This window comes from Acetobacter sp. UBA5411 (genome assembly GCF_002409645.1).
Classification (GTDB): Bacteria; Pseudomonadota; Alphaproteobacteria; order Acetobacterales; family Acetobacteraceae; genus Acetobacter.
On record NZ_DHNR01000039.1, the window covers coordinates 1 to 55,985 of the forward strand.

General features: G+C 60.2%; 58 protein-coding genes and 1 pseudogene (1 of these 59 running past the window's edge). 31 read left to right on the forward strand and 28 right to left on the reverse strand.

Annotated features, from left to right (window positions below; translation table 11 throughout):
- From B3759_RS13335 to B3759_RS13360, 6 genes and pseudogenes are all read left to right on the forward strand, one after another.
- The coding region (locus B3759_RS13335) for a hypothetical protein (RefSeq protein ID WP_291366520.1) at nucleotides 1-182 on the forward strand (182 nt) is incomplete at its 5' end.
- Between the two features lie 23 nt (nucleotides 183-205).
- Nucleotides 206-625, forward strand: a pseudogene (gene ssb, locus B3759_RS13340) (single-stranded DNA-binding protein); the annotation flags it as partial.
- A 141-nt stretch (nucleotides 626-766) separates the two neighbouring features.
- Entirely contained in the window at nucleotides 767-1,222 is a 456-nt protein-coding gene (locus B3759_RS13345; RefSeq protein ID WP_291366524.1) for a hypothetical protein, read from the forward strand.
- A gap of 119 nt (nucleotides 1,223-1,341) precedes the next feature.
- On the forward strand, nucleotides 1,342-1,695 hold the full coding sequence (locus B3759_RS13350; protein ID WP_291366526.1) for a hypothetical protein: 354 nt from the start codon (nucleotides 1,342-1,344) through the stop codon (nucleotides 1,693-1,695).
- Between the two features lie 108 nt (nucleotides 1,696-1,803).
- The gene (locus tag B3759_RS13355; RefSeq protein ID WP_291366528.1) at nucleotides 1,804-2,109 is read left to right on the forward strand and encodes a hypothetical protein; all 306 of its coding nucleotides are present in this window, start codon (nucleotides 1,804-1,806) and stop codon (nucleotides 2,107-2,109) included.
- Nucleotides 2,106-2,420, forward strand: coding sequence for a hypothetical protein (locus B3759_RS13360; protein ID WP_291366530.1), 315 nt, complete (start codon nucleotides 2,106-2,108; stop codon nucleotides 2,418-2,420). The genes B3759_RS13355 and B3759_RS13360 overlap by 4 nt, the downstream gene beginning before the upstream one ends.
- 99 nt (nucleotides 2,421-2,519) lie before the next feature.
- Here the strand turns inward: B3759_RS13360 and B3759_RS13365 are convergent, their stop codons facing one another.
- The 5 genes from B3759_RS13365 to B3759_RS13385 all read right to left on the reverse strand — a co-directional run bounded on the left by B3759_RS13365 (nucleotide 2,520) and on the right by B3759_RS13385 (nucleotide 5,840).
- Nucleotides 2,520-2,927, reverse strand: coding sequence for a hypothetical protein (locus B3759_RS13365; RefSeq protein WP_291366532.1), 408 nt, complete (start codon nucleotides 2,925-2,927; stop codon nucleotides 2,520-2,522).
- A gap of 24 nt (nucleotides 2,928-2,951) precedes the next feature.
- Entirely contained in the window at nucleotides 2,952-3,707 is a 756-nt protein-coding gene (locus B3759_RS13370) for a hypothetical protein (RefSeq protein ID WP_291366659.1), read from the reverse strand.
- Nucleotides 3,708-3,885: 178 nt separating this feature from the next.
- Complete coding sequence (locus tag B3759_RS13375; RefSeq protein WP_291366534.1) at nucleotides 3,886-4,404, reverse strand: hypothetical protein; 519 nt, start codon at nucleotides 4,402-4,404, stop codon at nucleotides 3,886-3,888.
- Nucleotides 4,397-5,254 carry an FAD-binding oxidoreductase gene (locus tag B3759_RS13380; RefSeq protein WP_291366536.1) on the reverse strand — a complete coding sequence of 286 codons (858 nt, stop codon included), beginning with the start codon at nucleotides 5,252-5,254 and terminating at the stop codon, nucleotides 4,397-4,399. Before B3759_RS13380 ends, B3759_RS13375 begins: the two co-directional genes overlap by 8 nt.
- A 7-nt stretch (nucleotides 5,255-5,261) precedes the next feature.
- Nucleotides 5,262-5,840 carry a hypothetical protein gene (locus tag B3759_RS13385; RefSeq protein WP_291366538.1) on the reverse strand — a complete coding sequence of 193 codons (579 nt, stop codon included), beginning with the start codon at nucleotides 5,838-5,840 and terminating at the stop codon, nucleotides 5,262-5,264.
- 386 nt (nucleotides 5,841-6,226) lie between these two features.
- Between B3759_RS13385 and B3759_RS13390 the strand changes: the two genes are divergently transcribed.
- From B3759_RS13390 to B3759_RS13445, 12 genes are all read left to right on the forward strand, one after another.
- Nucleotides 6,227-6,973 carry a BRO-N domain-containing protein gene (locus B3759_RS13390; RefSeq protein ID WP_291366540.1) on the forward strand — a complete coding sequence of 249 codons (747 nt, stop codon included), beginning with the start codon at nucleotides 6,227-6,229 and terminating at the stop codon, nucleotides 6,971-6,973.
- Nucleotides 6,970-7,281: a hypothetical protein gene (locus B3759_RS13395; RefSeq protein ID WP_291366542.1), complete on the forward strand. Its 312-nt coding sequence runs from the start codon at nucleotides 6,970-6,972 to the stop codon at nucleotides 7,279-7,281. Before B3759_RS13390 ends, B3759_RS13395 begins: the two co-directional genes overlap by 4 nt.
- Nucleotides 7,278-10,448: a MobF family relaxase gene (mobF, locus tag B3759_RS13400; RefSeq protein WP_291366544.1), complete on the forward strand. Its 3,171-nt coding sequence runs from the start codon at nucleotides 7,278-7,280 to the stop codon at nucleotides 10,446-10,448. Before B3759_RS13395 ends, mobF begins: the two co-directional genes overlap by 4 nt.
- Before the next feature lie 73 nt (nucleotides 10,449-10,521).
- A complete protein-coding gene (locus B3759_RS13405; protein WP_291366546.1) occupies nucleotides 10,522-11,148 on the forward strand; it encodes a hypothetical protein in 627 nt (208 codons plus the stop codon).
- Nucleotides 11,149-11,288: 140 nt separating this feature from the next.
- A complete protein-coding gene (locus tag B3759_RS13410) occupies nucleotides 11,289-11,951 on the forward strand; it encodes a hypothetical protein (protein ID WP_291366548.1) in 663 nt (220 codons plus the stop codon).
- Between the two features lie 215 nt (nucleotides 11,952-12,166).
- On the forward strand, nucleotides 12,167-13,765 hold the full coding sequence (locus B3759_RS13415; RefSeq protein WP_291366550.1) for a type I restriction-modification system subunit M: 1,599 nt from the start codon (nucleotides 12,167-12,169) through the stop codon (nucleotides 13,763-13,765).
- 71 nt (nucleotides 13,766-13,836) lie between these two features.
- Nucleotides 13,837-14,097 carry a type II toxin-antitoxin system prevent-host-death family antitoxin gene (locus B3759_RS13420; RefSeq protein WP_291366552.1) on the forward strand — a complete coding sequence of 87 codons (261 nt, stop codon included), beginning with the start codon at nucleotides 13,837-13,839 and terminating at the stop codon, nucleotides 14,095-14,097.
- A gap of 2 nt (nucleotides 14,098-14,099) precedes the next feature.
- A complete protein-coding gene (locus tag B3759_RS13425; RefSeq protein ID WP_291366554.1) occupies nucleotides 14,100-14,537 on the forward strand; it encodes a type II toxin-antitoxin system PemK/MazF family toxin in 438 nt (145 codons plus the stop codon).
- 4 nt (nucleotides 14,538-14,541) lie between these two features.
- Nucleotides 14,542-14,946 (forward strand): HI0074 family nucleotidyltransferase substrate-binding subunit, encoded by a 405-nt coding sequence (locus B3759_RS13430; RefSeq protein ID WP_291366556.1) that lies wholly within the window; start codon nucleotides 14,542-14,544, stop codon nucleotides 14,944-14,946.
- Between the two features lie 37 nt (nucleotides 14,947-14,983).
- Nucleotides 14,984-15,259, forward strand: a complete 276-nt coding sequence (locus B3759_RS13435; RefSeq protein WP_291366558.1) for a nucleotidyltransferase family protein — start codon at nucleotides 14,984-14,986, stop codon at nucleotides 15,257-15,259.
- Nucleotides 15,256-16,539 (forward strand): restriction endonuclease subunit S, encoded by a 1,284-nt coding sequence (locus tag B3759_RS13440; RefSeq protein WP_291366560.1) that lies wholly within the window; start codon nucleotides 15,256-15,258, stop codon nucleotides 16,537-16,539. The genes B3759_RS13435 and B3759_RS13440 overlap by 4 nt, the downstream gene beginning before the upstream one ends.
- Entirely contained in the window at nucleotides 16,536-19,718 is a 3,183-nt protein-coding gene (locus tag B3759_RS13445) for a type I restriction endonuclease subunit R (protein WP_291366562.1), read from the forward strand. The genes B3759_RS13440 and B3759_RS13445 overlap by 4 nt, the downstream gene beginning before the upstream one ends.
- 201 nt (nucleotides 19,719-19,919) lie before the next feature.
- On the opposite strand, the gene B3759_RS13450 is transcribed toward B3759_RS13445, so the two are convergent.
- The 21 genes from B3759_RS13450 to B3759_RS13550 form a co-directional block, all read right to left on the reverse strand.
- Nucleotides 19,920-22,241 carry a type IV secretory system conjugative DNA transfer family protein gene (locus tag B3759_RS13450; protein WP_291366564.1) on the reverse strand — a complete coding sequence of 774 codons (2,322 nt, stop codon included), beginning with the start codon at nucleotides 22,239-22,241 and terminating at the stop codon, nucleotides 19,920-19,922.
- A 1-nt stretch (nucleotide 22,242) separates the two neighbouring features.
- Nucleotides 22,243-22,707, reverse strand: a complete 465-nt coding sequence (locus B3759_RS13455) for a hypothetical protein (RefSeq protein WP_291366566.1) — start codon at nucleotides 22,705-22,707, stop codon at nucleotides 22,243-22,245.
- 11 nt (nucleotides 22,708-22,718) lie between these two features.
- On the reverse strand, nucleotides 22,719-23,870 hold the full coding sequence (locus B3759_RS13460; protein WP_291366568.1) for a hypothetical protein: 1,152 nt from the start codon (nucleotides 23,868-23,870) through the stop codon (nucleotides 22,719-22,721).
- The gene (locus B3759_RS13465; RefSeq protein WP_291366570.1) at nucleotides 23,867-24,367 is read right to left on the reverse strand and encodes a lytic transglycosylase domain-containing protein; all 501 of its coding nucleotides are present in this window, start codon (nucleotides 24,365-24,367) and stop codon (nucleotides 23,867-23,869) included. The genes B3759_RS13460 and B3759_RS13465 overlap by 4 nt, the downstream gene beginning before the upstream one ends.
- Nucleotides 24,364-24,795 carry a hypothetical protein gene (locus B3759_RS13470; RefSeq protein ID WP_291366572.1) on the reverse strand — a complete coding sequence of 144 codons (432 nt, stop codon included), beginning with the start codon at nucleotides 24,793-24,795 and terminating at the stop codon, nucleotides 24,364-24,366. The genes B3759_RS13465 and B3759_RS13470 overlap by 4 nt, the downstream gene beginning before the upstream one ends.
- Complete coding sequence (icmT, locus tag B3759_RS13475) at nucleotides 24,792-25,040, reverse strand: IcmT/TraK family protein (RefSeq protein WP_291366574.1); 249 nt, start codon at nucleotides 25,038-25,040, stop codon at nucleotides 24,792-24,794. The genes B3759_RS13470 and icmT overlap by 4 nt, the downstream gene beginning before the upstream one ends.
- The gene (locus tag B3759_RS13480) at nucleotides 25,040-26,212 is read right to left on the reverse strand and encodes a type IV pilus twitching motility protein PilT (protein WP_291366576.1); all 1,173 of its coding nucleotides are present in this window, start codon (nucleotides 26,210-26,212) and stop codon (nucleotides 25,040-25,042) included. Before B3759_RS13480 ends, icmT begins: the two co-directional genes overlap by 1 nt.
- A complete protein-coding gene (locus B3759_RS13485; protein WP_291366578.1) occupies nucleotides 26,209-27,213 on the reverse strand; it encodes a type IV secretory system conjugative DNA transfer family protein in 1,005 nt (334 codons plus the stop codon). The genes B3759_RS13480 and B3759_RS13485 overlap by 4 nt, the downstream gene beginning before the upstream one ends.
- Nucleotides 27,206-27,670 carry a DotD/TraH family lipoprotein gene (locus tag B3759_RS13490; protein WP_291366580.1) on the reverse strand — a complete coding sequence of 155 codons (465 nt, stop codon included), beginning with the start codon at nucleotides 27,668-27,670 and terminating at the stop codon, nucleotides 27,206-27,208. Before B3759_RS13490 ends, B3759_RS13485 begins: the two co-directional genes overlap by 8 nt.
- Before the next feature lie 83 nt (nucleotides 27,671-27,753).
- Entirely contained in the window at nucleotides 27,754-28,242 is a 489-nt protein-coding gene (locus B3759_RS13495) for a DUF2726 domain-containing protein (protein WP_291366582.1), read from the reverse strand.
- A 95-nt stretch (nucleotides 28,243-28,337) separates the two neighbouring features.
- A complete protein-coding gene (locus tag B3759_RS13500) occupies nucleotides 28,338-31,448 on the reverse strand; it encodes an ATP-binding protein (protein WP_291366584.1) in 3,111 nt (1,036 codons plus the stop codon).
- Nucleotides 31,449-31,458: 10 nt separating this feature from the next.
- A complete protein-coding gene (locus tag B3759_RS13505) occupies nucleotides 31,459-32,124 on the reverse strand; it encodes a hypothetical protein (protein WP_291366586.1) in 666 nt (221 codons plus the stop codon).
- 4 nt (nucleotides 32,125-32,128) lie between these two features.
- Nucleotides 32,129-32,599, reverse strand: a complete 471-nt coding sequence (locus tag B3759_RS13510) for a hypothetical protein (RefSeq protein WP_166317409.1) — start codon at nucleotides 32,597-32,599, stop codon at nucleotides 32,129-32,131.
- Between the two features lie 101 nt (nucleotides 32,600-32,700).
- Complete coding sequence (locus B3759_RS13515) at nucleotides 32,701-33,237, reverse strand: hypothetical protein (protein WP_291366590.1); 537 nt, start codon at nucleotides 33,235-33,237, stop codon at nucleotides 32,701-32,703.
- Nucleotides 33,238-33,244: 7 nt separating this feature from the next.
- On the reverse strand, nucleotides 33,245-34,567 hold the full coding sequence (locus B3759_RS13520; RefSeq protein WP_291366592.1) for a hypothetical protein: 1,323 nt from the start codon (nucleotides 34,565-34,567) through the stop codon (nucleotides 33,245-33,247).
- Between the two features lie 68 nt (nucleotides 34,568-34,635).
- A complete protein-coding gene (locus tag B3759_RS13525; RefSeq protein WP_291366594.1) occupies nucleotides 34,636-35,910 on the reverse strand; it encodes a DotG/IcmE/VirB10 family protein in 1,275 nt (424 codons plus the stop codon).
- Nucleotides 35,907-36,866: a DotH/IcmK family type IV secretion protein gene (locus B3759_RS13530; RefSeq protein ID WP_291366596.1), complete on the reverse strand. Its 960-nt coding sequence runs from the start codon at nucleotides 36,864-36,866 to the stop codon at nucleotides 35,907-35,909. Before B3759_RS13530 ends, B3759_RS13525 begins: the two co-directional genes overlap by 4 nt.
- Before the next feature lie 8 nt (nucleotides 36,867-36,874).
- On the reverse strand, nucleotides 36,875-37,504 hold the full coding sequence (locus tag B3759_RS13535; protein WP_291366598.1) for a DotI/IcmL/TraM family protein: 630 nt from the start codon (nucleotides 37,502-37,504) through the stop codon (nucleotides 36,875-36,877).
- Between the two features lie 119 nt (nucleotides 37,505-37,623).
- A complete protein-coding gene (locus B3759_RS13540; protein ID WP_291366600.1) occupies nucleotides 37,624-38,397 on the reverse strand; it encodes a hypothetical protein in 774 nt (257 codons plus the stop codon).
- 168 nt (nucleotides 38,398-38,565) lie between these two features.
- On the reverse strand, nucleotides 38,566-39,474 hold the full coding sequence (locus B3759_RS13545) for a hypothetical protein (RefSeq protein WP_291366602.1): 909 nt from the start codon (nucleotides 39,472-39,474) through the stop codon (nucleotides 38,566-38,568).
- A gap of 248 nt (nucleotides 39,475-39,722) precedes the next feature.
- Nucleotides 39,723-40,463 (reverse strand): helix-turn-helix domain-containing protein, encoded by a 741-nt coding sequence (locus B3759_RS13550; protein ID WP_291366604.1) that lies wholly within the window; start codon nucleotides 40,461-40,463, stop codon nucleotides 39,723-39,725.
- A 184-nt stretch (nucleotides 40,464-40,647) separates the two neighbouring features.
- On the opposite strand from B3759_RS13550, the gene B3759_RS13555 reads away from it, so the two are divergent.
- The 8 genes from B3759_RS13555 (at nucleotide 40,648) to B3759_RS13590 (ending at nucleotide 49,106) form a co-directional block, all read left to right on the forward strand.
- A complete protein-coding gene (locus B3759_RS13555; RefSeq protein WP_291366606.1) occupies nucleotides 40,648-41,031 on the forward strand; it encodes a hypothetical protein in 384 nt (127 codons plus the stop codon).
- A 48-nt stretch (nucleotides 41,032-41,079) separates the two neighbouring features.
- A complete protein-coding gene (locus B3759_RS13560; RefSeq protein WP_291366608.1) occupies nucleotides 41,080-41,448 on the forward strand; it encodes a hypothetical protein in 369 nt (122 codons plus the stop codon).
- A gap of 571 nt (nucleotides 41,449-42,019) precedes the next feature.
- Nucleotides 42,020-43,213, forward strand: a complete 1,194-nt coding sequence (locus B3759_RS13565; protein WP_291366610.1) for a hypothetical protein — start codon at nucleotides 42,020-42,022, stop codon at nucleotides 43,211-43,213.
- 1 nt (nucleotide 43,214) lies between these two features.
- Nucleotides 43,215-44,741 carry a hypothetical protein gene (locus tag B3759_RS13570; RefSeq protein WP_291366612.1) on the forward strand — a complete coding sequence of 509 codons (1,527 nt, stop codon included), beginning with the start codon at nucleotides 43,215-43,217 and terminating at the stop codon, nucleotides 44,739-44,741.
- Nucleotides 44,742-44,796: 55 nt separating this feature from the next.
- On the forward strand, nucleotides 44,797-47,094 hold the full coding sequence (locus B3759_RS13575; RefSeq protein WP_291366614.1) for a DotA/TraY family protein: 2,298 nt from the start codon (nucleotides 44,797-44,799) through the stop codon (nucleotides 47,092-47,094).
- A gap of 14 nt (nucleotides 47,095-47,108) precedes the next feature.
- On the forward strand, nucleotides 47,109-47,519 hold the full coding sequence (locus B3759_RS13580) for a hypothetical protein (RefSeq protein ID WP_291366616.1): 411 nt from the start codon (nucleotides 47,109-47,111) through the stop codon (nucleotides 47,517-47,519).
- Between the two features lie 58 nt (nucleotides 47,520-47,577).
- Entirely contained in the window at nucleotides 47,578-48,573 is a 996-nt protein-coding gene (locus B3759_RS13585; RefSeq protein ID WP_291366618.1) for a thiol:disulfide interchange protein, read from the forward strand.
- On the forward strand, nucleotides 48,570-49,106 hold the full coding sequence (locus tag B3759_RS13590) for a hypothetical protein (protein WP_291366620.1): 537 nt from the start codon (nucleotides 48,570-48,572) through the stop codon (nucleotides 49,104-49,106). Before B3759_RS13585 ends, B3759_RS13590 begins: the two co-directional genes overlap by 4 nt.
- 35 nt (nucleotides 49,107-49,141) lie before the next feature.
- On the opposite strand, the gene B3759_RS13595 is transcribed toward B3759_RS13590, so the two are convergent.
- Nucleotides 49,142-49,438, reverse strand: coding sequence for a hypothetical protein (locus B3759_RS13595; RefSeq protein ID WP_291366622.1), 297 nt, complete (start codon nucleotides 49,436-49,438; stop codon nucleotides 49,142-49,144).
- Nucleotides 49,439-50,535: 1,097 nt separating this feature from the next.
- On the opposite strand from B3759_RS13595, the gene repC reads away from it, so the two are divergent.
- From repC to mazF, 5 genes are all read left to right on the forward strand, one after another.
- Complete coding sequence (gene repC, locus B3759_RS13600; RefSeq protein WP_291366624.1) at nucleotides 50,536-51,774, forward strand: plasmid replication protein RepC; 1,239 nt, start codon at nucleotides 50,536-50,538, stop codon at nucleotides 51,772-51,774.
- A 55-nt stretch (nucleotides 51,775-51,829) separates the two neighbouring features.
- Nucleotides 51,830-52,120, forward strand: coding sequence for a DUF2312 domain-containing protein (locus tag B3759_RS13605; protein ID WP_291366626.1), 291 nt, complete (start codon nucleotides 51,830-51,832; stop codon nucleotides 52,118-52,120).
- A gap of 172 nt (nucleotides 52,121-52,292) precedes the next feature.
- Nucleotides 52,293-52,601, forward strand: a complete 309-nt coding sequence (locus B3759_RS13610) for a hypothetical protein (RefSeq protein WP_291366627.1) — start codon at nucleotides 52,293-52,295, stop codon at nucleotides 52,599-52,601.
- Between the two features lie 85 nt (nucleotides 52,602-52,686).
- The gene (locus B3759_RS13615) at nucleotides 52,687-52,929 is read left to right on the forward strand and encodes an AbrB/MazE/SpoVT family DNA-binding domain-containing protein (RefSeq protein WP_291366629.1); all 243 of its coding nucleotides are present in this window, start codon (nucleotides 52,687-52,689) and stop codon (nucleotides 52,927-52,929) included.
- Between the two features lies 1 nt (nucleotide 52,930).
- Nucleotides 52,931-53,260 carry an endoribonuclease MazF gene (gene mazF, locus B3759_RS13620; protein ID WP_291366631.1) on the forward strand — a complete coding sequence of 110 codons (330 nt, stop codon included), beginning with the start codon at nucleotides 52,931-52,933 and terminating at the stop codon, nucleotides 53,258-53,260.
- A 444-nt stretch (nucleotides 53,261-53,704) separates the two neighbouring features.
- Here mazF and B3759_RS13625 read toward each other — a convergent pair whose 3' ends face one another.
- On the reverse strand, nucleotides 53,705-55,985 hold the 3' portion of the coding sequence (locus tag B3759_RS13625) for an error-prone DNA polymerase (protein ID WP_291366633.1). Its footprint extends 875 nt past the window's final position; 2,281 of the gene's 3,156 nt are visible here — the last part of the coding sequence; its start codon lies off the right edge, out of view; it ends in the stop codon at nucleotides 53,705-53,707.

Below are 55,985 nucleotides of genomic sequence, written 5' to 3' on the forward strand. Positions count from 1 at the left end.
AAAACGCTGGTTTAGACCAAGTAATGCAAGCAATAAAAACGCTAATTCGGGCGATTTATTTTCGATTATTGGCGGTTTTCCGGGCTTTTTTTGCTTGTGGCAATCGGCGGTCTGTACTATTCTTTTCTTGTGGACAGGGAATGTTTCCCACCAAAAAACCAGTATTCGCTGTGTTCTCGTAAGTAATAGCTGTGTGGAGTGTGTTATGGCTGGTTCCGTCAATAAAGTTGTTCTCGTTGGTAATCTCGGACGTGATCCCGAGGTGCGGACGTCACAGGGTGGGCAGAAGGTTGTCTCGTTCAGTCTCGCGACAAGCGAAACGTGGAATGACCGGGCTTCCGGTGAACGCCGCGAGCGCACCGAATGGCACCGTATCGTCATCTTCAATGATCGCCTTGGGGACGTGGCCGAGCGTTTTCTTCGCAAGGGGCGCAAGGTTTACCTTGAGGGGAAATTGCAGACGCGGAAGTGGACGGATCAGTCTGGTCAGGAAAAATACACCACAGAGATCGTGCTCGACCGCTTTGGTGGTGATCTGGTGCTCCTCGACACCAACCACAACAACGAAGGCGGTCAGGGCCGTGAGCAGGGTGGCGGAGCGCCAGCCGGTTCTGGCTTCGGGGGCCTCGACGATGAGGTGCCCTTCGCGCCGTGCGTTGATTGACCGTCAGGGGGCCGGTCTCCGGCCCCTTTTTCTGAAGATCGTGGCGTTGGAACACCGTTTCAGCTAGGTGCGGGACGCGATTGAAATAAGGAACGGCGGGTTATGATGACAGCCGATGTCGTGCAGGTGGTAGGAATGACGGTTGGAAGCCTCGGCGCTATCCGGGGTGCCCGTCTGACTGTCTTCGGCAAGACGAAGCAGCGCAAGCGTCTGGGGATGCTGTTCCTGCTGGGCGGCGTAGGCTTCGGGGTTGTCGTCGCTGGCGTAGCGCAGGCCGTGCAGCAACCGGGCGAAAAGCCGCCCGAAGGACTGGCCACCGTCAGGGAGAAATATCTCTCGAAGCAGTGGTGGCCGCTGTATGGCTACATCGGAGAGGGCAGGCCCGAGATACGGATCAAATTGCCGACCGGGTTGACCTATGACGTTGGCGTGTCGAGGGACGCCTACAACGCTCTTTCCATCGGTCAGAGCGTGCGCCTTTCATGGTCGCTCGAGCCCTACTCCATAGCGTTCATGCAGGGTGGACGATGGGTCGGTCATCTCACCAGACCAGAGTAAGAGAGGCCAAATGACGGGCGGATGCCTCTTTCTTTTCCGGTCGCCTCTAAAGTCGCACGCTTGGCATGCTAATAACGACTCACATAACTTAATTTGCATGGCACGATGGACGAAAGAAAATGAGCACCAAGAGTTCTGCCAGACAGAGAGTGACCCTCACGACTATCGCTCGGAACGCTGTCCGCAATATCGTGGACGCCTACACAGGCCCGCAAAAATGGGAGAGCGTTTTTATGGGGCTGGCCTTTGCATGGTTCGGCATGAGCGTTCACTGGCGCAACCCGTCAACGACTGATTTCGCTGTCGTGGCGCTGTCCGGGATCTGGTGCATGGTGTCGGCTGCGTGCGCTCTGAAACGCTGTAGCGCAGAAGGAGAGACCGTCACAGGCCCCATAATTGTCCTCGGAGCAGGCCTGATGTTTTACGTTGCCGCGAGTAGCTACGGAATTGCAGGGACGTTCCTGTCTCTGTGACGTCAGCCCTTGGGGCGAGATATCGGGGTGAAAGAAAAGCGTCCTTCGGGACGCTTTTTTTTTTCGGCTGTCCCGTACAGTCGCAGGCGGGGTTTTTACGCTTGGGGCATGAGCAAAGACACGACATCCCCATCCGTCCGGCTCAAGGGAGCCGAATTGTCCATGGTCCTGTTCCACATCGGCTGGACCTCGGAGAACGCTGCCGCTGAAAAGTGCAGGATGCATCGCACGCAGCTGCGGCGATGTCTCGAAGGACGTTCCGCACTGGATGAAGCCCGCTCAGGCTGGCTTCTGCGGCTGCGTGATGCCCATCTCGCAAATCCTTGTCCCATCAGGCCCAGAAACGACGCCATTCTGCGGGAACTGGAGACAACACAAAGGGCGGACGAAGGAAAAAGGGAGGTAGCGGTATGAGCGATCCTGTGCCGGCATCTGTCTCCACCAGTCTGCAAAGCCTTACAACGGCGTGTCAGGCATGGCCCGCGAACACGGCCGCTACAAAAGCACTCGTGCCGGTGTCCGATGCACACGTGGCCACTGCACGCGAAATGTGTGGTCTATTGATTCATCCGGCTCAGAGTCACGCAGTCATGTTCGTGACAGCCTGTGTTTCCGTGATCGGCGTCGGAATGCTTTGTGGCATCATTTACGTGACGGGCCGCACTGTCTTCAGGATTGGGCGATGGAGTTTACAGCGTGTCCGTCACCAGACACCGACATCATGACCACCTGAAATCTTGAGACTGGTAAAGAAAAGGCCGCCCTTGAAGGACGGCCTTTTTCATCTCCGATGGTCCGTAGGCTTACGAACCCATTCAGAGCGTTTATTTTCGCGGAAAGTCAAAGCCAAGTTTACCGTCGCTCATCACGGACGGAACGCATTTCACACCTGGATGCACCGCCTCGTAAGGCTTCACCCATTTTGTCGAAACCCATCCCGGCTTAAATGCAAAGTTCATGGTCTTGATAAAACCGCCGCTGGTCTCGGGCGGTTCCGCTACCGCGAACACGGTCGAGATCCCCGATACCGTGGGAGACTGTTCGCCCGGCGCTTCATGCATTTCAATGGGATGCTGGAAATCCATCATCACTTCGTCCGGTGCGTCGATCACCATGCACCGGTAGCCATTCAGAGGTTTCACAGCTTTGAGGCCAGCCGCGTGCGAAGTCGTGCCAAGCGACAGGCCGGCGATGGCGAGTGCGGAGAATGTGCAAGCTTTAAGAAGATTCATGATCGTTTTGGTTCCTGCTTTGATTCAGTTTGCGAGGACAGGCTGATACGCTGCCGAGCCCATTTTAGCCGCGACGGCGGCTTTCCACTGCCCAACGGTTTCTCCTGACGTCACGCCGTTTCCGGACATGGTCTTCGCGGAGAGATATGTTGACATTAAGGTATCGTCTGACGCGCGAGCGATGTTCGCGCCGGTGCTGGGGCCGAAGTTGTAGTAAGCTCGCGTGTCCACCGATGTCGGTGACGAGATTCCCTGCTTTTCCAGATACGTGGCGCCATCCTTGAGGTACTGCGCCGCGGCAATCGCCTGCGTAGCCGGATCCTGCTGTCCAGCTGTTCCTGAGACGATTGTGCTGGCAAGCTCAGGGTGCGCGGCAAGAGCTTCGTTCAGGGCCGCTGTATACGTGCTGTTGCTCATTTGAAAAGCGCCGGTAATCGTGTTGGTTCCTTTCGCCGTATAGACGTTGGAGCAGCCAGATTCCACGATACAGGTGGCAGCCAGAGCACTGGGATTGACGCCCACGGCCTCGGCATTCTGACCCGCCTGATAGCCCCATGAGTTGCTATACATTTTCTCCAGAGCGTCAGAGTCCGTTCCCGAACTGGTGGTCGTGGTTGTGCTGACGGTAGAGCCATCGCCGCCGATTGTCCGCGTTCCCCCGGACGTCGGAAGGGTGTAGCCGCCCAGCCCCACCTCCTCATAGGTGGGGATCGGTCCCTGTGGGAGACCGTTCGGGACCGTGATTGTCTGTGCGTGCAGACAGGTTCCCGAGACGACCATCAGACCAAGGGCAAAAAGCCCGGCCGCTCGTCGTCGTGGGAACCTGGGAAAGGCGGGTCGCACTGGCATCTCCTCTCGTTATGTGGAGACGCCATGATGAGTGGACATCGTGCGACTTTGCGGGGTAGTTTCTTTTTATTCTTCGAGAGCCCGTGAGGCGTGTCAGTTTCTGTCACATCTACATCACATGACCGAAGACGAACCCCAGACAGAAGATGATCGACCCATAAAGCACAGTGCGGAAGTGTATCTCCAATGCCGCGCGCTTGTTGCCGAGTTCGACGCTTTTCTGCACTGAGTCCGAGATGTCCTTGCCGATCCGGATCAGGAGTTTGGCAAGATGAGCGTCCACGGTCTTTTCGTTGACCTGTTTGAGCGTCTCGACCGCCCTGACACCTTCACCGATCAGCTTGCGGCTTTCACGGATCTCGTCATTCGTGTCCTTGCGACACTGGGCGGCTGTTTCGCTGAGGGCGAGACGCGCTGAGTGACACTGGTCTCCCAGTGCCACGATGAGAGAGACCATAGACGACATCACCTGCGCTTCTGGTCTTTTGGGCCGAGCTATCCACTCTGCAGCAACTTCCCGCAGTGTTTTTAGCTGCTCCTCGAATTGCTTTGAGTAGACGTCATGCGGGAGGCCGTTTGAGCCGCGTCTTGGTGGCCCGGACGTTGGCGCCAGAGAGGAGTCAGACATCCTCCATCTCCTCGACCTCTTCCTGCGACCAGATTCGTGGGAGACCATTCGGCAGGCTGGGGAGAAACTCCGGCCCCAGGTCGTGCATGAACTCGGGAAGATCGTGGAGGAGCCAGAACTGGGCGCGCATCACATCGAAAATAGATGGTTCTGGAAGCCCTGGCACCGATTTGCCTGCCGCGTAATCGGTGAACGTCTGCTTGCGTTCCGTTATCTGTTTCAAGCCATTGATGGCAGGAAAGAACACACATCTCCCACCTTTCTTAAGCGTTCTCTGAACACCTGCATGCGCGATAACAGATTTCAGAACATCGTCTGAATCAGCGGACTGGGGCAGCAATCCTTCATTGATTACGACAGCTGAACGGGGCGCATTGAAACCTCGGTTGTAGAGGTCGTCGAGATAGTCAAGGTCAGCTTCTTCTGCGCCGATAACGAAGATCATCACAAGATCGACCTTCAATCGACGCAAGGTTCCAAGCAAAGGCGCGCTTTGGATCAGCTCGTGAACCGCAGTCCATCCTCCGCCAATATCGAGAACAGCGTCGCGACCACTTTTGGACAGGTCAAGGATGCGTTGTTCCAACCATTTAGCCTGGCCTGCGACAGAGGATTGCGTCGGCGAAAAAACGTCCCCGCCCAAAACGTCGATGGCGTGAGACTTGTTCATCATATCTGTGTTCCAGATTTCAGGGTTTGCTCCCTGTGATCTGCTGATTTCTGTCACTGCCTTGAGGAGCGTCGTCTTGCCTACTCGTTGACGACCTATCGCTACAATCAGTTTCGGGCGAGTGACGTCTGTTTCATGGGGGTCTTTCTTGGCTCCAGCTTTCGTGGCCGCGGTGGTCATGGTCAGGCTACTCCATCATGAAACCTTCCCCGCGCCTCTTACGGCGCCTGGCGAGGGTTTCTAATACGTCCATGCCAAGAAGCTCATCCGACGCGGCGTCCTTCTCAGTCGGCGTCAGAGGTTTCTCGACATTTGAAAGCGTGCCTGCTTTCCGTGCGACTGAACTGTCTTTTTCAATATCCGCTCCGGGGGCCGTTTGGACGGTTGGAGGGCTCCAGTCCGACGAGGCTCTGCTCGGAAGAGCCCCACGGTCCCTACGAGCGACGGGATGCTTTCCTTCTTCATGCGCGGCTTGTCGTTGCTTCGCCTGCCGCACGCGCCGCCAAGTCCGGGTGGCGACACCGGGGGAAAGCACTTCACCGAGCGCTGTCTTTGTAATGCCGTCCTGGGCTGCCAGATCGAGATACACGTCCCATTTTTTATAGAGAGCTTTAGCCTCGGCGATGGCCTCGAAGTTATCCCACATCCATCGGTAAAGCGGCGACGTGTCTCCTCGGCTCGCTCCACGTTCGGAAACGGCCTTTATGAAGCGATTGCTCTTTACGTCGCGGGGTTCATCCTCGCGGGCTGCATCAAAATCCGTCACGTATGCCGCTCTTTCGTTGGCTCAAGCACTCAGATCGCAAGAGACGTTGCTTCGACTGTTGCGATACGCACCTCAAGAGGTCGCCATCGGAGCCCCTAGCAGGTTGCCTAGCAGCTTCGTGCGCATCTGCATAGCACCTGACACCCTAGTCCTGCCCATGTGCCTACCAGTGGTATGACCACCGCACCTAGCATCGTGGCTAGTAGGTAAAACAGGGGTCTTCATAGACCATTGCACCGTTGGTGCGGGGGCTGCGCCGAGGGCTACCGAAAGGGTATCGGTAATACCGAGACCCTTCGTTGCTCACGGTGTCCGGACCTGGGGAAAAGTTTTCTCAGTCGCAGCGAGTGATGGGACCGTCCTCATATCTGACGAGGAGACGTTCCATGAGTGAGAAGACAACATCGCGAGGCGCAGGATCGAGCAGCTCGCCTGAGCCTCTTCCGCCGTCATCGTTCGAGCATTGGCCACTCCACTGGGAGACCTTTGCTGAACGGCTGTGGCTGAAGGCGAGCGAGGTATGCGGGATCCTGGGCATTCGGAATGTGAGCGATGCCTGCAGCCGGCTTGACGAGGATGAGGTGCGACTAGGGCTGAGCGAGACCAATGGAGGCGAGCAGCAGGTTCGGTTTGTGAGTGAAAGTGGAATGTATCAGCTCACTTTCGTCTCCCGTCGCCCCGAAGCGAAGAGGTTTCGTCGTTGGGTGACAGAGGAGGTCCTGCCCTCCATTCGTCGCACAGGTGGCTATCAAGCCTCACCTGACACATCTCAACTCAGTTCGGATGACTGTGCGCTTTTGACCTACTTGCGGCGCCCGGGGCGCTACCTCGTCGTACGCAGGGAAATCGGTGAGTTTCCACTGATTCAGGAGGAGCCGGATGAGGCATTTCTGGCTCGCGTCGCTCGGTGTGACGTGCAGGGGATGGTTCAGGCTATCGGTCTGGTGGACTCCCTGTGGCGGACCCACGTGGCCTATATGGAGGCCGGCACGATCTCAGGCGATCACGTTGTCGCCCTCAACCGGACCATAGGGATCGCGGCCGCTCTGGGCGCGGGTGCTTTGGCCCTCAGACCGGACAGTGAAGGACCGAAAGCGGCCATATCGGTGCCCGTCAGGGAGACGCGGCGATGAGCGAGACCCTTGAGCCGTCCGCTTCTTCGACCGTCCCGAAATGGGCTGCCGAGCTACAGGAGGGCATGGATGAGCAGCGGGAAGAACTGCGGAGCGTCAGCGAAAAGCTCTCCCTTCTGATCGAGATCCTGTCGCCCACGGAGACCGAAGGCCCGACGCTCGACGATCTTCTGGCCCGCCTGATCGAGGTTGTTCAGGAACAGAACCCCATCCTGCGGCGGATCGATCGCACGACGGGCTTCACGCTCGATCATCTCGAGGGGCGCCCCGTGCGTCGCGACGGCGACGAGGACGCTCACCTGTCATGATGACCTTCCGCAAGATCTCGGCGGGATGCCAGGGCGCGGTGGTTGCCGCTTACTTCACTGAGGGGCAGCCGGATCCCGAACATGACTTCCGTATGGATACAGGCAAGGAGCCGGATGCCGATGGCGAGCGTCTGACCAACTACTATCTCGGACGCGATGGACGAGCGTCCTTCAATCCGGAAATGAGTGAGCGCATGGCCGAGGCACTCGGGGTTGATCGCCGGCAGCCACCCACGATGCAGACGTTGGCCCGCCTGTTCGAGGCGAAACGTGCAGACACCGGAGAGGCGTGGTCGGCGGCGAAGCGCAAGATCAGTGCATACGATCTGACAATGGCCCCCCACAAGTCGGTGACGCTGGCGGCGGAGTTTGCTCCCACGAAGGCTGAGAATGCGGCTTTCTGGCATGCCATGCAGAAGGCCAACGATGACACCATGCGCTACGTGGCGCGTGAACTGGGCCACGCACGTCGGGGGCACGGTGGAGAGGCCGGTGCGGATGCGGGGGACGTGGCCTGGTCCTCCTATCGGCATCGGACCTCGCGCCCCACGGTCGCGCTTGAGGACGCCCAATCCGGCACCACTTATCTGACGGAAGCCAATACGGGTGGCGATCCCCAGATGCACATCCACAACACGCTCTACAACATGGTCCTGACCGAAGACGGGCACATAGGCTCCCTCGACACCAAGCGCCTGCGGTCGCGGGTCCATGAGTTCGGTGCCTACTTTCAGGCCCGGCTCGCGGATTACCTGCGAGAGCTGGGCGTGGAGACCGCCTATGACGAAAAGGAACAGGCGGTCGTCGTTACAGCGATCCCGCAGGCGGCGAACGAGGCGTTCAGCAGCCGCACCGCCCAGGTGACGCGCGAGGCGCGGGCCTACGCGGAGAAAGAAGGGCACGACTGGAACACCATGACGGCCGAGCTGAAAAACAAAATGCTCAAGGCCGCCAGTCTCGCCTATCGCCAGAAGAAGAATGAGTCTGGCATTGACGAAGAAGCGTGGCGCCAACGCGCCGCGGCTGTGGGGTGGACGCCGCAAAGCGTCATCGACAAGTGCCGCCCGGAGAGCCTTTCCCTCGAAGAGCGCCATGAGCAGGCCTATGAGTTCGCGGCGCGGCATCTTGCCAAAGAGTTCGAGACGGCGGCCGTGCTCGATCACGACAAACTGCGGATGTATGCCGCGCGGGGGCTGATCGGCGCCGGTATCCCGGGTGGCGTGAAAGACATCGACGCGGTTGTCTCCATGATTGAGCAGCGGGGGCTTACGCTGCACGACGAGCATGTCTCGCTGGTCTCGACGCTCAAGAATGACCGGGTGCGCGTGACCAACAGCGCGCAGATCCGCATCGAGGAGACCCTTGCGCGCGAGGCGGCCCGTGCAAGCCGTGACCGCAGCGCCTCGTTGTCGGACGAACAGATCCGCACGGCCATTGAGGCGAGCGGTGGCCATTACGATGACGAGCACGGCCAGTCCCAGAAAGCCGCGATCTACGCCCTGGGACGTGGCGGCAAGCTGTCCATGCTGACCGGTGTCGCCGGATCGGGAAAGACCTTCCTCCTCAAGCCGCTGGTGGCGGCGTGGAAGGGTGACACGACCTTCGCCCCCGAGGGGCGCGAGGTGATCGGTCTGGCGACGGCGTGGCGTCAGGCCGACGCACTGGCCGAAGCCGGGATCCATGACCGCTGGGCGCTGGCCCCGTTCCTGATGCGTCTGGAGAAAGGCGATCACACCGTCACGGAGAACACGGTTCTCGTGATCGACGAGGTGGGACAGGTCGCGCCCCGGCAGATGCTTCAGCTCATGGAACTGCAGCGCCGCACGGGCTGCACGATCAAGGTTCTGGGTGACCGGGAGCAGGCGCAGTCGATTGAGGCTGGCGATGCCCTGGAAATCCTGCGTCGGGTTCTGGCGAAAGAAGATATGCCGGAGCTTCTCTCCACCGTGCGTCAGACCACAGCGCGTAATCGCGAGATCGCGGGTCTCTTTCGTGGAGAGGAGGCGACCCGTGAGCAGTTGGAAGCGTATCGCGTCAAAGGCAAGGCGGCCTATGCGCGTACGGACGCAGAGAACGACGACGATCCGCGTAACCGCTTTCATTTCGATGAGGTCAGGCGCGCGATCGACATGAAGCGCGAGGACGGGACGATCAGCCTCGTGGGCGGTGATGAGGATGAGGTGATGCAGCAGATCGCCCGGCTTTATGTCACCCGTCGGGACGCACTGGCCGCGTCAGGTTCCAAGAGGGGCGTCACCATGTCCGCGCTGACCAACCGGGATGCGGCCGACCTCAGCCGTGCCGTGCGCTCGATCCTGCAGGAACGGGGCGAGATCTCGCGCAAGGAGATCACCGTGCAGGCCATCGACCAGCGCGGCGAGACCTACGATCTGCAGGTCGCGGCCGGAGATCGTCTGCGGCTTTATCGTCGCACATGGGGCAAGGTGGACGGGCAGGGCAAGACCGTTGGCAACAATGGCGATGTTGTCACCGTGGTCGCGCACAGCAAGGACGGTTTGCGTGTCCGGACCAAGGACGGCGAGGTGGCCGACGTCGAGTGGCACCGTTTCCGTGACGCCAAGAGCGGGCGCGTGCTTGTAGGGTTCGGTTTTGCCATGACGGTGGATGCCGCTCAGGGGCTGACGTCGGACGAGCATATCAACGCCATGCCACGCGGTGTCGGCAACGCGACCGGCTTTACCAGCTATGTGGCCGAGAGCCGCGCCAAGGGCACGACATGGACGATGATTTCGGACGCCGCGACGTTTGAGGCGGTGCGGAATCAGAGGGCCTTGGGCGATCTTACGCCCGTCACCAGCGACGAACTCTGGGATCACGTGGCAAAGGCGATGGCCAACAAACCCTACAAGGCGCTGGGTATGGACGTGCCTTTCCGGACGCCCGAGGAGCGCGATCAGCGCGTGCAGGAGTTGATCCGCCTTGGCGTCGCTCAGGAGACGCTCGCTCAATCGGACCGGGACTATGGGGGCGAGGTTCAGCGCAAGGTGCAGGCCATCTCGCTTGAAAAGACGGCTGGCGCGCGTCTCGTGGATCTCGACCGGCAGATCGAGGCGATCATGAAGCACGCCGGGCCGACGATGACCACGACCGAGCGCGTGCTGCGCTGGCAGAGGGCGCGGACTGTTTCGCCGGGACCGGGGATGTAACTGATTTTTATACCGGTTCCAGTTTTTTTCCCTTATGGAGGGATGCCAAACCGATGTGATCTGGAGTGTCTGCATGCGTTCTCTTGCTGTCGTTGCCCTTCTGCCCGTTCTGGCTCTCGCAGGATGCGGAGATGACCCACAGGCGGCGACCGAGGGAAACTTCAAGAAGGCCTTGAATCAGCACTATGAGAAATCCTGCATTCCAGTAGGCGAACAGTTCGTTTTCACCATGGGTAAGGCGGATTTCCCTTACACGGTGGAAGGTGACGATACGCGCCCATGGGACGCATTGACGTCAGCTGGCCTGTTGTCGGTCAAGGACGAGACGGTTCAGAAACCGGTTCTATTCGGAATGGGCACGCAGACCGTTCATCAGAAAACCTATTCCCTCACTGAGATGGGAAAGGCGGCCAGATATCGCAACTCGTTCCAGTTCTGCGCCGGTCGTTACGCGGTGACGTCGATTGACCACTTCTCCGAGCCGGGTACGGTTCCCGGTGGAGGACAGAAGATTTCCGAGGTGGTTTTCCACGTCACGGCGACGGATGTGCCCGATTGGGCGCGCAATCCGAATATTCAGAAAGCATTCCCCGAGCTTGTGACGGCGCTTCAGAAGGATAGCGTGCAGAAGGCCGTCATGGTCCAGACCAACAAAGGTTGGATGGACGCGGACGATTTCAATGCCGCGACAACGAACTGATACCCCCAGTGTTCACTCGCCAATGATGGTTGAAAGGCATATCTTCCCATGTATCGACTGTTCTTCTATTTCGATGTGCGCTGCATCGGTACAAAGGAACCTTGTTCCTAAATTGGCGATTGGAATTGGCATGGAAATGTATGAAGATTGCGCGTAAATTTAACAATTATTATTTCCCCGAAGTAGCGGCGTACAGGATTATGAACACGGTCGATCAGCTTCCCCGCGTTTTTCAAGCGAACGCTGATCGCTTTTATCGGCGTGTGATTGAGGTAACACTTAACCAACTTCGCAAGCATGGCGCGCTCACCATGGGGAAGGCGGAGACTTTAACCGAATTCCTTGATAGATGCGCCGCTCAAGTCGATAATTATACAGCGAACGAGGCTATCAAAGCATTCGTCCTCACACTCGACGGCTTGTTTGAACGTCAACTTAGGCGGTGGGCAAACGAGCATCGGGTGAAGGAAGAAGATTGGGGAAAACTGATTAAAAAATGCATAAGTATCGGCTCGCACCGTCTTGCTGAGAATAAAATCGACGACGTTCTTATCGAAATGCATGACGTGGCGAATGTGGTCCGCCACGGTGATGGCCGGTCGTGTAGGAAGCTGCGAGGTCGCGCACCACACCTTTGGGGCAATCCGTCTTTCGACTGTTACGACTTGGTTCCTGGTAATGTGCCCGTAAGCGATGAGATTCGAATTCAGTCGAATGATTTGCGGCGTTATGCACGTGCCGTTTTTCGATTTTGGGGACACATGGATACACTGCCTGATGCTGCATTAGATTGCTCATATTGAGTGATTAGTCACAGGATTTGACGGTGGGTTATTTTCACGAGAGTGGATGAAACGCTACGGGCCGAATGCAGCATGGGAGCGACATGTCTAAATGGTTGGGGTCAGCCCCCCGAAACATGATGTGCTACGATACAGTTTCTCATCTCCCCTCGACCGGCCATCCATGATCGGGCACACTGTAACGGCCTGTTCTGTCAGCCTGAAAGCCTGTTTCCATGCCCCGTGGTCGCCCCCGCAAGAACCCGGATGCCGCTCCGCCCCCCAAGAAGACGGCACGGGCGAAAGCGAAGACCACAGCGGCCACCCTTGGCTTTGAGCAGCAGATGTTTCTGGCGGCCGACAAGCTGCGCAAGAACCTCGAACCGTCCGACTACAAGCACGTCACGCTCGGGCTGATCTTCCTACGCTACATCTCCACCGCGTTCGAGGCGTATCACGAGATCCTCCTGCACGATGATCCGGCCGCTGCCGAGGACCCGGACGAATACCTGGCTGAGAACATCTTCTGGGTGCCAGAGACCGCCCGCTGGTCGCATCTTCAGGCCAACGCCCGCTCTCCCGGCATCGGCAAGATGATCGATGACGCCATGCTGGCCATCGAGCAGGCCAACCCTGAACAGCTCAAGGGCGTTCTCCCCAAGGATTACGGACGTCCCGCGTTGGACAGTGTCATGCTGGGCGAACTGATCGACCTCATCTCCGAGATCGGCATGGGCGGCAGCGAGGATCAGGCCCGTGACGTGCTGGGGCGCGTCTATGAATACTTTCTGGGCGGCTTCGCAGGCGCGGAAGGCAAGCGCGGTGGCGAGTTCTACACCCCATCCAGCGTCGTCCGCACGCTGGTCTCCATGCTCGAACCCTATAAGGGCCGCGTCTATGATCCCTGCTGCGGATCGGGTGGCATGTTCGTGCAGTCGGAGCGGTTCGTGGAAAGCCACGGCGGCAAGCTGGGCGATATCGCGATCTACGGGCAGGAAAGCAACCACACCACCTGGCGTCTGGCGAAAATGAACCTCGCCGTCCGGGGCATCGGCGCGGATATCCGCTGGAACAACGAAGGCAGCTTCCTGCGGGACGAGCTGAAAGACCTGCGCTTCGATACCATTCTCGCCAACCCGCCGTTCAATATCTCGGACTGGTGGAACGCCTCGCTGGAGGACGACCCCCGCTGGCAGTACGGCAGGCCGCCTGTGGGCAATGCCAACTATGCGTGGCTCCAGCATATCCTGTGGCACCTCGCCCCGAACGGGATGGCGGGCGTTGTGCTCGCCAACGGGTCCATGTCGTCGAACCAGAACAGCGAAGGCGAGATCCGCCGCCGCATGGTCGAGGCCGACGTTGTGGACTGCATGGTGGCCCTGCCCGGCCAGCTTTTCTATTCGACCCAGATCCCGGCCTGTCTCTGGTTCCTGACCCGCACCAAAAACCCGAAAGGATGGCGCGACCGTCGCGGGGAGATGCTGTTCATCGACGCCCGCAAGCTCGGCACGATGGTCGATCGCACCCGCCGCGAACTGACAGATGCGGACGTCGCCCGCATCGCCGACACCTACCACGCATGGCGCGGCGAGAAGGACGCGGCTCCCTATGAGGGCGTTCCCGGCTTCTGCAAATCCGTCACGCTGGATGAGGTTGAACAGCACGGCTTCGTTTTGACCCCCGGGCGTTATGTCGGCGCTGAAGAAGCGGAAGAAGACAGCGTGCCCTTTGCGGAACGCTTCGCGGCGCTGGAGAAAACCTTGCAGGAGCAGTTCCAACAGGGCGAGGAACTGAACGCGAAGATCACTGCGTCTCTGAAGCGGGTCATGGCGTGAGCGGCCATGTCCTGCTTGCGCCCGGGCAAAAATCCGGATAATCTGGATAAATCGAAATCCGGAGCGCTCTCATGGCCAATCTCAGCATCTCCTCGGCCGAGTTTCAGAAGGGCTTCGGCCGTTATCGCGAAGCGGCGCTCAGGGAGCCCGTCACCATCACCAACCATGGCCGTGACAGCCTCGTGCTCATGGGCGTGGAAGAATACCGGCGGCTGAAGCGTCGCGAGCGCCGGGTAATGGGGCTGGACGATTTCAGCGAGACCGACATCGCCGCCATTGCCGCCAGCGAAGCCCCCGCCGCGGCCAGCGCGTTTGACGATGAGCGCCTCTGACCGTGTCCTTTCCCGCACCTGTCGCGGGCCTCGTGATCCGCTATGCCTTTCTCTGGCGCAACGAGGCCTCACGCGGACAGGAAGAAGGTGCGAAAGACCGCCCCTGCGCCGTCATTCTCGTCACGAACGATGACGACGGCGAGGCCCTCGTGACCGTCCTGCCCATCACGCACACGCCCCCGGCTGATGAGCGGCTCGCCGTCGAACTGCCCCCTGCAACGAAACGGCGCCTCGGACTGGACGATGCGCGGTCGTGGATCGTTGTGACCGACGCCAACCGCTTCATCTGGCCCGGCCCTGATCTCCGCCCCGCCCGTCCCGGCGATGCCGCGAGTGTCGCTTACGGACTGCTGCCGACCGGCGTTTTCAACGAAATGCGGGACAAGTTCCTCGCCGCCGTGCGTGCCCGCAGGGCCGGGCAGGTCCAGAGGAGCGCGTAAGCCCATGACCCTGTATCTCACGCCGCTGGAACGGGCGCTGGATCGCCTGAAGGAAGGCTGGGCGCGGCATGTGGCCCATCCTGACGACGAGCAATTGCGCGACGGACTGATCCAGCGTTTCGAATTCACCTACGAACTCAGCCACAAAACCCTGAAGCGGTTTCTGGAAGCCAACGCGGCTTCTCCAGAGGAATATGACCGCATGGGCTTTCCGGACCTGATCCGCTCTGCCAATGAAGCCGGGCTTCTCAAAAGTGCATGGCCGCAGTGGAGCGTGTTTCGCAAGATGCGGACCATGACCAGCCACACCTACAACGAAGCCTCCGCAAAGCAGGTCGTGGCGACGATCCCGGATTTTATCGACGAGGCGGCGTTTCTGCTGGCTGTTCTGAAAGACCGGACCGCGTGACGGACCGGATCGACATCACGCCCGAAGAACGGGCATCGTGCTGCGTATTCTCAACGAGATTGTGCCTGACCGCGAGGTGCGGGCGTTTGGCTCGCGCGTGACGGGGAAAGCCAAGCCGTTTTCCGATCTGGATCTGGCCGTGATGGGGGATGAACCGCTGTCGCTGGAGACCCGGGCGCGGTTGGAAGAGGCGTTCTCGGAGTCCGATCTGCCGTGGAAAGTCGATGTGCTGGATTGGGCACTGATGGACGAGGGATTTCTTCGCCTCGCTCACGAAGTAATTTTATTGAAGACCAAGGACGTTTTGCAATGAATATCGCAGAGTATTCGAAAACAGTTCGCCTTGGCGACATAACAGAGAAAAAGCGCGGCATTTCATACGGCATTGTGCAACCAGGAACACACGAAAACAGCGGAGTTCCGATTGTTCGCGTGGCTGATATTAGGAACGGAGAAATTGACACAACAAAACCCTTGAAAGTATCTAAAATCATTGAAGAAAACTATAAAAGAACGCGGCTGTGTGGCGGGGAGCTATTAATAACAATCGTTGGAACCGTAGGAGAAACGGCGATTGTTCCATACCAAATGAAGGGATGGAACGTGGCCCGCGCTGTGGCCGTAATTCCAGTCGAAGAGGAAGTTGGCCCTTATTGGGTCAAATTAGCGCTTTGTGGCTCTGCTGCACGCGAAATTATTCAGGCGCGCCTTAACACGACCGTTCAAGCTACACTGAATTTACGTGATCTGGCGGATCTTCCGATCCCAATACCCCCACCGAGAATAAGAAACGAAATTACAGCGCTGCTTGGTGCCCTCGACGACAAGATCGACCTCGACCGTCGAACGAACGAGACGCTGGAGGCGATGGCGCGGGCGTTGTTTCGGGACTGGTTTGTCGATTTCGGACCGACACGGGCAAAAATGGCCGGGCAAACGCCTTATCTCGCCTCCGAAGTCTGGGAGCTTTTCCCTGACAGGCTGGATGATGAGGGGAAGCCGGAGGGGTGGAATTTCTCTAGCATTTATGACGTGGCGTCAGTGGTTTACGGCGCACCTTTCGCATCTAGTTTATTCAATACCCAGGGCGAAGGTATCCCACTCGTAAGGATCAGAGATTTGCCATCTGAAAAACCGGGAGTTTGGACGACAGAAAACCATCCCAAAGGCTTCAAGATTTTACCCGGTATGATTGTTGTTGGAATGGATGGTGAGTTTCGCGCTCATCTCTGGGGTGGTGAAGAAGCGTGGCTTAATCAACGGGTATGTATATTCCTCCCAAACGAGGGAATATCTTCTGTATTTTTAAGAGAAACCATAATTCCTCAATTGAAATTCATCGAAGATACAGAGGTTGCAACAACCGTCATTCATCTAGGAAAAGGTGATATAAACGAATTCACCGCTATAGTTCCCAGTCGTGGCTTAATGTCTTCTTTCAATGATGCAGCAGAAGTTTTTTATGAAAAAATTGTGCGGAATAAACAGGAGGCTCGTACCCTCGTCCAACTCCGTGACCTGCTCCTCCCCAAACTGATGTCTGGCGAAATCCGCATTCGTGACGCCGAAAAGATGGTGGCGGACGCGCTATGAGCTTCCTGTCCGAAAATGAGATCGAGGACTGGGCCTGCGAGATCCTGCGGGAATGTGGCTACACCGTCACCACCGGACCGGAGATTTCCCCCGGCGGTGCCCATCCCGAACGTGCCTCGTTATCGGACGTCAATCTGACCGGCCGTCTTCGCGCCGCCATCGACCGCCTGAACCCGCATCTGTCGCAGGCCGCGCGGGATGAAACCCTGCTGGCGCTTCGCCGGGAAGACACGCCGGATGTTGTGGACGAAAACCGCCGTCTGCATGGATATATGGTCGATGGCGTTCCGGTGGACGTGGTGCGCGAGGACGGCACGCAATCCGGAGACCGGGCGCGACTGGTCGATTTCGACCGTCCCGAGCGCAACGACTTCCTCGCCGTGCGTCAGTTCGTGGTGGAAAAGGACGAGGCCAACCGACGGCCGGACCTTGTGCTGTTCGTCAACGGCCTGCCTCTGGGCGTCATTGAACTGAAGAGCCCGAGTTCCGAGACCGCCACGCTGGATTCCGCCTGGAACCAGTTCCAGACCTATCGCGCCTTCATCCCGTCCCTGTTCCGCTTCAACGAAGTTCTGGTGATTTCGGACGGCACCGAGGCCCGCGTCGGCTCGCTCACGGCGGACTGCGAGCGGTTCATGCCGTGGCGCACGGTGGATGGTGAGGAACTGGTGGCGAAGAACCATCAGGAAATGGAGACCGTGCTGCGGGGCGTGTTCACCCCGCGCTGGCTGCTCGCTCTGGTGCGGGACTTCGTGCTGTTCACGGAGATGAACGGCAGCCCGATCAAGATTCTGGCGGCGTATCATCAGTTCCATGCCTGCCGCAAAGCCGTGGCGCAGACCGTCCGAGCCACGGCGCAGGGTGGTGACCGCAAGGCGGGGGTCGTCTGGCATACGCAGGGCTCGGGCAAAAGCCTGCTGATGACGTTCTATGCCGGCGTCATCGCCCGTCACCCGGAGATGGAAAACCCGACGATTGTCGTTCTGACCGACCGCAACGATCTGGACGATCAGTTATTCGCGACATTCTCCGGGGCACAGGCACTTCTGCGTCAGACACCGGAACAGGCAGACAGTCGGGAAGATCTGCGGAAACTGCTCCGGCGGGCGTCCGGTGGCGTAATCTTCACCACGTTACAGAAGTTTCAACCCGAAGGTGACGAAGAGACCGTGCCGCTGCTGACGGAGCGGCGGAACATCGTGGTCATGGCGGATGAAGCGCATCGCAGCCAGTACGGGCTGGAAGCGAAATTCAACCGCGAGACGGGCAAGGTCTCTTATGGCTTTGCCAAACATCTGCGGGATGCTCTGCCCAATGCGTCGTTCATCGGCTTCACCGGAACGCCGATTGAAACAGCCGACGTGAACACGCGCGCGATCTTCGGCGACTACATCGACATCTACGACATCGCGCAGGCGGTGGAAGACGGCGCGACGGTCCCGATCTATTACGAAAGCCGTCTGGTCCGCATCGAACTGGATGACGACGTCAAGGACGAGGTTGACGACGAACTGGCCGGGATCGTCGAGGGGCTGCCGGAGAGCGAGGAGCACAGGCTCAGCCAGAAATACTCACGGGTTGAAGCGCTGGTCGGCGCGGAGCCGCGTCTGCGGCGTGTCGCGGAAGATCTGGTCAGGCATTTCGAGAATCGGCTTGAGGCGCTGGACGGCAAGGGCATGATCGTCGGCATGAGCCGCGCCATCTGCGTGGCGCTTTACGCTGAGATCATCCGTCTGCGTCCGGACTGGCACAGTGACGACGACAACGAAGGCGTCATCAAGGTCGTGATGACGGGCAGTTCGTCCGACCTCGCCGGATTCCAGCGGCATATCGGCAAGCGCCCCAAGGCACGGCGCGAATTGCTGGCCAAACGCATGAAGGACAATGCTGACCCGCTGAAGCTGGCGATCGTCCGGGACATGTGGCTGACGGGGTTCGACGTGCCGTCCATGCACACGATGTATGTGGACAAGCCCATGCGTGGTCATGGTCTGATGCAGGCCATTGCCCGCGTGAACCGCGTGTTCAAGGGCAAGCCGGGCGGTCTGGTTGTGGACTATATCGGCCTCGCGCAGAACCTGAAGACCGCGCTTGGTGAATATTCGGCGGGAGACCGGGAGCAGGTCGGCATTGATGAAGCCGAGGCGATCCGCGCTTTGCAGGAGCGCTATGAGATTGTCCGGGCAATGTTCAATCCGGGACAGGCTGGCGGGTTCGATTATCGCCCTGCCCTCGTTCCCGGCACGTCTGCCAAGGTGAAGCTCACGATTATGGCTGGGGCGCTGGATCATGTGCTCGGCCAGCAGCAGCGGGAGACCGCGCAGGCGACGAGCGATGAAGCCCGCAAGGCGGCGCAGAAACGCTTTCCTGACGCGGTGAAGACACTCTCGGTCGCCTTTGCGCTGGCATCGGCCAGTGATCAGGCCGCGAGCTTGCGCGATGAGGTCGGGTTTTTCGAGGCCGTGCGGGCGACTCTGGTGAAACAGAGCGGAGATGATTCAGACAGGAAGAGCCCGCAGGAGCGCGAACTGGCGATCAGGCAACTGGTCAGCCGTGCCGTGGTGTCCACGGATATCATCGACATCATGGAAGCCGCCGGAATTGGGCGTCCCGATATTTCCATCCTGTCGGACGGCTTTCTTCAGGAAGTCCGGGAGATGCCCCAGCGCAATCTAGCGATCGAGGCACTCCGAAAGCTGCTGGAAGGACAGATCCGCAGTCGCAGCCGGTCTAACCTGACGGAAGCCGAGGCCTTCTCGACACGTCTTGAGCAGGCGGTCGGCCGGTATCACAGCAATGCCCTGACGTCCGCGCAGATTCTGGATGAACTGATCCGGCTGGCGCATGAAATGGCGGCGGCCCGCTCACGAGGAGAAGAACTTGGCCTGACGCCGGAGGAAGTGGCGTTCTATGATGCGCTCGCACGGAATGACAGCGCCCGCGAAGCGATGGGCGATCCGGGCCTGCGCGTGATCGCGGCGGCCCTGGTCAGGACCATTCGTGAGAATGCGACGGTGGACTGGAACGTCATGGCTCCGACACGCGCCAGGATGCGCACGGCTGTCAAACGCCTGCTGCGGAAGTACGGTTACCCGCCCGACATGCAGGATGAAGCGGTGCAGAACATCCTCACGCAGGCCGAGGAATTCGCACCGCTATGGGCGGATAGTGCGCGGTAAGAGAGACGCATGTGGGCTTTTGCCTCAGCGGAGTCATCTGCTTATCCCCCCGTTTCTGTCATTTGCGGACGTACGTTACCAACAAAAAACGGGAGGCCGGACGGACCTCCCGTTTTCTGTAATTACCTGTTTACCGTGAGACAGACTGCGATCTGTCTCACGACGATGATGCCACGGTCTGTTTTTTAGACAACCCCTGTGTCAGGCCGCCAGCCGGTCCCGCAGCGCGCGGGCGGCGGCAAGAACGCCCGCCTCATTGAGCCTGCTTCCTTCGGGTTCGCCACTGTTGAGACGCACCATCTCGCGGAACGCATCACGCGCGCCGATCATCATGGACGCCCGACGTCGGGCGGATCCGGCCGCCACATCGGAGAGTTCTTCCAGTTCGGTCAGGCGACCGAGAAGCGCCGCATCAATGGGCGGACGCGGCCGGGGCGGCACGGCAAAGCCGTCGCGCTCCTTCTGCGCCCACGCATAAAGCGAATTGAGGAAGGAGGTATCGGCCTGCCGGCGCACCCCGAACGGATCTCCGGCCGTGCCGGCGAACTCGGCGGCGCATTCCCCTGCCTCGGCAATGATCCGGCCGATGTCGGTTTTGTTGTCGTTGGCGAGATCCGCCACGAACCGCGTGAGGCTGTCGGCCATCGGTGCCTGGGTCTCCTGGGCTAAGAAACTTCCGTCTTCGATTGCCTCCAACACTTTCCAGGTCTCAGCGTCCGGTGCGGCACTGTGACCTTTCTTGTCCACGGGGAGCATGACGGGCTGGACGCGGCGCACCGCGCCTTTGCGGCCATTGACCTTGGCGAAAAACGTCTTGGAGTGAGTGAGGCGGCCGCCCCACATGGTGATGGCCTCGCCTTCGAGAAGCGTCTGCAGATCGCTCCACGGCAGGCGCGACACTTCACGGATCTCGGCGCTCTGACCGGCGTAGAGGTTGCCGACCTCGCTGCGCTCAAGATGTGTGACCTGTGAGACTTCCACCTTGTCGGCCTGCTGTTCCAGCCATTCACGGGTTTTCATCGCGTCCTGCAGACGCATGGCGTGCGTGAGGTTGGCATTGCCGAGCAGGGTGAAGGCTTTCTCGCCAATGCGCGCGGTCAGACCGGGAAGATCCTGAAACGAGAACCAGAACATGCAGTTCAGGCCGCGTCCCATGGCCGCCATGCGATCCATGCCGTCGGTGACGAAGGCTGCAAGCTCGTCGAAGAAGAGATGGAACGGCGCATCGCCCGATCCGGCCTTCAGCTTGAAGATTTCGTCGCCATCGCCGTGGAGCTTGGCGCCAAGCAGCTGCGCCATGACACCACGCTGGGAGGCGACCACGATCTTGCCGAGACCTGCGAGACTGTCCGAGGAGTTCTCAAGAGAGGGCAGGATGGTCACGAGAATGCGGCGGTTGAGCACCACATCGCGCATGATGATGTCGGCGTTCTCGACGTTGAAAATATGACCGAGCGAGACCCCAAGCTGCGTGAAGACTTTGGAGAAGTACATTTTGGCGTAGCCGTGCTGTTCGGACGGCTTGTTTTCTTTCTGGGCGTTCCATTCGAGCGTGGAATCATAGCCGGGCAGTTCGCCGAGATACGCCTGCAGCGGCCAGAGAATATCGGCCGGGATCTCGGGGACGCTGCGCTCGAAGGGATGATCGGACTCCGGATTGCGGATGAGAAAGACCTTGTGGCGCGCGAGCGTGCCGATCCAGCGCAGTCCCATCGCGTAGCGGATGCTGTCCACGTTGATCGACACGCCATGCGTGTCGCGCATCCAGACCAGTGCGGGAATGATCGTGCCCGCCAGTCCCACGGCGCGGTCGCGAAAGACGCCGTTGGAATCATTGGGCATCGCTTCGCCGAGCTGGCTGACCAGCATTTCGCGGATGGCGTCGGCGTTGCCACTGCTAAACGGATTGAAGGTGTTGGAATCTTTTGCCCCGCTGGCGACAAGGAAGTTGAGCACCAGCACCTGATCGTCGAGACCGAAACGCCGCGCGAGAGCCAGCACATCGCCGTAAACGGTGTTGTCGCCCTTGGCGTCGATGAGGATAAAACCCGAGCCGTGCGCGAGAGGGTTGGCCGCCAGCGAGACGATGGCGGTGGTTTTACCCGCACCGGTCGTGCCCGGGATGGCAGCGTGCTGGCGCGCCGCATCCGACGTCATCCAGATCTGACGGCGCGTGCGGGCCTCTGTGCCGAGATAGACGATCCCGTCCGCCTTCTGCGGCTTGCGGTCCTTGGGCGAGAGATTGTTGCGGTCGGTCTCGCCGGTGTAGCGCGGCAGATGCAGCGGCAGGCTTTCGGGGCGCATCAGTACCCACATCGCGACCACGGGCGCAAGAACCAGCGCCGGTCCGGTGAGCGCTGGAATCAGCCACGCGCAAAATGCGAGAATGAGCATGTACCATCCGGCCAGAGGCGAACGCACGTCGTCCGCCCAGCGTGTCCACCAGGGCCGTGAGTCCCGGTAGATCCTCTCGCGGCTGATCTGCTGGTTGGCGACCGGCCCTGCAATGCGACGGGCGACCATCTCAGTTCTCCAGTCCGAAGGCGTTGGCGGGCGCGGGCGGGGCAGAGGCCCTCGGCAGGCCGGGCGGCGGCTCAACATGGACGGGTTGCTTCAGGGCCTGAAGCAAGGCCTGCCTGTCGTCGCGCGCGTGCGCGTTGCCGTTCTGGGGCATCGCGCTGTCGGGACCATCGCCGGAAATAGGTGGAAGACGCGCAAAGTGCAGCGGCGGTTCCGGCTCCGCAACAGGTGCGGTCACGCGCAGGACGACGAGAACCGCGAGCATTCCGACGCCAGCCAAAGTGGCGGGACGTCCCCACGCACGCCATTTCGGACGTTTTTCTTTCGGCTGCCCTTCTGACACATCCGCGACAGGCGCAGCGTCCCGGGCGGACGGAAGATGAAGATGGACGGGCGCGTTGTCGCCGGTGTCCTCGATGTCGAGGGTGACAGGCGCGCATGTTCCGGTCCGGATCACGATACGGGTCATGGGAGGGTCTTTCAGGCTGCGGGTCGGATGGTGGCGAGGGCGCGCTCGAGCGCGGGCAGATAGAGGGGCCGACGCAGGCGGCGCTCCTCTTCCCAATGGGCACGGGCGCCGGCCGCTTCGATGCGGGGATTGGGATGGACATCCTCACGCGGGTTTTCGCTGGGGAAGCCCAGGGAATGCAGCGCGTACCAGAGCGGCCGGTCGATGAGTTTGACGATGGCAAAAGCGGGTGGCGCGAGGACGCCGGCGGCAAGACGGGCGTCACATAACAGCGTCATCAGCGCCGTTGTGGTCCAGCCGTGCGGCTCGCAGCTTGTGGCGATCGCCTCGGCGATCTCGGGCATGGCCAGCACTGCGTCAGCCTGACGCAGGACGGTCTTCGGGGCGGACAGGGGGCGTGCGGGGCCGTATTCGCTGGCGGTGTCCACATCGGCCAGCGCGTCGGAGAGATTGCCGAGCAGTTCCATCGCTTCCTTGCGCCGCTGCAGACGATGCAGCGCAAAGGCGGCAAAGAGGATCCGGGCGATGGGCGGCGCGTCCTGTGCGCGCCCGCTGAAAGGCACGCCGATCTGTCGGGTAAAGGCTTCGGTCGCGCCGACCTCATTGAAGCTGCCATCCTCGTTGCGGGCGTAGCGCGACGCCCATTCCTCGGCTGTCAGCGCGGGATCGGCCGGACGCGGATCGCCGCGCTCGCCCGGGGACACCAGGGCTGTCAGGCGACGTTTGGCAAAGCCGCGCAGCGTTGGAAACATGCGCGCCTGCACCTCGATAAAGGATTCCAGATCGAGCACCCGGCGCAGTTCACGATTTTCGCCGCGCAGGATGCACACCAGGGCGCAGAGCAGTGTCAGACAGATCGCCGGCCAGCGGATCGCCACACCGACGATGGAGATCCCGTAGTAAAGCTGGATCAGCCGGATCGTGGAGGGATGGATGCAGGCATGGCGTAACTGACCGGCCAGCTCATTCAGGGCCGGGCTGGGGCTCAGATGGCCGATCTGCCACAGCAGCGAGCGCATCACGAACAGCGAGATCTGTGTGTGCCAGGTTGACCATGTGATCCAGCATAAAAGAGCGGTCACGACGACGAACATGGCCGCGAGAACCGGGCCACTGTCGAAAAAGCTATCCATGCCGGACGAACGGGAACGGGCGGCGCTCATGAGCCTTTCTCCAGACTGGCGGTTCGCATCAGGTCATGGGTCACGCTCCAGACGCGCTGGAGGTAGGCGCGTCCAAAGCGTGGCGTGTGGGAGTGGTAGTAAGCGACGGCCTGCCAGAGATCCCCATGGGTCTCGCGCAGCGCATCGGTGAGGATGTGGCTTCCGGCTTCGATGTTGGCGCACGGGTTGTCGCGCAGGGCGCGCCAGGCGCGTGCGGGCGTGGTGTGCCAGCGCCGCGCGATCTCCGGCACGTGGGAACTGTTCACCTGCATCGGCCCCAGATCGAAGGTGCCGTTGTCGTTGCGCACGGTGCTGCCGAGGCGACCGCCCTCGACGTAGAGGAGAATGAGCAGCACGCTGCGCGGCACGCGCTCATGCCGGCTGGCCGCTGTCAGACAGGCGACCGTTTCCCGGCCGGTTTCCTCGGGTTCCTGCGCACGTGCGACTTGGCTCATCAGGGCGAGCCCTGCGAGGGCGATCGGAAGAAGACGCTTCATGCGGCCTCCTCGCGCACCGCGCGCTCGCCAGAGACCTGAATCAGCCGCAGGCCGTAATCCCAGACGGTCGGCAGTTCGTTGAGCGAGAGATCATCCCGCTCGAGGCCCAGCCTCCTGAGTACTTCGAGCAGGCAGAGCAGCACGACCACAAGGGAGTCCGGTCGCACGGCGGTCAGCACCACGCCGGTTGCCGCCTGTTCGGACGGTTTGAGGGTGAGCCCGAAGCCCGTGCCCGTCAGGCTGTGCCAGAGGCTCTCGGCGGCCACCATGAAGGCGGGCAGGAAGCCATCCGGCGCGCAGGCCGCGCGTATGGCCGCAGGCGCCATCGGCTGGCCGTTGAGAAACACCGGGCGGCCCTGGCGCTCGATGAGCGCCTGGAGCAGTTTGCCGACGCGCTCGGGTGGGAGAGAAAGCGATGATGCGCTCATCCGTAGCGTCTCCGTTTCCATGTGGGGCGGGCGGTCCGCAGGCGGCCGCACAGGAAGCGGCGCATGCACCGCCACGCGGTGATGGGCGTGAGCCCGAAGAACGAGATCGTGCCGAAGAACAGCGTGCCGACGACGCCAATGATGAGGGTGGTCCAGCTCCAGTAGCTGATGGAGATCAGCATCGGCAGGCAGGCGCTGCCGTCGAGGAAAAGGATGCGAACGGGCAGACCCGTGGCGCGCCACATCAGGCGTCCCGCTTTTCGGCGAGAAGGGCTGTTTCCTCGGTGATGAGGCCCTGTTCGAGACGCAGCCGGATCGCGGTCGCGAAGCTCTGCCCGTCATGGTCCACGGCCTGACGGATCAGGTCGGGCCACGTGTCGGCGTCCTGTGTCAGCAGCTTTCGGCGCAGGGCGCGATCGAAGGTGACGAACTCGCGAATGGCGACACGGCCGCCACCTTTGCGCGGCAGAAGACGCTGGTTCATGACAAAGCGCAGCGACTGCGCCAGAGCGCTGACGAGGTTGTCGCGCTCCGCACGCGGACACAGCGAGATGGCGCGCTGGATCATCAGTGGGGCGTCGTCGGCGTGAACGGTGGTCATCAGTTTGCCGCCGGTGATGGCGCAGTTGATGGCCGCGTCCATGGTGTCGCCGTCGCGACACTCGCCCACGATCAGATCCGTCATTTCCCGGCGCATGCAGCCGCGCACAAAGGACGCAAACGTCATGTTGGGCGGGCGGATTTCGGTCTGGCTTATCCGTGAGCCGTGCGCAGGCTTGAGGTAGTCGAGCAGGAACTCGATCGGCTCCTCGCCGGTCGCCATGTCGCAGCTGTAGCGGGGATCGAGCAGCTTGGCGGACGCCAGTCCGAACTGCAGCGTCGATTTGCCAGAACCGGTCGATCCGCCCACGAAAACCATGCCGCTGGGCAGATCGTTGGTGGCGCGGATCTCGTCTTCGACCAGCTGGTCGTCGAGGCTTGGAGGCTTTGAGGGGATCGGCCGCATCACGATCTGCGTGCCCTGCCCCTGCAGAGTCATGATCGGGCAGATATTGAGCCGGAAGCGTAGGCTGTCTGCTCGTGTGAGTGCTACGCTGTAGGCGGTGTCGATCTGTTTGTTGACCTGAATATTGGCCGGACCGTCATTGCCATAGACATGCCGCACGATCTCATCGACGTCCTGCGGTTTCATCGGGGAGCCGGTCACATAGCGCCCGACGCCGTGAACCTTGATGGTAATACGGTGACCGGTCTTGATGTCGATGCGTGACGCCCCCTGCTGGTGTGCCCAATTCAGGAGATCGTCGAGACCGGGCGCGACCTTGCGGACTTCGGCAACCCATGGGTAGCCGCTTCGACCCTCTTGAGGCCAGCCGTCAATAAAGGGGATGACGTTGGGCTTGCGGGACGCGCTCATCGGCAATCCTCCGGATATCCATAGCTTTTGCGGATTTTTCCCTGCAGGCCGGGCTGGCCGGTGATGCGGATCACGCGGTCGTCGAGGTGGAGCATGTCGCCCCCGCCCACGGCGGCACGGTTCTCGAACACCACACGGGGTTCTTCGACGCGACCGGCGTGGAGCAACACGCGGTAGCGGGCCATGCCCTTGTAGTCGCTCTCAAGTCGGGCGACGTCGGAGAGGAAGATCTCCACCGCCTGCTTTTCTCCGTCCGCCCAGCCCTCTGCGACCCATGAGTTCCAGTAACGGACTTCCTTTTTGGTCAGCGGAAGCGCTGCGGCGGCCGGATGGCGCGGGTGCGCCCATGAGCGGACGAGATAGGTGCGCCAGTTGGGCGGCGCTGACGTGAGCTGCGCCTCGCGGGTGATCTCGAACACACACCGGGTTTCACGCGCGACCTGACCGCTGTCGGAGAGGGCCATCGCCATCTGTGCCTGTGTCACGATGGGCGGCTGCATCAGGGTCTGGCCGCCGCCCACGGGCAGCACCAGAGGGCGGAAATCAAACGTGCTGTCGAGGATCGGCTCGTAGCGCTGGAGCATCTGATTGATGGCGAATGACCGTGCCGCAAGACCGCCCTGTGCGCCGTAGATATGGGCGGCTTCTTGTAACTGCTCCCTACGTCCGTTCTTGAGACCGTCACCTTTTTCGTCGTTGGGGCGCGTGTCCTGCAGGGCCTCCAGAGAAGGGGGTGCCTCGCCGCCCGTCAGGCGCTGCAGATCATAGGAGCCCGTGACCGGCGTATTGGTGGGGTTGGCCAGCGCCGGATCGTTGGCCATGACCTCATTGGCCGAGGGCATTGGCGGCACGGGCTCGGGAATGAGTGTGCCGTTTGGGGCAGGAGGCGGCGTTGGGCTTTCGAAGGGAAGCGCGTAGCCGATCTTGTTCTGTGCGAGTGCGGGCGTGGCCAGCATGGTGCCAAGCGCCAGCACCGCGAAACGGCGAAGACGATCAGCCATTGTAGGTCACCGTGATGCTGTGGGTGAACGGATCGACGGCGACGGTGGCTTTGGTGCCGGCCTGATCGCCCAGAGTGCGCAGATGGTCGAGAACCGGAGCCGTGGCGTTGATGTCCACGGGCACGTCCTCGCGCTCGCCGCGCGTGGCCACGGTATAGCCGATCGAGCGTGCGAGCTTTTTGACGCCCGGCAGAAGCGGGCCTTTCCAGACGAACCAGACGTCGCGGCGCAATTCCTCGGGAACCTGCGCGTTATCGGCCGTTGTTGTCGGGACAGGGACCGTCGGGCGCAGCGCGCCGAACTCGGCCATGTCGTGATTGGTGCTCTGGATCGCCCGTTGCAGCGCAAGCTCGGTGTTGGGCATGCCGGTTGTCTCGACCGGACCGGGATGGCCCGGTGTCGAACACGCGGCAAGACACAGCAGCAGGGCGGGCGGGAAAAGATGGTGTCGGTTCATGATGCCCTCCTCGGATTGAGGGCATCATCGGATCATCGCGTGCGACTTAACGCGGGAGACCAATTTTTTCTTTCGAGGACCGGTTAAAAGTCTGCCCGGGAATATTCGCGCGGGATACTTATCGACATATTCGGGCGGTAACGAAGGAGAGGAATACCGATCTGCTTAAAGACAGCATTCACGCAGATGTCGCGTCGTCGTCGATCCGGTCGATCATGCGTTTTGTCGTCAAGTTCAATGGCGAATGCCGCTTCCCCTGTTTCTTCCGACACGACCACGAAGTCGATGCTCTTGCGCTGCACTTGTGTCGCGGCCTGAAAGTACGTTTTGCGATCAGGGGCGGACACTTGAACAAGATCCGCAAGACGGACCTGTGGGCAGACATGATAACCGGTACGCAGCTGCCGTTTGATGATCTGAAGGCTCCGTCGCTCCCATTCCGTGAGCAACCGATCTCGCGAAAGACAGTCAATGGGATCCGACGGGTCTTTACGAGCGGGTTTCGAGGCGTGCAGCATAAACACGCCCACTCCGCCGAGTGCCAGTAGGCCACTCAGAATTATGTTGTCCATATCAATATCCGAACAGCCCGGATGGCCTTTATTGGAGACAAAGCGAACGGGGCGGTATCGTCCCACCCCGTTCGGTTGTAAATGGGCCGACGCGTTCAGGCGGCTTCCTGCGTGACCTCATCGAACTCGGCCAGCCTGCGGAACAGCCCCGCCGCGATACCCTTGCCTTCGACAATCTCTTCGACCAGCTCGTTGAGAACGCCCGCGACAACCACATCGTCCTGACCGGCCGAGGCGCGCATGGCTTCGGCCTTGCGTCGCGTGATCTCCTTTTCGGCGCTCCCCCCTGGAAACACACAGGCGAGGCATCGCAGGGCGCGTGTCGAGTGCATGCGGGCAAAGAGGCGGCTGCGCAGGGCGGTGTCGCCCGGTGTGCTGGAGAACGCCCACAACTCGACTGGCCCGAGCATGTTGACCAGAAGCTGCTCGTATTTCTGGCCGGCCGCCTTCATCACGACAAAGAACGGCGCACCGTTGCGGCCCGGCCCGGGCAGACGATGACGCACGACGTAAGCACTGGCCTCGGTGAGCTGGAAGGTCTCGATCACATTCTGCGCTTCCTTCTCGTCACCGCATTTGAGGATCCAGTAGCCGGTCGCCTGTCCCACGAGATCGGCGCTAAAATCGGTGGCGCGCTGTGAGATGAAGGCAATCTGCACGTTGTGCTTGCGTCCTTCGCGCACGTCCTCGATCGCCTGCTTATTGACCTGCGGCGCATCGTGGGTGCGGTGCCATTCTTCAAAGTCGATGCGTTTGACGGTCTCTTTCATCTCCTTGAAGCGGGCGCGGTGATATTCCCGCACGCTATCCTTCATGATCGGGAGATCGGCGTATTCCTCGTGCAGGAAGAAATTTCGGGCGATCAGATGACGGCCGAGCATATACATCAGCGCGGTCTGCCGGTTCGCGGCTGGCGACCCCTTGGGCGCGACCCGCGCGAGATCGAGCACGATCACGCGCGCGTCCCCAAGATCCAGCTCAGTGGGGCGCGAGAGCGTCGAATAGACGTTGATCGCGTTCATGATGAAGCGCTCGAAGGTCTCGATCACGGTCTCGCCGGACGGTGACTTGATCCTTGAGTAGCGGTTTTCAATCTGCTCGGTATGCACGGCGTCCAAAAGATCCTGCAGCACGGGCACCGCGTAACGCTGGGCGATACCCGCGAGGCGGTATTCGCCAAGGGCGATGAACGCATCGACCACATCCCGCCACCAGGTCGGATCGGCTTCGTCCGCGTCGTGCCGCGGCGGGTGGTGGTGCGGGAGGACAATCCCGAAGTGCTCAATGGCGTCATCGACCATCGGGCACTGTCCGACTTCATAGATCTTCGGTTTACAACCCGCGATCTCCGCACGGGCATTGCGATACACCTCATCGACGACATCTTCGATGAGGTGGTCCATTCCCTCGTAAACCTGGCCATCGAGACGGGCGACAAGCAGGGAGAGAAAGTTGCAGATGAACGTTCGTTCCAGCGGGAGCGGTTCATCAAGCCCCACCTGCAGGTCGAAGATGTTGACGGCGTAACCGGGACCGTCCTGCATCTCCACGAAGACGGCCTCGTGGGCGCGCTCCGGCCCGAGAGCGTTGCGGACCATCTCGATAAAGCCTTTGGAGGCAGGACCGATATCGAGCTTGGCGAGAAATGGCAGCTTGACGCCATAGTTTCCCATGGCGGCGGAACTGAGCAGCAGACCGAGAAGAATGGTGTTTCCGAGCACGGTCTTGCCGCTTCCGGGCGGTGCGACCAACACGTCGCAGACGTGTTCTCGCAGGCCGCCACCCGTCGGATCGAACGGCCAGATGCCGCCGTCGGGTTTCCGAAAAACGATAGAGCCTGTGGTGAAGGGCGACGCCGCGCGCATCCACGGCAGCATCTGGATGGCGTCACCGAGCAGGGGGAGCGACGGGTTGGCAGTCGAGCCGAGTGAGAGCAGCGGGACGGACCCCATGGCGGCCTCGAGAGGGTCGCCGGGGACACGTGACGTCTTGCAGTTGCCCCAGCTTTCGATGGCCTGGGACAGATGGGAGGCGCGGCGACGCAGGAGCTTTTCCTCACCGACCGGCGCCCATGTCGCGGTCGCCATCCGCATCCGCACGGACTGATGGTTTTCGCGCTGACGCTTGAAACGCAGCATCTCAAAGGCGCGCTGGATGTCGGAATTACCGGGAAACATCGAGAGAAGTTGCGCGCCCATCTCCTTGAACGCGAAGGACGTGCGACCGCCTCCCTCAAGAATCATCGAACTGCGCCAGGGGATACGCTTGCGGCCGAGCACGCTCTGCAGTTCGGAGAACGGGCGCGGATCCTCGGGGCCGATCATCATATCGACGGGCGCGTAGGTATAATCGCCAACCGTGACCATCTGCCCGCCCACAGTCTCCGCATCGGCGTGGAAGATCTGGTCACGAAAGGAGGGCCAGAGGAGATCGGTCTGTGCGACCGATCCATCACCGTCAGAGACTTTGGCCATCACGCGGTCGCCCACAAGGGTAGGTTTCCATCGGCTCCCGGCCGTCTCCCGGTACAGGGCTTCACGGGCGAGCGTCAGGGCGTCACGGGCAGAGAGCAGGGTCGAGGCGATGCCGAGTGCGGAGAGACTTCCATGGACGCGCGAGACGAAAGAGTCGTGGCGGCTGGCCATGATGTCCGAACGCAGCGTGAAGCGCTGACCGTCACTGTTGCGGATCTTCGGCCAGTTTTTGGCCTGTTCCTTGCGCTCGGCCGCGACCTGTTTTTTCTCTTCGCGGGTGAGGACCGCGGGGCGCGTCCACAGGATGTAGCAGGCATCCTCCCAGCGCATCACCTCGGGCCAGCGCCGCCTGCGCTCGGCGATGATGTCGTGAAAATCCGCGTGCAGATGGGACGCGATCGCCTCGCATCCATCGAGACAGATCTGATTGAGCGCCACGTCCGCCCGTTCGGGATCGGAGATATACCAGCCCTCCATCGCGTGCCCTTTGGCGTCGAGCAGGCCCTGAAGTTCAATCCGCTGTTGTTCGGAGAGTTCCTCGACGTCCTGACGCGAGCACATCCGACGCAGGCCGTCGATGCGCAGGACCGAGACGTATTCCCCGCGATTGGTGATGAGACGGTCGGCATGATCCTCGTCGGTGTGAGTGGTTTCCACATCGCAGAAGGCGGGAAGCGGCTGGCGCAGGAACATGCTGATGCCGGCCAGAAAATCGGTCACGAGACCGGCCATGGAAAACTCCTTAATTGCTGGAAGGCAAACCGTGAGCGCGCGCGAGATACTGCGGATAGACGTCGTGTCCGTTCGAGAAGAGACGTCCCTCGGGAAGCAGTAAAAGGTGGCTGCGGAGCCGACAGAGGTTGTCGCGGGCGGCGCGATCGTCAGGATCGCAGAGAAGCATAGCGGTCGTGATGTGGCGCAGGGACGCGGTGCCCAGACGACGGCTCGCCTCTTCGCGTCGCTGGCGCAGGAACCGCAAGAAAACAAGAGGACCATGGGTCGGTGCGGGCAGCGACGTCGCCAGTGAAGGTTCGGTCAGTGACGCCAGAGCCTGTGACCAGGCGGCGGCCGCGCCCTGTGCTTCGCCCGCAAGGGCGTGCCAGAGACGGCGATGCGCCTGACCCACGAGGTGCAGGAGCCTTGCCTGCGTTAAAGACGGCCAGCCTGCCGGCCACCAGATGGCAGTCGCCTCAAGGTCAAGCGAGGCCCGTGAGGTTTCATGCAGAAGAGCGCAGACCGGACAGACCACAAGGTCCGTACGATCTGCGCTCCATTGCGAGCCTGTGCCCGGTGCGGCGAGGCCGCAGCAGGCGCAGGTGTAGGTGCCCGGCTTCGACCAGTCGGACGCTGGTCGCTCTCCCTGTAGCGGGGAAGGGGCGAGGCGAAAGACGGATCGAAGCGCGGTCATGGGTTTACTGGAACTGATAGGACTTGGCGGTCGTGCCGATCTCGGCGTTCCCGTTGGTCGCTGTGTTTGAGGACTTGTTGATCCAGCTCGGACCCGACGCCGAGATACCCATGATCGCAAAGCAAATGACGCCACCCGCAATCAAACCCGGACGGCGCGTGTCTTCCTTGGAGTTCTTGTAGAAGCAGAAGATACCCGCGATCAGGAAGATCAGCGCCATGCCGTAGAGGGCAGCCGATGAGCCGAAGCCTGCGGCGTCCAGACCTTCCTGGGCCATGTTCTGGATCTGGGCGCCCATACCCGACGAGGAACCCGTCGCGGCATGCGCGGCGGACGCGAACGCCATCGGCAGAAGCGTGAGACCGAGCATCGCATATTTCAGCGGACCGAGGCCGCTTGCGGCAGGCGTCGGCTGCGCAGCAATGGCGAGGGCCGTCCCCGAAACGGCGGACGTGTTGTCTTCACGTGTGTGCATAAGAAAATGTCTCCATATCGAGGGCCAATCCCTCTGACCAACATCCTCGCGGCGTTGCGTGCGACTTAACGCGACCGCGAGATTTTTTTTTCGAGACGGGTTCAGGGCCAGTAACTCAGCAGCCAGTTCGCTTCTTGGACGGGATTCATCAGGATGACTCCAAACACGTATTGAATGGCGCAGCTGAGAAACCCGCGCTGCGCGCGCCCCTTGACGACAGCGATCCATGCGACGACCGCGAAGAAGCATGAGAACGCACCAAATACTTGAAAAAACGCGGCAAAATCGGTCACGATCACGAGAATCGCGTCCTTCGGACCGGTGCCTGAGAGCAGGTCTCCCGACGTACTGTCGTAGGATGTGGCCTGATCGCTCAGCGTAGCCCTGATGTCGCTTCCTGCGGAAACGAGGCTTTTGCTGAGCACGACGTTGAACGAAATAAACACCCCGGTCATGACCAGAAGCACCCACGGTACCCATGGGCGTGTGCGATTGGGGTTTAGATCCGGGGTCGCGTATCGGTAAAACCCCCATAGCGCCCCGATGAAACACGACATGGCCGCGAAATAGCAGAAGGTCGGCAGAAGCCAGCTTCCTGCCTGCGCCAGATCGTTTGTGAGGTTGACGAGCCCTTCCATGCCGACCTCAGTAAACGTCGCCGTGGGCAGTATGGATCACCCAGACCGTGCCTTTCTGGCTGATGGAAAGGATACGGCCGAGACCGCGCAGATCCGTGCCCGGTCCGGCTTCGACACGCACGACTTCGCCATCGGGTGCTGCGGTGTCTTCAAGCATCGCAAGCTGGGGAGACGCTGCCACGATGCGGTAGCGCGGGGTCCAGGTCGGACGCGCGGAGACAGGCGCGCCTGCGGCCTCACGGGGCGCGTCGTCCGTGCTCTCGGGGTCGTGTCGCGCGGACGCGACGGCGCTGCGCGCACGATCCACGTCATCGTGACGGGTCTCGCCAGCCTCGCTTCGTGGGGCGCGTGCGTCGCGCACGGCCGCGCCCGCTTCAAGGAGAGAGACCCTGCGGGTCAGATCGTGGTCGGTGTCGTGGGTCGCCTTTTCCTCAATGTCGAGGCGTGCGCGAAGCTGTGCGAGTTCCTCACGCTGCTGTTCGACCAGATGCGCTACTTCGGTGACGAGCCCGAGCACCTGTGTCTGTTGTGCATCGCTCATCGGTGCAGCCTGCAGACTGGCGGCGATATGGACCGGATCGAGCGCCGGTGCCGCTGGTGGCGGGGCGGGCACGGTCTGCGCAGTGGGGCCGGCAGGCGGGGCGACCACGGGGGCGGGCTTTGGCGCAGGCTCGGGCTTTTTCAGCGCCAGCATGGCGCTGAGATCATCGGCCGGCGCTTGCGCGTTGGCGCTTTGCGCCGGAGTGGAGAGCCCCGGCTCCTGGGGCGCGTCGGTCGGGGCAGGCGGAGACGCAGCTGCGGGCGATGATGGATTGTGCTCATCCGCTGTTGCGGCCGGTTTGGCTGGGGCGTCCTGCGGGGCGGGCGACGCATGGGGCGCGGCCGTAGGCACTGGCGGCGGAGCATCGGCGTAACCGACTTCCTGGCCGCCCCGAGCCGGCGCAGACGAATGCGTCAGATGCGAAACCCCAGAGACGAGACCGAGGGTCACAACAATCCCGGCACACCCCGCGAGGATCTGATTACGCCGTGAAAGGCTTTTGAAACGAGTGGGAAGTTCAAGAACACCCGTTTTGAGACCTTCAATGAAGGACGGAGCGTGGGTCTCGGCAACCGTCGTCGCGTCGTCGGGCGCGTTGATCTCGTCTTCGGCATGTTGCGGGTGGTCCGCATCCTCTTCGCCTTCTGTCGCCTCCAGCGTTTCGGACGGCGTGATATCGCCACGAGGCTCGGGATCAGACGAGGGAGGGGCTGGCAACGGATGGAGGCGTCTGACAACGCCCCGGCCGTCTTCGTTTTCGGGTGGAAGAGATGCGAGGGTCTGGCTCATGGAAGCGATCCTTCGGGTGGGTGATGACCGAAGGATCGCGCGCTGTCATGCGACTGAGTGTAAAATCGTCACTGCTTGTCGGTGACATTATCCTCGAACATCACCCCGACGCTGACATTCGCGGCGAGATTGATGCGTGACTGCGTGGGCATGTCCTGTGTGACGGAGTTCTGCACGGCAGCGGCCGCCGTTCCGGCTGCAACACCCATCTGTTGGCCGAGGTTCAGACGCTGGACGTAGTTGAGATTGCCAAGCGCGCTGTAGCTGCCTTCCGTGTTGGACGTCTGTTCAATGGCCTGACCGAGGCCGTTCACGAAAGCTGCCGCCGCAGGCAGGATGAATCGCTGAAATACCAGCGGATCGACACTGGTGGCCACGCCGCCTTTCATGTCTCCGGGTGCGACCACGAACCCATTGGCATTGAGTGTCTTGCCCTTGTGCATGATCTTGTTGACGCGCACGACGAGAAGCTGTTCGTGTCCGCTCGCCCGGCTCACAGTTCCGACCAGCCGATCACCGGCAATCGGGCCACTGTCGGCTTCGAGAATGATCTCGCCTGCGAGATCACTGTCTGTCGCCGTGACTGTATGCGCGTAAACGCCTCGCCCTGCGGGGATGATGACATGAGCTTCGTCACGCGCCCCGCGAGGCACTGCCGATGAACTGTCCTGGTGGGCTGTCTGACCCGCATCTTTCTTTTCGCTATCCCCTTTATCGGCGACGACCACGCCCAGATCCTGAACGACGGTAACAGGTGGCGTGCCCACAATCTGCGCGCCGAGTTCCATTATGGCCCGCTGATAACGCCCCCTGCGCGCGGTGGCCTCCTTTTCCTCCTGTTCGGTCATGGGCTGTCCGGTCGCCGCTGACACCGGAGCAGCATAAGCGGGATCGGTCTGGATCGTTGCGGGCGGCGGCTGCGCTACAATGTGCGGGCCGACAGGGGCTGGTGCAGGGATTGGCTGGCTGTAGCCAACTTCCTGCGGCACCGGGGGCGGTGTAGCGGCAACCGCCTTCTCGGGATCGGGATGGACCACTTTGCCGGGCGCAATATCAGGCCCCCAGGAGCGCCCTTCGTGCTCGGCCTGCGCGGCCTTTTTCTCGTTGTCTTCCTTGCGCATTTTCTCCTGCAGCGGCGTGTCGTGAGTGCCGCCCGGCAACGCACTGATATTGGCGGCGCGGCCGGGCTCCGATTTGATCTCCACCCGGTGCGGACGCAGGCCGATCCACACCACGATGCCCACGACGGAGAGCAGCACAAAAGCCATTCCGAAAATGCGCCGGTTGCCGCCTGCGCTCGCGTGCGAGAACAGATTTTTCATGTTGGGAAGGCGCAGTTTCATTGGTTCATATCCTTCAGCGCGGCTGAGACCGTGCGGCCGGACGCAGAGAGCAGGATGTAGGGGGTCTGACGAAAAGCGTAGAGCGTGTAGCCATCTTCGCCGTTTTCGGAACTATCCCACGCGGGCGTCATCAGTTTCAGTCGGGTGCGCAGATACATCTCCGATCCAATCCGCCAGCCTCTGGCTTCATCGGGCGAGAGCCCCTCGATCGACTGTGGAACAGCCGATGCGGGCGGGATGCCGGAAAGCATGGCGTTCATAAACGGCTGCGCGGTGCCTGGCGCATTCTCCTGCGTGTTGAGATCGGCTTTGGCGTTGGGTCCATCCTCACTGACCCTAATGGTGAGGTTGTCGTCATAGGTGCCGCGTCCTGCCACGAGCAGGAACGAGATCGGCTTGGGAGCGTCCTTGAGTGTCACCAGAAGGCCGCCACGGGGCACAAGGGAGAGAGGCTCGATGTTGAGCGTATTGGAGCCTTTCGCGGGAACGCAGGTGTAAAAGCCCATCGTCTGCACAGCCGGAGATCCACCGCCACCTTTGGTGTCGGAGCAGTTCATGCCACCGTCGGGATTGGCCGAACGCCCGTTAGTGTTCCAGGCGATCGGCCACGGCGCGCCCGTGCGGTCCACAAATGAAATCGCAGTCGGGTAGCCCTTGGTGGTGAAAATCAGGCTGGTCTGCTGGCCCGGCGCGAAAGAGACGCGGATCGCAGGGCGGTTGTTGGGCGTTGCCACTTCGGTCGCCGCCTGCTCCTTGGCCCGCTCGGCCGCCTTGATGCGGTGACCCAGCTCAAGAATCATCTTGGGGCTCAGTGGAATGGCGTCATCGGCAGCTGCTTCGCGATCTTGATCGTCCTGCGAGGGCTGATCGGAAGGGGCGGGGGCAGGCTGGGCGTAAGCCGCGCCTGTGGTGACGCCGAGCGCAATGCCTGCCGCCACGAGAAGGGATGTTCGCATGGCGGTCCTCACATCGGGCGTGCGACGAATTGGGAAATCGCCAATCCATCGGGGTGATCGGGATCATCGACACGCGTGACCGTAACGGTGGCCAATAAGGTCTGAGTATTCTCCTGATTGACGTTTTCGCAGGTCTGCACGAACGGAATCTGCACGACGTAGCGTCGCTGACCGTTCACGATGGTTTCGTCTTTAATCGTCGGCGCGCGCGTGGGCTGTGCGTAACACAGCAGCTTGGCTTCCTTTAGTTTCGCGAGGTTCCCCTGCTTGACGAACTCCTGGGCAAAGGACTGCCAGCCTTCGATCGTATAATGACTGCCGGCGACATTAAGCTGTGTCGCGTAGTCACGATAGTTGATGTTGTAGGGTGCTAGAGACCATTTCAGCACCCATGACAGGAAATCGCGCTGCCCGAGAACGGGGGTGTCGAGCGCAATGGCCGGGCGGGGCGACCCCACGCCATCGACAAAGAAGTAGCGTGGGGCGGGGCGAGTGGCCCAGGCATGCAGAAGCAGGCCAATGGCGAGAACATTGACCCCGCCCTGGACGAGATTCAACCACAGGCTTCGTTCGACCACCTTGCCCTGAAAGTCAGGATCGCTCAGGCGGCGAGTGAGTGAGTCGGAAGGCCGTCCCATGTCAGACGGCTCCGATTGGCGGGTATGCGAGAAGAAAAAACATCGGTCAGCCTCGGGTTACGTGATGCTGCCCGAGACTGATCGATGCGCGTGCGACTGTACGCGCTGACCGTGTTTTTTTATCCGCTGGTCCGAGGCCCGAAAGGTTGTGAGCTAGACATCAGGGTTTCAATCTGTGCCGTCACTTCGGGAACCCCGGTCATGATCCCCGCAATCTGGCCCAGTGTCTGGATGTAATGGACGATGAGACCCTGGGCAAAACGTCCTGATGGACTGGCCTTTGTCGGCGCCACACAATCAATCGGCGCGCTAAGGCACGATCCGATCCGGGCAAGAGTGCCCATCAAAGGATCTCTCAGGCCACGCGAGAGAAGGGCGAGAGTGGGAATTTTCATCCCGATCCGGTCATGAAGATCGGTAAACTCGGTGCCGCGCAACATCGCGCATGTCGTGAGGTAGCGTCCCAGCTCAATCATCTCCGGCCTGCGCCTGAGATCGGCCCTCTCGGTATGGTGGAGCATATTGTGGCGCTTGCGGAAGGCTTCGATCCCATCATGGCATTTCAGAAGGCCGGCAGCCAGGGGGGCGAGCGTGTCCACGAGTCGCGCAACATCACTTCCCCATTTCGTGTTCCCGACGTCTGGAAATGGACTGGTGAAATAGATGCCTGTCGGCGAGATTTCGGCGAATGTCAGCCCTAGCCCGTCCATAAACTGTCGATATTTTCCGTAATGAAAGGGGCGGCCTTCCTCCATGCGGATCAGATCGGGAATCTCAAGTCCTGTTAACGATGAAATACGTCCCCACGGCATATCCTGCCCGGTCCGCAGTTGCTTTAATCGGTCGGAAAAAACGGCATAGAACCGTTCCCCAGCCTCCTTTTCGGCCTGCATTTTTCTCTTTCGCTCGGATACGTCTCTTCGCTCTCGACATGCGATGCCTTCGTATCCCGACGACCGGATGACCGAAACTGCTACAAAACAGCCGGATGATCGACCGATGGTCTGCAGACAGGGACTTCGAATAATACGGCGAACGGCGACAATAGAAACGTGTGGCGCTTAAACTGCGCTACGCATGACTCGGGACTGTTGGTGACGGCGACTGATACGACGTCCGTTACGGCGGGTCGTCCAGAAGAAGAAACCCGCCTTTCCAAGGCATTCCCGCTGAATATAATCAAGTTCGGCGATCCGCACTGGTGCGAGCGCCGGATCGTAATCGGCACGAAGTTCCTTTTTGCGACGACGTGGCAGATGAAGCCACGAACTACGACTAACAATGGTGCGTTCGCTCAGAAGAAATGCCTCGGCAATGGCGGCTGGGGCCTGATTGGCGAAATGCCGATAGGCAAGTTCGTTCTCCATTTCTTGTGTCCAGGCGCTGACCATCGGCGTTTTCCGCGCGCCGCGTGTGGCCTTGAAGCCGACAACAATCTGGCTGGGAGAATCTTTGACCATCCAGCGTCGGCCACAGCGTTCGTCGGGAGTAAGCTGCGAAGCCTGTTCCCATGTCAGAACCACAGATGGATCGCTCGGAATTGTCCCGGGTATTGCAGGTAACCCCATGCGGCGTCGTTTCCCTGAGACGCTTCGTACTGTACGGCCGAGAACTGTCGCAATGACCCTGATTGGGGTGCCGCTACCCCACGCCTGCGCGAGATAACTCGTATCAGCTTCGCTCCAAGTGGACGAAAGGCGCGGGGGCAGTCCAAGTGCGCCGCGCTTGGATTTAACGCTGCGTACCGTTCGGCCTAGCGAAGATGCGATGTCTTTGATGGCGGTTCCAGCGAGCCACTGGCGTGTCAGACGAGCGAGGTCTCCGAAGGACCAACTGTGATTGCTCTGATGGGTCGGAAGCGTGGAGCGGTTAAGGGAAACACCAGCCTGGCGCACCAACGCATCGAGTTCAAACCGGTTCAATGACAGCGCGGCACAGATATACGCCGCGTTGACGCCTTTTTCAGCCATTCCGGTCGCCAAGGTCCGCCAGTGGTCGGGGCGTAAGGCGTCTAAGGAAAGGTTATGTCTTTCAGAAGGAACATCGAGACTCAATAGGCTCGGGAAGACACCTGCGGGAAAGGCGTATGTTCCCGAGACAGCATGGACAGTGTGCATGAAGGTTCCCCCTGAAGCGCTTATGGCGTTTCCCGGAAACTACATGCACGTTATAGGAGATGCAACGATAATATGACGATCTTATGGGGTTTGCGTATTTTCTAAATGAGCTCCTGCACATCTCCTATGTCACGTTCAAGGCTACTAAGCGCCTCCTGCTTATCCATGATTAGCGATAGATTAGATGCTATGATGTATGGTTTCAGCTCCGCAGGGTGTTCTGGCGCGAGGGGGATTAGGATGGACGGATGCACCCGCAGGGCAGCACTGATTCCGATCAACACGTCCATTCCGGGATTACGAAAGCCTCTTTCAATCATCTGGAGTGTCCCCCTCTTCACTTCGGTGACGGCCTCGAGTTGAGGATACGTGGTGTAACCACGAATCTCCTTTATCATTCGAAACCGCTCTCCTAGTGCGACGTGAATTGCTGATCGTCGAACATCAGGAATCCGGGGCTCAACAGCGGCTTCATACTTTGTGCGAAATGTTTCCATTGCTGCCAGGGCGACCGGGAGCTGACGCTGCAAGTCCGCTAGCGACGCAATAAGATGCTTAACGCCATCGAAGTATTGTTTTGTTGGAGGTGGTGGCAACGGGTCGATCGGGAAGGGAATAACAGGAAGAATATCGGTGATATCTATTTGAAGCTTCGTAGTTAACCGGTGATAGGTCTCAAATGACGTGTTTTGTTCATTTTCAATTTTCGATATTACACTGGGTTGAATATCGGTAAGCATCGCCATTTTTAGAACAGTTAAGTCTCGTGTTGCGCGTATTTGCCGTAATTTCTCCGCGAATCTGTCAATGAAGACGGATGAATAGTCATTCTTTGCCTGCATCTCGGGTTTCTCACTCGTTCACAGCTATCGGTTCAATTCTCAGCAGGCGCTGATTACGCGTGCATGATGCACGTGTCCCCGCTTGATAGACGAGACCGGTGCGCGAGGGAAACGACAACACATAACGGCAGATCAGTCGCACGATCATGCGTCACGATGGGTAAACGTCCGATGAGGAGTCCCCATGTTTGCGTTTGTTCTTGTGCCGTATTTACACGGTATGCCTCCCGCCCTGTCGCAGACGGCGACTGAGCCGCCAGCCGTCTCACTCCCCGTGTCCGCACCTGTCACATCCGAGCCGCTTGCAGCCCCTAAGATACCCATGCGCCCTGCGGTTCCATTGGCCCGCGGCTTTGGTCGCGACGTCCCCCTCGCCTTTGCGGCACGGCAGATCGTGCCGGCGAGAATAAGCGTGGGGTTCGGTCGGGGCGTGGATCCGGAACGACACGTGAACTGGCAGGGAGGCCGCCCTTGGCCAACGGTTCTGTCTGATGTCGCGAAGGCAACCGACAGCACCGTTCGTTTCACATCAGGGCGCGTGGATTTTCTCTCAAACAAATCCCGTTAGTCGCACGCCGATGCGCTGGAATGGTCCTGCCCATTTCAGGAGGTCGTCATGAATGAGCCCGTCGAGGCCCCAACACCCCCAAACATCTCTCTTGCACTGACCGGTGTGACGGACGCCCTGTGTGCCCAAAACGGACACACTTCAGATCCGTCAGGCGATCCCACGGTGCTGAACCATACCCGGTCACTGCTTGTGGAGCTTCCTAGTGCGGAACGCAGAACCTTCGTTGAGGAGGCCATTGGCAAGGGAGGCACGAGCGCCAGCCTGATGCAATGCGCGATTGAAGCGGACGCCGGTCTACGCCGCTGGGCGGCCGACATGGAGAGGGTTGCTCTTAACGACGCGATTTTTGCGCCGTCCCGGCTCGATCTCGTGCGCGATGTGCTGGTCGCGGAGAAAAGGGGGGCATCCGAATGAAGAGGCTGGCGCTACTGGTGGCTGCCGTTGTGGCCTTCGGGCCGCTGACGGGTCATGCCCAGACAAGTTCGGCGACGACCACCGCTACCACAACCCAGGGAAGCGCGAACTGCGCAGTTCTGACCCAAGCTGCTGCGACCGCTATGGACGGGCGGATCAACGCGAATAACTCTTACGAAACGCAACCGGAATCTGTTGGTAGCTTGAGCTGCTTGAACAGCATATTCAACGCAAGCGGCTTAAATTTGATTTCAAGTATGCTGAGTCCGAAAGACACCATCGGCTCAGTTCTGTCCGATTTAGAAAATCAAATATGTAGCGCCACACAGTCTGCGTGGAACAAGACAGTCGGAAGCGTGCAGCAGTGTGGGTTGAGTCTGAACGGAGTTAACCTCGGGCTTGGACTGGATACCGGTGGGGGGGCGATGTGCCCATCTCTCACATTCGGTGGAGACGGTCCTCAATTAGGTTCGATTGGCGTCGGCACCGGCTCGACTAATTATTACAACAACGGCGTCCCTCAGCTTCCTACCGGATATTCGGACGCGAACCCGTCAGGCGGGCTCTTCTAATGAAAACACCAATTTTCAAGCCCCTTGTCTGCATGATTGTTGGTGCCAGTCTGGTAGCACTACTTCCACAGAAGGCTGAAGCTTTCATTGGCGAGGCAGCCGTAGTGGCAGCGGTCCAAGCCCTACAAAAATTCACGGGCACCGCCATTGGTAACATGACAAAAAATCTAACGAAGACACTGGATGACAACCTCACCGACATGACGAATTCCGGTTCGCTGGCTAATATTTTAAGTAGAGGTATCAATCAGCTTTCAAATTACGATAAGGCGGGCATCGCGGCCAGCGAACGTATTGCCGACGCCTCGAATACGGCCATGGCGGAGTTTCTGCGACGCCAGCAGGACACCGAGATCCGCGACCAGCACATGATGAACCCTGAGTTCTGCACGACGCTCGACGCGCAGCAGGGGATCATCGCGGCCTCCAAAGCCGCACGCACGTCCACCGAGGCTATCGCCATTGTTTCCGACAATCGGGGAGAGGCGGGGCCGGGGTCGCCGTCCTACTACGGTAAGGCTCAGGGTGTGGGCGCAAGTATGGCGCTCCATGCGCGGCGCTATTGTTCCGAGGATGACGTAAGCGCCGGTCTCTGTTCCAGTCTGTCCCGGCTGCCCAACGCCGATCAACGGGCACGGTCTCTGTTCGGTCAGGACACCCTCTCGGCCGACGGTGCCGTGGATGCGGCCAACGATTACGCGACCACCGTGATCCAGCCGGTAGCCCCGGCAGCGCTGCGTGGCGAGCAGCTGACCACCACCGAGGGACGCGAAGCCGCCCTGCGTCGTCGCGCCTACAACGGCCGTATGTCGCTGGCGCGATACGTCCTGAACTTTGTCACCTCACTTGAGATCCCGTCCGTGCCTCTGACCGACGCGCAGAAAACTGAGATGACGGCGGAAGGGATCACGGTCGCCGATAAGGGGTCGTGGCTACAGGCCATGTCCCTTGAGGCGAACCGCCGTGTCTCGGGCGTGCAATGGAACGCTCAGATCCAGACCATGCCGCCCACCAGTGTGCTGCGTGAGCTTGCGATCGAGCAGGCGCAGGCGAACTACCTCGCGCTTCAGAATTACCGGCTCCAGCTGTTCCAGACCACGCTGCAGGCCACAACCGTTGCCCAGCGTGAAGAGCAGACCTTCGGCCAGAAACTTACCCCCCTCCCATCTCCCGCAATTACGTCAGGAAACTGATATGTCCGAGACCCAGACGGCCACGATCCCCGACATCAAGGAGGTCTTCCAGCACCTCGACCGCGTGCGCCCCGAGCTTGAGAAACATGCGCCGCAGCTGGTGCAGACCATCGACACACTGGCGCGCAAATCCAGCGATCCCGAGGAGCGGGGCAGCGAGCAGTTCCGCACCCGTGTCGGCCAGGCCCTGCAGGATGCCGAACGTGTCCTCGGCCCGGTTCTTCCCAAGGATCATGCCCTGCGTCCGGAGATGGACATGCGCGGCGTGACCATGCCCGGCCTCGAGGTGCCCGAGGTCGCGCACCTTCTCAGTCAGACGCCAGATATTGCTTCACAGCCGATGGTGGACCGGATCCGTGGGCTTGCGCATGACACGGCGAGCATGGGCCGCGATCAGCGCGATAATCCTGAAATCGAGCACGCGGTTGGGCTTGTAACGCGCGATCTCGCGCAATCGCCCCGGCTTTCGCAGGGTGCCGTCGCCCACGAGCCCAGAAGCGCGACCGCGCCTGAGCCGGTCGAGCCGCATTCTGAAGCTGGATCTGAACACCCCAGCGCACCGCACGAGCCGCCAGCACCAACCGAGCCACACGAGACAGCGCCCCCGCACGATCCCGATCACGATACGAAGCTTCATGCGTCACCCGGTGGTGGGAGCGTTTCTCATGCACCCGGTGACGAACAGGTCGCGGTGCCTCCAACCGACGCTCCGACCTCGCGCGCAACCTCGGAGCAGCCTTCCTCGCAGGAGAAAGCGACAACGCCCGAAGCCAAAGCGGATACGGCAGCGAGCAAGAACACCTCTGCGAACAACAGGGACAACGCAAAGACACCCGAAGCGGACGAGCTGGACAAGAAGGAGCAGCCAACCGTTGTTGTTCGCGGTCCGGGCGTCTTTGGCCGCATCCTCGACGCGATCCGACCGAGCACAATTACGCCCGAGCAGAAAGTCATGACACCCGCCTGGGTGCAGAAGGTCAATAAACAGACCGCACACCATGTCGCTCGCGAGGACAACGAAACCGTCGCTCGCGCGGAGCATTGGGGTGCGCGAGCGACACGCGCCCTCGATGCCTTGCAGCAGGCACCGGCCTCGACGGTGATGGCGGAGATATCAAGCGCGGCACAAAACGATCCTGGCGGAATGGATGCCGTGTTGGGCGGCATGAAGCCGGGCGGACGCTATGAGGCTCTTCATGGAAAGTTTCGTGAGCAGCAGGCCAACAATCAGGCATTTGCAGCGCAGCTCAAGGAAGCCGGCGACGCCGTGGCCGCGTATGGAGACCATCGCGCCAAGGTTGAAGACGTGGGCGCCCGGCGAGGAACCGGTGCCGAACTGAGCCAGAAGTTCCAGGGTCTTGACGCGGAAGTGGGCGAGAAAGCCGGGAAGGTGCCGGGAAAGGAGCCTGGAAAAAGCATGTTGGACGCCATGGGCGAGAAGATTCGTGAAGTCGTCAAGAAAGCCGTGACGCTCGCCGCGAACCTCATTCGGCCGTCACCGTCCGCTTCCGCCAGCCCGAGCCCGTGAGATCCACATGATGTATCCTTCTTTTTTTCGGAGAGGCAGAGCGGCCGCAGTCCTGATGGGCGCGGCTTTCTGCCTTCTGCCGTGGCTTCATACGGCTCACGCTCAGTCCATCACCGGGTCAAGTAGTTCTGATAAGAGCTATGACGTCACTTGGTCGATGCTCGATCCCGGTGATGACTTCGCCGCAACGGTTATCCGCTCGATATTTCCCGTATTTGGCTCGTCAGGAACGACTTCGACCGGAACAGAGGCCAGTGTCATTGGCACCATGCTCGGGGAGTTCTCCGGAATGGTGATGGCCTTCGCCATGGCCTATGTGACCTACGCCTTTATGATGAACACTCACCGCTCGGCCGAGACGTCACAGGTTCTCGGCTCCAATCAGACGTCCATGAGCATCGTGCGGATGTGCTTCGCAGCGATCATGATGTTTCCGATCGACGGCGGGTTCAACGCGGGACAGGCCGTGGTCGAACAGGGCGCGTTATGGGGGATCGGTATGGCCCGCACGCTTTATGCGTCCGCCGTTCAAGCCATTGGGCCGGACGGGAAGGTCATCGCCACGCCGATCGTTCCCGGCACGAAAACCACGGTCAGCGGTCTGGTGATCGCAGAGATGTGCCGCGATCTCGTCAATCTCGCCTCGAACAATGCGAATCTGGTGCCGGCGCCCACCGGTATAAGTGTGTCTACGCAGCTGGGGGTGAGCACGGGACTGATTACCTACAACTACAATATGGTGGGAGGCAGCGGGATTCCGGTGTGCGGACAGGTGACGATCGACGCACCGCAGGCTTCGACACAGGTTCTTGGCGTCACGGTCGATGCCGCCGGAATGCAGAAGGACGTCCTTGATAGTGTGCTGGCGAGTGACATTCGCGGTCCGGTTCTGCAGGTCGTGCAGAATTACTGGAACACCCGCCAGTCCTCTTCGCTTGCCCCTCTTATCAACATCATTTCGACGGCGACCAATGATTACACAAATCGCCTGACGACCAAGGCGGCCAGCGTCCGCTCGCAGGTGCAGTCTGCGGTCGTTAAACGCACCCAGAGCTTTCAGGACTGGGGCGTCTCGACCAGCAGCGATTCAACGAGCACGAAGGATCAGCTTGATTCCCTCGGTTGGACAGGAGCGGGAGCCTATTATCTTGAGTTCGCCCGCCTTAATGGCGAGACGCTCTCGCTCATGGCCTCTACGCCCACTGTGACCGGCCCCAGCTTCTCCGGTCTTGGTGACGCACTCAAGGGAGACATCGCACCGATCATGCGTTCGGCTTCGATCTTTGTCGAAAACATCAAGAATATGGTTGCGACACAGGACGGGTTGAACGCACCGGGTGGAAACGGCGATCTTTATGGCGGCATCACGCCGACAGGTGATGGATCGGGCGTCCTTTCGCAGATCGCACGCTCGCTTCATCTAAGCGATTCCGTGCTTCAGGCCGGAATGGCGTTCATCGAACCGTCCGGCTCCGATGGTTACTGGACCGATCCGTTTGGCAATCTGATGGGCCTGGGCAACTGGATGATAACGACCGCCCTCGGTGCTATGGCCGCGGCGGCCCTCATGGGGTCGGACACGGGAACAGCGCTCATGGAGGTCGGCTCGATCCTGACCATGAACTTTGAAGGCGCGGCTGCGGCCGGTATCGGCCACGCGGTCGTCACCTTTCTCTCCACGCCGATCTTTATGGGTTGTCTTGCGCTTCTGATTCCCGGCCTCACACTGGCGTTCATCCTGCCGATGATCCCATGGGTCATGTGGATGGCCGCCGTGGCCGGATGGCTGGTGATGGTGTTCGAGGCCATGATCGCGGTGCCATTGTGGATGCTGGCTCACATGACCATGTCCGGCGAAGGGCTGCACGGTCACGCCCGAGCTGGCTATGCGTTGATCTTCAATGTCGTGTTTCGGCCGACGCTTATGCTGTTCGGTCTTTTCCTCGGCTATTACGTGTTCGATGCAACGGCATGGCTGATTCACCAAACATTTGGCGTGGCGGCAGGGTTTGTTCTCTCCCGAGGCTGGCTGATTACCAACCTTCTGGGACTGGTGGTTCTCCTGAGCCTCAACGTCATGGTTCATGTGACGTTGGCCATGATCTGCTTCCGGTTGATCTCCATTCTGCCGGAGCGTGTTCCGGCGATGATCGGGCTCCACATGGCCGACCGCGTGGACATAGACCAGTTCTCGCGCGATGCAGCGGTGGTCGGGATGGCGGGAGCATTGAAAACAATCCAGCAGTCTCTTGATCCTGCCGCTGCCGGCAAGGCGTCCGCCAAGATGCTTCCCAAGGGAACCAGTTCCTCTATAAGGTCGGGCTCAGACACGACCATGGCAAAGATCAGCTAATAGGGAGAGCCACCATGAGTATGCTGACCGGATATGTTCTTGGCCAAATGGCCGGATCCCAACAAGAGTGGCTTAACAAGTGGCGGAACCATTTGAACGGGCGTTCGAGTGGAGAAATGACCTATGAGGAGGCAGTCGATGAGCTTCTCAGGCAAAGAACAACGCTTACCGAAACCATCAGCGGGTTACGCCACGAATTAGCGAAATACTCGTCTGATGCTGCCGGTCAGAAGGTTCGCATCGCCGAGCTGGAGGCTGAACTGGCGGCGCGGAACGCTCGCGTTTCTGAATGGGAACGGTATGGCGAAGTTATGGAGCGAAACCATTCTCGTCTGCGTGCCTGGTCCAACGACGCGGAAGCGCAGCTCCAGCGGTATCACGCCCTATACGGGCCTCTTCCGGCCGACAAAACGTCCGAGAAATAAGTCAGCCTAGTCGCAGGGTCTGTCCCTAGGCTCTTCGGAAATATTCCGGAGAGCCACAATGCGATGTCTTTTAGCCGGTGCTCTCGTCGCCGGCACCTTTCTTTCCGTAAGCCCCAGCTTTGCCCAACAGGCGCAATGCGCCGCTCCTGATATTCGGACTCCCCCGGCGACCGTTCCGGCAGACGCGACCGGCGATGCGTTCCAACGCCTGGTCGGCAACGGGACGGCCGTGACATGGGAAACGCCGCGCTTCGGGTTACAGGTTGGGATAGCGAAAAAGACAGATCAGGTGATGATCTTCTTCACCGATCCTGACCATCGCTACGTCCTTGGAGGTACGGTTGTCCCTGTGCCTTATCAGACCCTGCGCACGGCGCTTACCGAGCGTGCCCACGATCTCGCGCCTGAGCTTGGTCTCAAAGGCATGTTTGTGCAAAACGGCCCGCATTTTCAGGTGCTCTACGCGACGCCAGATGGCCAGGGCGCGATAGCTGGAACACTGTGGGACGCTCAGGGTAAAAATATTACCCGCCAGCAGATCCGCCTTATTCCCGGCGCAGTGCCAAGCGTGCGAATTGACGGTGGAGCAATGCGCGCGTCCCAACCACTTGCCGATCAGATCCATGGAGGCGACGTCGGCGCCGCCGATGCACCACAGGTCGTGATGTTTATCGACCCGCGCTGCAGTTTCTCCGTACGCGCCATGCGTCTTCTCCAGCCTGCGGTCGATCGTGGCCGGCTGCGTCTGAAGGTCGTCCCCCTGTCTCTTCTCGACTATGAGGACGCCGGAGCCAGCACCCGCTACGCGCTTGCCATGGTGGGGAGACCCGCGAGTTCCATGGTCGGCGACTGGATGAACGATCAGCTTGGGGCGCATCTCGACCAGACATCCACGACCGCAAAGGAGGCGTTGGATCAGAATATGACTGTTGCACACTCCTTATCTCTTACCGGCACTCCTACTTTCTTCTGGCGCAAAAAAGACGGAACCGCAGGACGCCTTGATGGTGTGCCGCGTGATGTTGACGCATTCCTTGCGGAGCTCGGGCAATGAAGACCGAAAATAAACCGACGTCGAAGCCGTCACGAGGACGCGCCCTGCGTTCCCTTGGTTTTCTCGCTCGATCCCCGGTGCGGCCGTTCTCCATGAGCGACGTCAGAGGGGGGGCACGTCTGGTGAGCGGGCTTTACGAACTGCTCAAACGACGTGGGGGCGCACGGGATGGGGTTCGACTCTCTGACGAGCGGATTGACGTGGTCGCAACGGCTGCGGCCTATGGTGTGACTCCCCTGGCCGTCGAAATCTTTCTCGCGCGGCAGCAAAATGCCGCCTATTGGCGCACACTGGCTGGCATTGGTCTTTCGCTGTGCCTGTTAGGAGCGTGGCTGTACGTCGCGCTGTTCTGGAACTGGAACAGGCAGCTTCTTGTCACAGCCCTTGAGTTCCTGCCGTTCTGGACGGCGCTCGCTATGTTCGTACTGGAAGCGGCGCGGGAAAACTGGATTTATCGCGAACGACGGGCAGGCAGCGTTCGTGCGTTTATTACCAGTGCAGATACGCTTTGGCCAAAACGCTCAACGTCATAAAAACGAAGAGGGGCGGATCGGAATCCGCCCTTTCGTCAGAAAGTGCCTGCCGGGCGGCTTTCATCGTCTCCGGCCGCCCCACTTGCCCATGGGGCATGCTCATAGTCCTCGCGGCCTGCGGTCACGCGGGGATCCTCGATCCTTTGCACAGTGCCATTGCGATTCAGAACGGGAGCGGACCAGGCGACACCGGCTGAACCATAGGCTGCGCCTGGATCGTAGGTGGCGTGACGCAGTGGTGGCGGCTTAGGTCCGTGGGTGCGGGAAGCTGAGACATTACCCGCGCAACCCGCCAAGAGTATCATTGCAAAGTATATAAGAAGTCGCATCATTCAATGTTCCGAGTGCCGTTTGAACTGAACACTGAAATGGTCGCGTGCGACTAACCAGCCTTTTTTAGGATCTCCGAAATCTCACAGTTACAGGCGTTCCTCTCGGACATCGCTCCCGTATGTTCACATTCGTCTTCATCATCATCTGCGAGATCAAGATAAACATCCAGTTTGCTCACTAAACCGGCAATTTCTTCCTGAATAACGCATGGCTGAGAATGAAAATTAATCGACCGAACAACGAGCCGAATACGTCCGCGCACCCAGATTATGCGATTTTCGGTTTGCCTTGAAAGCGGTTGTCCCGCTGCTGAGGACGTGATGAGCGACGAGGTATGCGTCAGATATTCAAGGTGATCCCGGAGTTCACTAATCTGCTCCAGCGAAGTGCCAAAGGTAAGAACCGCCGTGTCTTGCGGTTGTCTAACTCGGGGCTTCAGAAGTGAGGTTCGGTCCATATTCCACCTGCAAGGGGTTCTATTACTGAAACCTGAATAAGGTGAAGCCTCAAGGTATCTTTAATCAGGCAACAAACACTATTCCGCTCAACACATGAGTTTTGCGAACGCTCTTTCGTTCGACCTCAGCGTTAACGATGATTTAACAGAGCCAAAATCGTAATGGAATCGCTAATACGGGATTTTGCTAAAAAATGTTGCAGGACATTGCAGAGTGAAACGGCCGCACGTAACGCCTGCTGCGTCGAATAGTTCCGTTGGTTTCGAGAAAAAAGTTTTACTCAGTCGCGTACCATTCAGGCTTGATGACAGCACGATGACGAACGGGAAGGAATCGCCTTCCCCTGCGCGTCGGTACCCGGCAAGGAAGAGCCTTGTCACAGAGCAGGAGATGAACGGATGACCTAAGCCAGACCCCAGATACGTTTAAGGCCCCGCTTTCGCGAGGCCTCAGTGACGGTCGATCTTTAGCCTTCAGACCGGTTTGGCGACCGGAGAAGGTAGGAAAATGCTTCTGGTAGAGCTTTTGTCCTACACTTCTGGCTGAAATGCAAGGTTTTCTTGCAAACGGGATCGGCTGTTCTGATGCCAGCGTGGACCGCGTGGCCTCGGCTTCACCCGAGACCAGAAGAAGTGTTTATGAATCAGCAGATTACGGAACGGCCAAGCGGCGCACGACGTATCACGCCTGCGATGGTGCTGGCGCAGAGGGCGGCCGAGATGCAGCCCATGAGCGCCGTCTCTCCCAAGGATATTCTCAGCGTGCTCCGCAGGGCGCGCAGCGCCGTTGGCCTGACCTGTCAGCAGACGGAACTGCTTGCATTCCTCGTGAGCTGGACGCGACCGCAGGACTGGGGCGAAGACGGGCTACCGATCTGTGCGGCCCGCAACGCCGACATCATGGAGCGCTTCGATCTCGGCCGGACCCGCGTGAAGGAGCTGATCCGCTCACTGGCCGAAGTCGGCTGGCTGATTTGCAACGACAGTCCCAATGGGCATCGGTTTGTGCGACGCGCGGCGCGCACGGGGCCCGTAACGCATGGGTATGGGTTCGATCTCTCGCCCCTCTCACGGCGGTTTGCGGAACTGGAACAGGCCGCTCTGGCTCAAGAGGAGCGCCGCCGCGAAGGCCGTCGCCTGCACGGCGATGTCATGGGTCTGGCCCGTAGGGCGCTGGCGCTGTGTGCGGCCGGGGAAGAGGCAGGCGTCCCGCGCGTCAGGCTCGAGGCCTACGAACGGGACGCCCGGGAGTTACTCGCCTTGCGCGGTCGCGACCGTGACGTCGCAATCCTCACCCCCCTGGCCGAGAGGCTCGCGGGTCTCGTGGGGCGCATAGAGACCGATATTCTCGCTGTTATTCCTGTGGAAAGTGACCCCATGGGGTCGCCCGAGCGACCCCCTATTACAACTACAAACCCAGATCATTCAGCTAAAGCTACAGTAAGCGGAAGCGGCTGCGCCGCTAAAACTCATGAGGCTTCGCGTAGCGAGATTGAGCCGCAGCACGTCACCCCGACCTCGCCCTTGCGAGGGTTCAGGGCCACGCCGTCTTTCCTCCTCCAGATCGCGCCGGGCCTGCGTGATCTGTGTCCGAGCAGTCGCCCGTCTGAGCGCGAAATCATGGAAGCCGTGCCGTTCCTGTGCCATTCGCTCGGGATCTCCACCCATGCGTGGCGTCAGGCCATCAACGTCCTCGGTCCCTACGAGGCGGCCGTCGCGCTCTGTGTGATCGCGGCACGTCACGGGCGGGGCGAAGTGCGCTCACCGGGCGGAATGCTGCGGGCGATGATTGCCCGTCACATCGAAGGCACGCTGGCACTCGACCGCTCACTCTACGGTCTTGCCGAACACCTCGATACCTCGAAAGCCGTCCACTGAGCACGTTTTCAGTCGCACGGGACTGGCTGACACTGGGCAAACGAAGGGAGATGTCATGTTGGCAACATACGACAACAGCACCAGTAAGCATGTGCCACACACTGATCCGGCTGTTGGTGGGATCGCGGCCGACCGGCTTCGCTCGATCATTGAGCGGGTCGAACGGCTGGAAGGAGAGCGGAAAGCGCTCGCAGGAGACATCAAGGATATTTTCGGAGAGGCGAAATCGGCCGGGTTCGACGTAAAAACGATCAAGCAAATTCTCAAACTGCGGAAGCTGGAACCAGCGCAGATCGAAGAACTCGAAACCTTGCTGCAGATTTATCTGCGTGCCCTGGGGATGTGAGAGATCGTGATCCTCTGCCGCGCTGCGCGGCCTACGGCGCGTGCGTCGCACGCACGCCGACAGATGTGGCGACGAGGGCGCGAGACGGGTGGTCTGCTCGGGAAGAGATCAGAGATGTGCCAGTTTTGGACACAGTTCGGCAAAACGATCGCGTTGGGAGAGTTGGATTTTAATGGGACATGATACCACGAAGCTCGTGACGATCCTCGGCCCACTGGTCGAGTTGGAAAAGCAGGCCGCGTCCTGTGCGTCGCTTGAGGAGTACCACGCTTTGCGCAGAAGTGGTGAGGCAACGAACACACAGGTTCTCGGTGAGATCCGGGCGTTCGTGAAGGAAGGTGGATTTTCACTGCAGGAAATGCGTGGGCTCTACTACGATGTTCTCAAGTGTCCGGCCTACGCGGGCGACCCCGAGGCGCAGGCTAATGTCACGGCCATCCTCAATGAGGCTTTCGATGGTATCCAAGGATGGAGCCGATAAAGTGATGATGTTTTTGTCGATACGTTGTTGACACAACTCTACGTCACCGTGCAGTATTACTATGTCGATACATAAAGAGGCACTTATGCACGTCTTCGTTAAAAAGTGGGGCAACAGCGCATCCGTGCGTCTTCCCGCTGCGATCATGAAGGCTGCCGGTCTGCAGGTGGATCAGGCAGTCGATGTCAGGGAAGAAGCGGGACGGATCATCATCGAACCGGTCGAGAAGCCCGATTACGATCTGGCTGACCTGTTGGCTGGAATCACGCCTGAGAACATCCATGAGGAAGTCGATTTTGGCGCGCCTGTCGGCAAGGAACATCTGTGAGATGGACGATTACGTACCGTCAGAAGGCGAGATTATCTGGCTGAATTTCACGCCGCAGTCGGGTCACGAACAGGCTGGGCACAGACCGGCCGTGGTTTTGTCGCCAGCGGCCTACAATCGCATCGGTCTGCTTCTGTGCTGCCCCACGACGACGAAGGCAAAAGGCTATCCTTTCGAGGTCGCCATTTCCGGAAAACGATCGAGTGTCGTGCTCGCGGACCAGATCAAGTCTGTTGACTGGAAATCAAGAGAGGCAAAACTGAAAGGTCGCGTTTCCGACAATGAGCTTTCCGAAATTCGTGCAAAGGTTCGCGCACTGGTCGGGTCATAAATTATGGAAACTGCAGGGTGCTCCATGAGTAGGGGCGTTGATTCCAAGGGGATATCCAATGATTGGAGTGAATAGCGTTCTAAATTCAAAACAGCGGAAAACTGCCGAAACTGTCTTTGAACCTGTTCAGATAGCTGCCCGCCTGGTAATCTCTCTTTTCATGCCAATTTTGATGGGACAAATCCTAATCATTATGGCGGTGTTCAGCTTGTTGCCAGCAGTTTTGAGAGCATATGAGAAAACACCTGGCTGGTACCATTTCGGGTTACTGATGATCTGGATTGTCTTCAACCTGGAAATAGGACTTGCCATCTTAAGTTCAAATTCCAGGACGCGGAGAAACGCCGTTATTGTTGCGCTGGTCCTGCTAACGGCACCGTATATCCTGTCTCTGTCTATCTAGTGATTTCATTAAATCGTTTGTAAAAATATCAGCAAGCATGGTCATTGAAAGTTCCGTGCCCTGACCTCAACCGGTCGGCGGTCATTCTCTCCAATCTCTCGAAGCAGCTCAGTCCCGTCTTCGAGACTTCGCACTACCACGTGCATCACTTCGCCTTCGCGTTGCAGGGTGCCGTGAACAATCATCAGCGACGCCCCCATGACGATGGCCCGTTGCGCTTCGATCCGGTCTTTCCACAGGATCAGATTGGCCACCCCGGTTTCATCCTCGATCGTGACGAACATCACGCCTTTTGCCGTGCCGGGGCGCTGACGCATCAGCACCAGTCCCGCAATCACCACGCGGGTTCCGTCCCGTAATGTCGCGAGATCCTCACAGGGAATAATGCCTCTTTCCGTAAGCCCCTCGCGCAGGAATGCCAGAGGGTGCGCCCGCAGGGTGAGGCCGGTCGCGAGATAATCTTCCACAACATCCGAGCCTTCGGTCATCGGGCGCAGGATGACGGATGGTTCAATGACTTCCGGAGCAGGCCGGTTACGTCCGCGATCCGCCGCTGCAAATAGAGGAAGCGGCTCATCCGCCAGCCCCTTGATCTGCCACAGGGCCATACGGCGATCGCAGTTCAGGCTGGCAAACGCATCCGCTTCGGCCAGACGCTCAAGAGCGATCGTTGGAACGTCCGCCCGACGCCAGACGTCTTCGATACTCTCATAGAGAGGCATGCGATTGGCAATCAGACGGGCGGCGTCCGCGTTCGCCAGTCCCTTCACCAGCCGCAGACCGAGCCGAACCGCCAGACGCCCGCTTCCCGAGCGCCCTTCGAGCGTACAGTCCCAGCGGGACTGGTTCACACAGATCGGTCGCACCTCGACCCCATGCTCGCGGGCATCGCGGACGATCTGGGCCGGAGCGTAGAATCCCATGGGCTGACTGTTGAGCAATGCGGCGCAGAAGACGTCCGGATGATGGCATTTCAGCCACGAAGAAGCGTAGGCGATCAGCGCGAAACTTGCGGCGTGGCTCTCGGGGAATCCGTAGGAGCCAAAGCCTTCGAGCTGACGAAAGGTGCGCTCGGCGAACTCCTGAGTGTAGCCGTTGGCCACCATGCCGCGCACCATCTTCTCACGAAAATCGGCGATGGACGCCGTATGATCGCGCATCTTCATGCCGCGCCGCAGCTGGTCGGCTTCACTCGGCGTAAAGCCCGCGCAATGAATGGCGACCTGCATCGCCTGTTCCTGAAAGAGCGGCACGCCCAGGGTCTTGCCGAGGATGCGGCGCAGGGCAGGCGAAGGACAATCAGGCCGTTCCAGACCTTCGCGGCGGCGCAGATAGGGGTGGACCATATCGCCCTGAATCGGACCGGGGCGCACGATCGCCACCTGAATCACCAGATCGTAGAAGGTGCGCGGCCGGGTGCGCGGGAGCATCGCCATCTGGGCGCGGCTCTCGATCTGGAAGGTGCCGAGCGTGTCGGCACGGGCGATCATCGCGTAGGTCTGTTCGTCTTCGGGCGGGATCGTCGCCATGTCATAGGCGCGGCGCCCGTGCCGCACCAGAAGATCAAAGGCGCGCTGCAGACAGCCCAGCATGCCGAGGCCGAGAACATCGACCTTCATGAAGCGCAGTTCGTCGATGTCATCCTTGTCCCAGACGATGATCTGACGATCTTCCATGGCCGCAGGCTGGATCGGCACCAGCTCGTCCAGCCGGTCATGGGTGAGGACGAAGCCACCGGGATGTGTTCCCAACTGACGCGGAAAGCCCAGGATCTGGCGGGCGAGATACAGCGTCAGAGACAGTCGCCTGTCGCGCAGATCGAGACCGACTTCTCCTGCGCGGGCTTCGAGCTTTCCCTGATCGTCCAGCGCGGACGCAAGATGTTTCGAGAGCAGGCCCAGCACATCGTCGGGCAGGCCCAGCGCCTTGCCAACGTCACGCACCGCACCTTTGGGCTGATAGCGCATCACGGTCGCGCACAGGGCTGCCCGCTGGCGGCCGTAACGCCGGTAGATCCACTGGATAACCTCTTCACGCCGGTCGCTGTCGAAATCGACGTCGATGTCGGGCGGTTCACGTCGCTCCACCGAGATGAACCGCTCGAAGAGCAGACCGGAGCGCACCGGATCAATGGCGGTAATCCCCAGAACGTAGCAGATGGCGCTGTTGGCGGCCGAGCCACGTCCCTGGCAGAGGATTCCGATGGCGCGCGCATAGCGGACAATGGTGTTGACCGTCAGGAAATACGGCGCATAGCCAAGTTGGGCGACCAGCCTGAGTTCGTGCGTGAGCTGACGCCGCACATCGTCGGGTGCGCCGGCC

Excerpts from the sequence above, each read along its gene's own strand:
- B3759_RS13495 (WP_291366582.1), bottom strand. The coding sequence starts at position 28,242 with ATGGACAACATAATTCTGAGTGGCCTACTGGCACTCGGCGGAGTGGGC.
- B3759_RS13585 (WP_291366618.1), top strand. The coding sequence starts at position 47,578 with ATGCGATGTCTTTTAGCCGGTGCTCTCGTCGCCGGCACCTTTCTTTCC.
- B3759_RS13570 (WP_291366612.1), top strand. The coding sequence starts at position 43,215 with ATGTCCGAGACCCAGACGGCCACGATCCCCGACATCAAGGAGGTCTTC.
- B3759_RS13420 (WP_291366552.1), top strand. The coding sequence starts at position 13,837 with ATGGCCAATCTCAGCATCTCCTCGGCCGAGTTTCAGAAGGGCTTCGGC.
- B3759_RS13365 (WP_291366532.1), bottom strand. The coding sequence starts at position 2,927 with ATGAATCTTCTTAAAGCTTGCACATTCTCCGCACTCGCCATCGCCGGC.
- B3759_RS13565 (WP_291366610.1), top strand. The coding sequence starts at position 42,020 with ATGAAAACACCAATTTTCAAGCCCCTTGTCTGCATGATTGTTGGTGCC.
- B3759_RS13530 (WP_291366596.1), bottom strand. The coding sequence starts at position 36,866 with ATGCGAACATCCCTTCTCGTGGCGGCAGGCATTGCGCTCGGCGTCACC.
- B3759_RS13345 (WP_291366524.1), top strand. The coding sequence starts at position 767 with ATGATGACAGCCGATGTCGTGCAGGTGGTAGGAATGACGGTTGGAAGC.
- B3759_RS13450 (WP_291366564.1), bottom strand. The coding sequence starts at position 22,241 with ATGGTCGCCCGTCGCATTGCAGGGCCGGTCGCCAACCAGCAGATCAGC.
- B3759_RS13520 (WP_291366592.1), bottom strand. The coding sequence starts at position 34,567 with ATGAGCCAGACCCTCGCATCTCTTCCACCCGAAAACGAAGACGGCCGG.
- B3759_RS13560 (WP_291366608.1), top strand. The coding sequence starts at position 41,080 with ATGAATGAGCCCGTCGAGGCCCCAACACCCCCAAACATCTCTCTTGCA.
- B3759_RS13405 (WP_291366546.1), top strand. The coding sequence starts at position 10,522 with ATGCGTTCTCTTGCTGTCGTTGCCCTTCTGCCCGTTCTGGCTCTCGCA.
- B3759_RS13510 (WP_166317409.1), bottom strand. The coding sequence starts at position 32,599 with ATGCACACACGTGAAGACAACACGTCCGCCGTTTCGGGGACGGCCCTC.
- B3759_RS13490 (WP_291366580.1), bottom strand. The coding sequence starts at position 27,670 with ATGAACCGACACCATCTTTTCCCGCCCGCCCTGCTGCTGTGTCTTGCC.
- B3759_RS13610 (WP_291366627.1), top strand. The coding sequence starts at position 52,293 with ATGGGACATGATACCACGAAGCTCGTGACGATCCTCGGCCCACTGGTC.
- B3759_RS13595 (WP_291366622.1), bottom strand. The coding sequence starts at position 49,438 with ATGATGCGACTTCTTATATACTTTGCAATGATACTCTTGGCGGGTTGC.
- B3759_RS13370 (WP_291366659.1), bottom strand. The coding sequence starts at position 3,707 with ATGGTCGTCTCGGGAACCTGTCTGCACGCACAGACAATCACGGTCCCG.
- B3759_RS13540 (WP_291366600.1), bottom strand. The coding sequence starts at position 38,397 with ATGCAGGCCGAAAAGGAGGCTGGGGAACGGTTCTATGCCGTTTTTTCC.
- B3759_RS13535 (WP_291366598.1), bottom strand. The coding sequence starts at position 37,504 with ATGGGACGGCCTTCCGACTCACTCACTCGCCGCCTGAGCGATCCTGAC.
- B3759_RS13485 (WP_291366578.1), bottom strand. The coding sequence starts at position 27,213 with ATGGCTGATCGTCTTCGCCGTTTCGCGGTGCTGGCGCTTGGCACCATG.
- B3759_RS13550 (WP_291366604.1), bottom strand. The coding sequence starts at position 40,463 with ATGCAGGCAAAGAATGACTATTCATCCGTCTTCATTGACAGATTCGCG.
- B3759_RS13455 (WP_291366566.1), bottom strand. The coding sequence starts at position 22,707 with ATGACCCGTATCGTGATCCGGACCGGAACATGCGCGCCTGTCACCCTC.
- B3759_RS13410 (WP_291366548.1), top strand. The coding sequence starts at position 11,289 with ATGAAGATTGCGCGTAAATTTAACAATTATTATTTCCCCGAAGTAGCG.
- B3759_RS13445 (WP_291366562.1), top strand. The coding sequence starts at position 16,536 with ATGAGCTTCCTGTCCGAAAATGAGATCGAGGACTGGGCCTGCGAGATC.
- B3759_RS13460 (WP_291366568.1), bottom strand. The coding sequence starts at position 23,870 with ATGAGCGCCGCCCGTTCCCGTTCGTCCGGCATGGATAGCTTTTTCGAC.
- B3759_RS13380 (WP_291366536.1), bottom strand. The coding sequence starts at position 5,254 with ATGACCACCGCGGCCACGAAAGCTGGAGCCAAGAAAGACCCCCATGAA.
- B3759_RS13440 (WP_291366560.1), top strand. The coding sequence starts at position 15,256 with ATGAATATCGCAGAGTATTCGAAAACAGTTCGCCTTGGCGACATAACA.
- B3759_RS13465 (WP_291366570.1), bottom strand. The coding sequence starts at position 24,367 with ATGAAGCGTCTTCTTCCGATCGCCCTCGCAGGGCTCGCCCTGATGAGC.
- B3759_RS13525 (WP_291366594.1), bottom strand. The coding sequence starts at position 35,910 with ATGAAACTGCGCCTTCCCAACATGAAAAATCTGTTCTCGCACGCGAGC.
- B3759_RS13390 (WP_291366540.1), top strand. The coding sequence starts at position 6,227 with ATGAGTGAGAAGACAACATCGCGAGGCGCAGGATCGAGCAGCTCGCCT.
- B3759_RS13575 (WP_291366614.1), top strand. The coding sequence starts at position 44,797 with ATGGGCGCGGCTTTCTGCCTTCTGCCGTGGCTTCATACGGCTCACGCT.
- B3759_RS13480 (WP_291366576.1), bottom strand. The coding sequence starts at position 26,212 with ATGAGCGCGTCCCGCAAGCCCAACGTCATCCCCTTTATTGACGGCTGG.
- repC (WP_291366624.1), top strand. The coding sequence starts at position 50,536 with ATGAATCAGCAGATTACGGAACGGCCAAGCGGCGCACGACGTATCACG.
- B3759_RS13360 (WP_291366530.1), top strand. The coding sequence starts at position 2,106 with ATGAGCGATCCTGTGCCGGCATCTGTCTCCACCAGTCTGCAAAGCCTT.
- B3759_RS13375 (WP_291366534.1), bottom strand. The coding sequence starts at position 4,404 with ATGTCTGACTCCTCTCTGGCGCCAACGTCCGGGCCACCAAGACGCGGC.
- B3759_RS13430 (WP_291366556.1), top strand. The coding sequence starts at position 14,542 with ATGACCCTGTATCTCACGCCGCTGGAACGGGCGCTGGATCGCCTGAAG.
- B3759_RS13515 (WP_291366590.1), bottom strand. The coding sequence starts at position 33,237 with ATGGAAGGGCTCGTCAACCTCACAAACGATCTGGCGCAGGCAGGAAGC.
- B3759_RS13500 (WP_291366584.1), bottom strand. The coding sequence starts at position 31,448 with ATGGCCGGTCTCGTGACCGATTTTCTGGCCGGCATCAGCATGTTCCTG.
- mazF (WP_291366631.1), top strand. The coding sequence starts at position 52,931 with ATGGACGATTACGTACCGTCAGAAGGCGAGATTATCTGGCTGAATTTC.
- B3759_RS13395 (WP_291366542.1), top strand. The coding sequence starts at position 6,970 with ATGAGCGAGACCCTTGAGCCGTCCGCTTCTTCGACCGTCCCGAAATGG.
- B3759_RS13415 (WP_291366550.1), top strand. The coding sequence starts at position 12,167 with ATGCCCCGTGGTCGCCCCCGCAAGAACCCGGATGCCGCTCCGCCCCCC.
- icmT (WP_291366574.1), bottom strand. The coding sequence starts at position 25,040 with ATGTGGCGCGCCACGGGTCTGCCCGTTCGCATCCTTTTCCTCGACGGC.
- B3759_RS13350 (WP_291366526.1), top strand. The coding sequence starts at position 1,342 with ATGAGCACCAAGAGTTCTGCCAGACAGAGAGTGACCCTCACGACTATC.
- mobF (WP_291366544.1), top strand. The coding sequence starts at position 7,278 with ATGATGACCTTCCGCAAGATCTCGGCGGGATGCCAGGGCGCGGTGGTT.
- B3759_RS13615 (WP_291366629.1), top strand. The coding sequence starts at position 52,687 with ATGCACGTCTTCGTTAAAAAGTGGGGCAACAGCGCATCCGTGCGTCTT.
- B3759_RS13605 (WP_291366626.1), top strand. The coding sequence starts at position 51,830 with ATGTTGGCAACATACGACAACAGCACCAGTAAGCATGTGCCACACACT.
- B3759_RS13470 (WP_291366572.1), bottom strand. The coding sequence starts at position 24,795 with ATGAGCGCATCATCGCTTTCTCTCCCACCCGAGCGCGTCGGCAAACTG.
- B3759_RS13545 (WP_291366602.1), bottom strand. The coding sequence starts at position 39,474 with ATGGCTGAAAAAGGCGTCAACGCGGCGTATATCTGTGCCGCGCTGTCA.
- B3759_RS13505 (WP_291366586.1), bottom strand. The coding sequence starts at position 32,124 with ATGACCGCGCTTCGATCCGTCTTTCGCCTCGCCCCTTCCCCGCTACAG.
- B3759_RS13580 (WP_291366616.1), top strand. The coding sequence starts at position 47,109 with ATGAGTATGCTGACCGGATATGTTCTTGGCCAAATGGCCGGATCCCAA.
- B3759_RS13555 (WP_291366606.1), top strand. The coding sequence starts at position 40,648 with ATGTTTGCGTTTGTTCTTGTGCCGTATTTACACGGTATGCCTCCCGCC.
- B3759_RS13355 (WP_291366528.1), top strand. The coding sequence starts at position 1,804 with ATGAGCAAAGACACGACATCCCCATCCGTCCGGCTCAAGGGAGCCGAA.
- B3759_RS13590 (WP_291366620.1), top strand. The coding sequence starts at position 48,570 with ATGAAGACCGAAAATAAACCGACGTCGAAGCCGTCACGAGGACGCGCC.